This is a genomic window from Nocardia blacklockiae, assembly GCF_015477355.1.
Taxonomy (GTDB): Bacteria; Actinomycetota; Actinomycetes; order Mycobacteriales; family Mycobacteriaceae; genus Nocardia; species Nocardia blacklockiae.
On the sequence record NZ_JADLRJ010000012.1, the window covers coordinates 114,386 to 172,056 of the forward strand.

Below are 57,671 nucleotides of genomic sequence, written 5' to 3' on the forward strand. Positions count from 1 at the left end.
GGCTGAGCGAGGTGGTGGCCGAGCATCGGCCCGACGTGGCGGTGGTGGACGTGCGGATGCCGCCGTCGTTCACCGACGAGGGACTGCTCGCCGCCATCGAACTGCGCCGCAAATTCCCCGGCGTCGGGGTGTTGGTGTTCTCGCAGTGGGTCGAAACCCGTTATGCCACGGAACTTCTCGCCGGCGGCGCGAGCGGCGTGGGGTACCTGCTCAAGGATCGGGTGGCGGACGTGCGCGAGTTCGTCGACGCGTTGCAGCGGGTCGCGACGGGCGGCACCGCCCTGGATCCGGAGGTGGTGAGCCAGTTGATGGGCGCTGCGCGCCAACAGGATTCGCTGGCCCGCCTCACCCCGCGCGAACGCGAGGTCCTGGAACTGATGGCCCAGGGTCTCACCAACGCGGGCATCGCCCGAACCCTCACGGTCACCGAACGCGCCGTCGAGAAGCACATCGGCAACATCTTCCTCAAACTCGACCTCCCGCCCTCCGACACCCACCACCGCCGCGTCCTCGCCGTCCTGCGCCTGCGCGGCTGACCTGCCCGGTTTACGCGTGCGGCGGGCGCGGCGGACCTATCCTGGAGGTCTGTTCGTGCTGGTGGAGGTGGTCATGGACCACGCGCGCATGCTTCGTACCGTGCTCGGCGTGACGGCCGGGTACCTGGTGGTGCTGGGGGTCTGGCTGGGGTGGGTGGTGCACCACACGCCGCCGGGGACCGTGCCGTTCCAGATCGTGGCGCTGGTGGGGGTGTTCGGGTCGGGGATCGGGCTCGGGATGCTGTTCGCGCAGCAGCCCTCGCGCGCCGACCGGCGGCTGCTGCGCCACGGGCTGGAGGGCTGGGCCGTCATCGAGGGCGTGCACCCGGTGCGGCGCACCGACCACCACACCGAACTCACCGAGCTGAACCTCGAACTCAACGTCCCCGGCTCCGAAACCTACCGTGGCACAGTGCTTTACGACGTCGCGCCGATAGACGAGCCGAGAATCCGGGTGGGTGGGACCATCCCCATCCGCGTAGACCCGGCCGACCGCGACCACATCATCCTGTGCCTGTAGGCAAGCCCCCGTCATTCCGGCATGCTCTTGGCCGGAATCCAGCTCTGGCGGTGTGGATCCCGGCCAAGAGCATGCCGGGATGACGAGGGCAAGAGGCCCGAGTGCCGGACGACAAAGGCGAGGCAGGGTCAGTTCACATGGGCCCTGGGGTCGGCGAGGAAGTATTGGGCGGTGGCGTAGGTGGTGAGGATTACGGCCTCGGTGAGGCGGCGGGAGCGGGGAGTGCGTGCGAAGAGGCGGCGGAGGACGATGAGACCGTCGGAGGCGGTGAACAGGAGGGCGGCCACGCCCAGGCGACTGCGTGGGTCGCGGGATGGAAGGTTCAGGCCCGCAACGTTTTTCGCGCCGGGAGCCAAGGCCGGGTCGGAGGCCAGCACCGCGGCGGTTCCCAGGGTGGCACCGTACGCCGACAAGGGTACGGCCAGCTTCGGGGCCTTCGCCCGCAGCAGCAGACCCGCGCCCAGCCAAGCCGCCACGCGCGGCACCACCACCGCCGGGCGCGGCCGCGCGCCCGCACGCCACCACAGCGCCGCGTACCCGGTCTGCATCACCGCGAAAGCCGAAGCGCCCGCGACCAATCGGCGATCGTCGTCGGGATCGATGAGCAGCACGTCGCCCACCGTCGCCGCACCCAGCGCACCGAGCAGCACCCGGCGCTCCCCCGCGGCCGCCTCGCCGCCGTGGAGCACATCGGCGGCCAGCAGCGGCATCAGCAACGGCTTTGCGGCCCACTGCCATCGGTCGCGACCGGTGAGCGCGCCGAACACCGTGGCAGCGGCAGCGGCGACATAGGCCGCCCGGAAGGGACGGCCCATGTCACCGCACCGATCGGGACGGCAAGCGGCCGAACGGCATTCGCATACTCAGAAGCTCGGCTCGAGCGGCTTCGGCGGCAGCGTGACCACCTGACCCGCGTAGCTGAGCCCCGCACCGAAACCGAGGACCAGGGCCAGCTGGCCGCCCTTGGCCTTGCCGGTCACCAGCATCTCCTCGATGGCCAGCGGGATCGAGGCGGCCGAGGTGTTGCCGGTGTTCTCGATGTCGTTCGCCATCGGAATGTCTTCGGCCAGACCGAGATTCTTCTTCATCAACTCGTTGATGCGCGCGTTCGCCTGGTGCGGGACGAAGACCTCGATGTCCTCCTTGGCCACGCCGGAAACCTCCAGCGCGGTGGACAGCGCCCGCGGCAGCGTGACGGCGGCCCAGCGGAACACCCGCGGGCCCTCCATCCGCAGCGACATCCGGCCCACCGGCTCGACCGCCGGGTCGGTGCCCTGCAGCGCCTGCGCCTTGTTCATGAACTCGAGGAAGTCGACGTCCTGCGCGATCGCGCCGGCGTTCTCGCCGTCGCTGCCCCACACCGTCGGCGAGATGCCGTTCTCCTCGCTGGGCCCGATGACGACCGCGCCCGCGCCGTCGCCGAAGATCATCGCGGTGCCGCGGTCGGTGGGATCCAGGCCCACGGTCATCGTCTCCGCGCCGATCACCAGCACGTACTCCGCCGAGCCCGCCCGGATCAGGTCGGCGGCGACCCCGACGCCGTACCCGAAGCCGCCGCAGCCGGAGGTCAGGTCGAACGCCGGGATCCCGTTCATGCCCAGGTCGTGGGCGACCGCGGGCGCGCCGTGCGGGGTCAGCTTCAGCCAGCTCGAGGTGGCGAGGATCAGGGCGCCGATCCTCGACCGGTCCACGCCGCTGTTGACGACGGCGCGCTCGCCCGCGGCCGCGGCCATCGACTGCAGCGTCTCGTCGCCGGAGATCCAGCGCCGGTTGCGGATACCGGTGCGCTCGAAGATCCACTCGGGGGTGGAGTCGAGGACCTCGCACACCTCGGCGTTGCTGACGATGCGCCGCGGCCGGTAGGCGCCGATGCCGAGCATCGCGACGTTCTCGCGACCCTTGTTGACTGCAATGCTCACCACAGGCGACTCACTCGACCCTTCACCCCCGTCGGACACACAAACCAGAGTTCAGGTTAGCCCAGCGCGGGAGGTCACCCGAGCGCCAGATCCTTCAAACCGAGAATCGAGCGGTACTCCAGCCCCTCGGCGGCGATCACCTGGTCGGCGCCGGTCTCGCGATCGACGACGGTGGCCACGCCGACCACCGTCGCCCCGGCGTCGCGCAGCGCGCGCACCGCGGTGAGCGGCGAGTTGCCCGTGGTGGTGGTGTCCTCGACGACCAGCACCCGCTTGCCGGTCACCTCCGGCCCCTCGATCTGGCGCTGCATGCCGTGCGTCTTGGCGGCCTTGCGGACCACGAAGGCGTCCAGCGGGCGACCCGGCGCGTGCAGCATCGCCAGTGCCACCGGGTCGGCGCCCATGGTCAGGCCGCCGACGGCGTCGAAGTCCCAGTCCGAGACCAGTTCCCGCAGTAGCTTGCCGATCAGCGGCGCCGACTGGTGCTGCAGCGTCGCCCGGCGCAGGTCGACGTAGTAGTCGGCCTCCTTCCCGGACGACAGGATGACTTTGCCGTGCACGACGGCGAGCTCGCGTACGAGCTCCGCCAATCTGTCTCGGTCCGTGGTGGACTCGATCATCGTCGTTTACGTCCTTCCGCGTGCGTTGAACATGCCTCGGTTGAGGCGGACCTGCACGGACCGCGGGATCAGTCCGGCGACCGCCGTCAGCGCTTTGTACTGCACACCGGGCACGCTGATCACCCGGTCCTTCGCCAGGTCGCGCAGCGAAGCCGCCACGACCTGATCCACACTCAGCCACATCGGTTTCGGCAGCGACGACATTTCTATGCCGGCCCGCTGATGGAACTCGGTGCGCACGAAACCGGGACACAGGGCCTGCACCCGGACCCCGGTGCCGGTGAGGCCGCCGGCCAGTCCTTCGCTGAAGGATATGACGTAGGCCTTGGAGGCCGAATAGGTCGAGCCGCGGCCTCGCACCAGCCCCGCGACGCTGGCCACGTTCACCACCGAGCCCTTCGCCGCGGCGATCATCGACGGCAGGGCCGCGCGGGTCAACCGGACCACCGAGCCGACGTTGACGTCCAGCTGCGCCTGCAACCGCGCGGGATCGACCGTCCAGAATTCGCCGTTCAGCCCGAAACCCGCGTTGTTGACCAGGAATTCGACGCCCTCGGCGACGCGCTCGGCCACCCGGTCGCGGTCGGCGGCCACGGCCAGATCGGCGCGCAGGACCTCCGAGCGCGTGTCGAAGCGGCGGCGTAACTCGTCGGCCAGCGCGGCGAGACGCTGCTCGTCGCGGGCCACCAGCACCAGGTCGTAGCCCAGGGCGGCCAGGCGCTCGGCGAAGCCCTGCCCGATACCGGAGGTGGGACCGGTGACCACGGCGACGGGACGGGTGGCGCCGGGCAGGCGCGCGGCAGCAGAGGAGTCGGTCATGCAGCCATCATCCCGCACCCGTCATCGGGGTGCGGGCCCCTGATACGGACGGAATCCGGGATGGAACGGGCCGCCGGGTCGTTCGGCCGAGTCGTCGCGGGTGCGGCGCTCGCGCCACTCTTCCTCGACGAACTCCTCGTCGAAATCGGCTGCGGGAGAATCACTCTCGTCCTCGTCCGGCAGTTCCTCGGCGGGCGGCCAGTCGCGGCGGACGCGGTTGCGCGGATCGGGCACCACGGCCAGCTGCGGGCGGCGCGGCGGCTCCGGTTCGGTCTCGCCGGCGATGTCGCCGAGCAGCGGGGCGAAATCGGAGTCGCCCGCGGCGTACTCGTAGCGCCGGTTCTCGGCGAAGCGCGCGTCCTCGTCGGAGGTCCGGTCGGCCGGGCGGTCGTCGACGAAGTCGCGGTCGTCGCGGAAGTGCCGGTCCTCGTCGAGGTCCCGGGAGTCGTAGCGGTCCTTGCCGTAGGCCCGGTCGTCGGCGACTCCGCCCGCGTTCTCGTCCTCGGCCTCCGGGCCACGCGGGCGAGGACGGCCCGGGTCGTGCGGATCGGACTCGCGTAGCTCGGGTTCGCGGCGGTTGTCGCCGCCGGCCACCGGCGGCAGCACGTGCAGCAGGCCCGAGAGCCGCAGCACGGCGTCGATCGCGGCCTCCCACTCCCGCGACGACGTGCCGACCGAGAGCATGCCGAGGGTCCAGTTGCCCTCGCTCCACAGCTGCTGCACCGAATCCGAGAGGGATTCGATGAAGGCCACCATGCGCTGGTCGACGGCGTGGCGGGCGATGTCCGGGTTGGTCGCGAACACCACCCGGTCGCCGATCGCGCCGAGCAGCTCGAGGTCGTGGTCCTTGGGCGGGGCGGCCGTCTTCAATCGCAGGTCGATGTCGATATCGGAGCCGATCTGGCGGCGCACCGCGACCAGCGTGGCCGCGTCCTCCAGATCGAACAGCACGAATTTCTCGCCCTTGCGGTTGCCGGAGACCACGTCCACCGCGGACAGGTAGCCGAGTTTGGCCATCGCACCGCGGCGCCAGTTGGACGCCAGCGACGGTTCGACCGAGACATAGGTGTAACCCTGGGATTTTGCCCAGACCTGCCGCACATGACCGGTCCGCTGTCGCTGGATGCGGTCGAAATACAGCAGCACGATCGCACCCACCAGTGCGATCGCCGCGAGTCCGAACCAGATTGCTGCCGTCATCGCTACCGAGTCTAGATCCCACGCGCCCGGCACGGTGGGTGCGGATTGCGTGTTGGCCGATACCGGTGACCACCGGCGGGTTTCCGGCAGGGGTGTCGGCTCTGTTCAGCGGGGCGGCGTGAGCGAGGTACTGATGATGATCTTGGCCTGGATCGTGCCGTCGGGGGCCTTGTCACCCTGCACCACCACCATGTCGCCGGGGTGCAGGTCGGCGACCTTGCCCGCGCCCGCCGCGATGACCTGGGTCTTGTCGTCGGTGTGCACGGTGACCAGCGAACCGAGCAGCGATTCGATGGTCAGGGTGGCGCCGTCGTTGGTGCTGATCGCGCCCATGGTGGCGCCGATGTTGTCGATGTCGCCGAGGCCGGGCAGCGACGGAATGCTCTGCTGCGGACCGGCGGAACCGCTCGGCGGCACCACCGGCTGGCGGGTCGGCAGCGGGCGCGTGGTGGTGCCCGCGGCACTGGTCGAGGACGACGAGTCGTTGCCCGCCAGCAGCGCGCCCGCGGCGATGCCGCCGAGCACGACCAGCACGAAGATCGCGGCCGTCAGCCCGATCCACAGGCCGGTGCGTTTGCGGCGCGGCGGTTCCACCGGCAGCCCGGTCGGGCCGAGCTGTTCGGTGGGCGCGTTGGGCGGCGGCGGGCCCCCGGCCCACTGCTGGCCGTAGCCCGGCCCGGGTTCGTAAGCGCCCCAGGCACTGTCGTAGGGCGGGATCTCCCGCGTCGGGTTGGGGCCGGGCTGCTGATCGAAGTACGAATACGGCTCGGCGTGCTGATAGGGCGCGGTCTGCTGATCCGGCGTCGGATAGGGCACCGTCGGGTCCGGGCCCTGGCCGTACGCCTCCGAGTACTCCGACGTGTGCAACGTCGGCTCCTCCGCCCGGCCCGACGAGCCCAGTTTCTCGGTCGGCGCGTCGGGCGAATCCGGCCGCTGCGCCCACGGGTCACTCGGATTCGTCATGGCACCCAGCGTAGGTGCAGATCGGGGATACAGCAGGGATCCCCGACCCGTCCACCGTTCAGCGGCCCACGATCAGCCCGTCACCGTCGGGCGAGACGTTGACCTTCACCAGGTCCCCGTCGGTGACCTCGCCGGCCAGCAGCTCCTTGGCGAGCGAATCGCCGATGGACTGCTGGATCAGCCGGCGCAGCGGTCGCGCGCCGTAGGCGGGGTCGTACCCGCGCACGGCCAGCCAGAACCGCGCCGAATCGCTGACGTCCAGCTTCAGCCGCCGCTGCGCCAGGCGCTTCTGCAGCTGCTCGAGCTGGATGTCGACGATGTGCTCGAGCTGCTCCTCGTCGAGCGGGTGGAACATCACCACGTCGTCGAGGCGGTTGAGGAACTCCGGCTTGAACGCCGAGCGCACGGCGTTCATCACGAAGTCCTTCTCGCCGCCCGCACCCAGGTTGGAGGTGAGGATGAGGATGGTGTTGCGGAAGTCGACCGTGCGGCCCTGGCCGTCGGTCAACCGGCCCTCGTCGAGCACCTGCAACAGGATGTCGAACACGTCCGGGTGCGCCTTCTCGATCTCGTCGAACAGCACCACCGTGTACGGCCGCCGTCGCACCGCCTCGGTCAGCTGACCACCCTGGTCGTAGCCGACGTATCCGGGCGGAGCGCCGACCAGCCGGGCCACCGAGTGCTTCTCGGAGTACTCGCTCATGTCGATGCGGATCATGGCGCGCTCGTCGTCGAACAGGAAGTCCGCCAATGCCTTCGCCAGCTCCGTCTTGCCGACGCCGGTCGGGCCGACGAACATGAACGAGCCGGTCGGCCGGTTCGGGTCGGCGACACCGGCGCGCGCCCGGCGCACCGCGTCGGACACGGCCACGACCGCGTCGCGCTGCCCGACCACGCGCTTGCCCAGCTCCTCCTCCATGCGCAGCAGCTTCTGGGTCTCGCCCTCGAGCATGCGGCCCACGGGGATACCGGTCCACGACGACACCACCTCGGCGATGTCGTTGGGCCCGACCTCCTCCTGCAGCATGACCTCGCCGTCGGCGGCGGTGCCGGCCTTCTTCTCGGCCTCGGCCAGCTGCTTCTCCAGCTGCGGGATGCGGCCGTAGCGCAGCTCGGCGGCCTTGCCCAGATCGCCGTCGCGTTCGGCGCGCTCCGACTCGCCCTTCAGCGACTCGAGCTCCTCCTTGATCACGCGCACCGAGTCGATGGCCTGCTTCTCGTTCTGCCAGCGGGCCATCAGCTGGTTGAGCTTCTCGCGGTCGTCGGCCAGTTCCTGGCGCAGCTTCTCGAGCCGCTGCTTGGAGGCCTCGTCGGTCTCCTTGGCCAGCGCCATCTCCTCGATCTCGAGCCGGCGCACGGCCCGCTCGACCTCGTCGATCTCGACGGGGCGCGAGTCGATCTCCATGCGCAGCCGCGAGGCCGACTCGTCGACCAGGTCGATCGCCTTGTCGGGCAGGAACCGCGAGGTGATGTAGCGGTCGGACAGCGTCGATGCCGCGACCAGCGCGGAGTCGGTGATGCGCACGCCGTGGTGCACCTCGTAGCGCTCCTTGAGACCGCGCAGGATGCCGATGGTGTCGGCCACCGAGGGCTCACCGACGAGAACCTGCTGGAAACGCCGTTCCAGGGCCGGGTCCTTCTCGATGTGCTGGCGGTACTCGTCGAGCGTGGTCGCGCCGACCAGCCGCAGCTCGCCGCGGGCCAGCATCGGCTTGATCATGTTGCCGGCGTCCATCGCGGATTCGCCGGTCGCGCCCGCGCCGACGATGGTGTGCAGCTCGTCGATGAAGGTGATGACCTGCCCGGCGCTCTGCTTGATCTCCTCGAGCACGGCCTTGAGCCGCTCCTCGAACTCGCCGCGGTACTTCGCGCCGGCGACCATCGCGCCCAGGTCGAGGGCGACCAAACGCTTGCCGCGCAACGACTCCGGCACGTCGCCCGCGACGATGCGCTGGGCCAGGCCCTCCACGATCGCGGTCTTGCCGACGCCCGGCTCGCCGATCAGCACGGGGTTGTTCTTGGTGCGGCGGCTCAGCACCTGCACGACGCGGCGGATCTCGGTGTCGCGGCCGATGACCGGATCGAGCTTGCCCTCGCGGGCGGCGGCGGTCAGGTCGGTGGAGTACTTCTCCAGCGCCTGGTAGCTGCCCTCGGGGTCGGGCGAGGTGACCCTGGCGTTGCCGCGCACGGTGGTGAACGCCTCGCGCAGCGCGTCGGCGGTGGCGCCGTACTTCAGCAGCAGCTGCGACACATCGGAGTCGCCACTGGCCAGGCCGACCATCAGGTGCTCGGTGGAGACGTACTCGTCACCGAGTTCGGTGGCCAGCTTCTGCGCGGCCGTGATGGCCGCCAGCGCCTCGCGCCCGAGCTGCGGAGAGGTGGTGGCGCCCGTCGCCCGGGGCAGCCGGTCGACGATGTCCTGGGCCTCGCGCCGCACCGTCGCCGAATCGACCGCGACAGCCTTGAGCAGGGGGGCGGCGATGCCGTCGGTCTGATCCAGCAACGCCACCAGCAAGTGCGCCGGACGGATCTCCGGGTTGCCCGCGGCCGACGCCGCCTGGAGGGCGGCGGTCAGTGCCGCCTGGGTCTTGGTGGTGGGATTGAACGAGTCCACAGTCACCTTCCTACTGGTTGATTCCGCACAGCGCCCGGGTCTTCCGGCGCGCTGTTCCGTTGTGTCCAACGCGCCAGGAGTTGAGTCTGTTCCGCTCAAGTCTGCTGAATTTCCCGGCGCGCCGCAAGGTCCGCCCCGGCCGAGCCCATGACACTCGTCCAGAAAAGACCGAATGGCCTGAATTACGTCGATACGGGACCGAAGCTGCCTACGATGGCCCTGTTCGACGCATACCCCGCTGACCGACAACCGTTTCGGACGAAGGAGCAGCGATGCGCGCGATAGTGGTCCCCGACTTCGGCGGCCGGCCCGAACCGGCCGAGATGCCGAAACCAGCGCCCGGACCGGGCGGCATCCAGGTCCGTGTGGAGGCGGCGGGGGTCAATCCCTACGATCGCAAGCTCATCGACGGCATCCTGCGCGACCGGATGCCCTACGACTTCCCGATGATCCCGGGCATCGACGGCGCCGGCACGGTCTCGGCGGTGGGTCCCGGCGCGAGCGCCTTCGCCGTCGGCGACCGCGTGGTCGGAAAATTTCTGAGTCCGCCCGTCGGGCACGGCACCTTCGCCGAATACACCACGGCCCCCGAGAGCGAGGTCGCGCGGATCCCGGGCCAGCTCACCGCGATCCAGGCCGCCGCGCTGCCCACCGCGGGACTCACCGCACAGGATCTGGTCGACGCCGCGGGCATCGGGCCCGGGCAGCTGGTGCTCGTCAACGGGGCCGCGGGCGGCGTCGGTTCGTTCCTGGTGCAGCTGGTCAACGCCGCGGGCGCGCAGGCCATCGCCACCGCCCGCCCCGACGACACCGACCGGATGGTCCGGCTCGGTGCGGCGGAGGTGGTCGACTACACCCGCACCCCGATCGCGGATTCGGTGCACTTCACCCACCCGGACGGCGTCGACGTGCTGTTCGACCTGGTCTCGACCGGTCCGGAACTGGCCGAGCTGAGCCGGATCGTGCGACCCGGCGGCATCGTGTACAGCACCGTCATGTCCGCCGACGAGGCCGCGCTGCGTGCGCGCGGACTGCACGGCGGCAATTTCGTCTCCACCGGGGGCGCACCGGAATTGCAGCGCCTGCTGCGGCAGGTGGCCGCCAGCGACGTGGTGGTCCCGATCGAGGCGGTCCGCCCCCTCACCGACGCCCCGGCCGTGCTCGGCGCGGGCGGTGCCCGCGGCAAGACCGTGCTGGTCATTTGACGAGGTAACGACTACCGTGCGGCTCGACCGGCCGCGCGCGAACACCTGGCGGCGCGGTCCGGAACGCCGGAAAACATGATCGTTACGGGTTTGGCCGATTGTGATTGTGGGTAATGCAATCCACTCATAACCGTGCGAACACGGTTTTCTCGGGGATACTTGACCGCGAGGGCCGCATACCAGGCGGTTCCCCCGGTATTTACCCCCAGAAAGGAAGCTCGACGTCGTGGATGCGCGTACGGCTGCGCTGGTCCGCGCCAACTTCCGGTCGATCGCCGACGAGCCGACCGGCCCCGACAGGTTGATCGGCGCGTTTTACGGGCACCTGTTCGCGGAGAACCCTCGGTTACGCGAACTCTTCCCGCCGACGATGGACATGCAGGCCAAGCGGCTCATGACGGCCATCGGGTTCGTCCTCGACCATCTCGAGGACTGGGACCGCGCCCAGCGCTTTCTCGAGCAACTCGCGCGCGACCACCGCAAGTTCGGGGTGGAGGCCGCCCACTACGACCTCGCGGGCCGTGCCCTGCTCGCCGCCTTCCGCACCTACAACGGGCGGATGTGGACGCGGCAGCTGGAAGAGGGCTGGCGCGACATCAGCATCCTCATCTCCGCGTCCATGGCGATCGGCGCGAATTCCGACAAGTCCCAACCGTATTGGGAGGCGACCGTCGTCGGCCACCGCCGCGTGCTCGACGATCTGGCCATCGTGCGGTTGCAGTCGGAGAGCCCGATCCCGTACCAGGCCGGGCAGTACGTGCCGGTGTCGATTCCGCAGCGGCCCAAGATGTGGCGCTACCTGTCGCCGGCCATCCCGACGAATCCGTACGGCGAGATCGAGTTCCACGTCCGCAAGGTGCGCACCGGGTGGGTGAGCCCCGGCATCGTCAACGAGACCAGGGTCGGCGACAAGTGGCTGATCGCCGGTCCGCTGGGCGGGCTGCACGTGGAACGCAACAGCGGGCGCGACGTGTTGATGATCGGCTCCGGCACCGGCATCGCGCCGCTGCGCGCCCAGCTGATCGAGATGGGGCGGCGCGGCCAGAACCCGCGCGTGCACTTCTTCATCGGCGGCCGCTACCCCTGCGACCTGTACGACGTGGAGAACATGTGGCAGCTGTCGCTGAGCAATCCGTGGCTGACCGTGGTTCCGGTGTGCGAGAACGAATCCAACCCGTGGTGGCATCCGTATCCCCCGGCCGATCCGCCGTTCGGCATGCACCGGCGGCTGATCGGTAATCTGGGCGCGGTGGTCGCCAGCATGGGCGCGTGGGCGGACCGGCAGATCCAGATCGCGGGCTCGGCCCGGATGATCGCCGACACCCGGCGCGCCCTGATGGCGGTCGGCACACCGGAGTGGGCGATCATGTCCGACCCGGTGTGAGCGCGCGCCACCACGACATTGCCGCTTGAACAAGGGGAAACTCAGTGACCTTCGGGCCCGACCAGACCGGTGAGATCCACCTCGACGCACAGGAGTGGAACTCCACGGTGGTGGGCCACCACCGGTTGCGCCACGACATCGCGGTGATCCGCCTGATCGGTGATTACGTGCCGTTCACCGCCGGCCAATCGGTGGAAGTCCGAGTGCCGCAACATCCGGGGTTGCGGCGGCGGTTGTCGCCGGCGCTGCCGCCCTCGCTTGACGGCAAGCTGGAATTCCACGTGCGGACCGTGCCGGGCGGCTGGTGCAGCGGGTCGCTGGTGGCCGACACCCGGCCCGGCGACCAGTGGCGCATCGGCGCGCCGATGGGCTGGCTCGGGGTCGACGACTGGGCCACCGACGTCGTGATGATCGCGGGCGGAACGGGTTTGGCGCCGCTGCGCTCGGTGCTGCTGGAGCTGTCCCGCCGCCCCGAGCCGCCGCGCACCCACCTGTTCGTCGGCGGCCGCTTCCCCCGCGACCTCTACGCCTCGGACATGCTGTTCCTGCTCGCCGGCGAATTGCCCTGGCTCACCGTGGTTCCGGTGGTGGAGAGCGCCTACGACCCCGACTGGGTGGACGACTGGTACGAGAGCTGCCGCGTCGACGTGGGTTTCGACGTGGACGAACTGCTTGAGGGCACCCTCGCCGAGGTCGTCGGCGACATGGGCCCCCTGCTGCACCACCAGGTCCTCGTGTGCGGCTCCCCGGGCATGGTCCGCGCCACCGTCGACCGCCTGATCCAGACCGGCACCCCCGCGGAAGCCATTCGCTACGAAGGGGTTTAGCCTCACCGTCGTTCGCGGCATGTGAAAACAGCGCCCCCGGTGACCCGGAGACGCTGTTCCACAACTGTTTCGGCTGCTGCCTACCGGCGCTTGTTGCGCGGCTGCCATACCACCAGCGCCGTACTGCGCTGCGGCGGTGTGAGTTCCGGGCGGTAGCCGGCGCGCAGCCGCTCCACCTCAGCGGACAGCTCACGGACCCGCTCCTGCAGCGCCTCGACCTCGTTGGTGAGTTCGATGATCCGCTTGATGCCGGCCAGGTTGACGCCCTCGTCCTGGGACAGCCGCTGCACCTCGCGCAGCAGCTCCACGTCCCGGGCCGAATAGCGCCGTCCGCCACCGGAAGTGCGCTGCGGGGTGACCAGGCCCAGCCGGTCGTACGTGCGCAGCGTCTGCGCGTGCATACCGGCCAACTGAGCGGCCACCGAGATCATGAAGAACTCGGTGGTGTGCGTCCGCGCCTTCTTCGGATCTCCGTCCATCACGCACCTGCCCATCCAGCACGCGGGTCGAACCCGCTGGTCTTCTCCGCTTCCGCATAGCGCCGCAGCGCCTCGACAGCATTGTCGTCCAGCTTCTGCGGCACCGCGACCTTCACCGTCACCAGCAGGTCGCCGGCGCCGCCGCCCCGCTTCGGGACACCGCGCCCACGCACCCGCAGGGTGCGGCCGTCGGCGGTGCCGGGCGGCACCTTCACCCCGACCCGGCCCGCCAGGGTCGGCACGGAAACCGTTGTGCCCAGGACCAGTTCGGTGTAGCTGACCGGCAGCACCAGGGTCAGGTCGTCGCCGTTGCGGCCGAAGACCTTGTCCTGGCTGACGTGCACGGTGACGAACAGGTCGCCCGCCGGCGCGCCCCGCAACCCCGCCTCGCCCTGACCGGCCAGCCGGATGCGCTGTCCGTCGCGCACGCCCGGGGGGATCCGCACCGTGATGGTGCGGGTCCGGTTCTGGATGCCGGTGCCGCGGCAGTCCGAGCACGGGTCGTCGATGATCGACCCGGTCCCGCGGCAGTCGTCGCAGGGCTCGCTGAAACCGAACGCGCCCTGGTTGCGGCTGACCACGCCGGTGCCGTTGCAGTGCGGGCAGACCCGCGGGCTGGTGCCCGGCTTGGCGCCGCTGCCGTGACACGTGGTGCACGGCGACGGGCTGGTCATCCGCAGCGGGACGGTGACGCCCTGGGCGGCCTCGCGGAAGCCCAGGGTCGTCTCGGTCTCCACGTCGCTGCCGCGGCGCGGACGCGACGAGGTGCGCGCGCCGCCGCCGCGGTTGAACAGGCCGCCCAGCAGATCGCCCAGGCCGCCGTCGCCACCCGCGGCGGCCGCGCCGCCGAAGATGTCGCCGAGGTTGAACTCGCCGGTGGCGAACCCGCCGGGCCCGTAGGCCCCGCTGCCGCCCGGGGAGAATCCGCCGCGGCCGAAGCCGCCACTGGCGAACAGCCGCCGGGCCTCGTCGTACTCCTTGCGCTTCGCCGGATCCGACAGCACGGCATGCGCCTCGCTGACGGCCTTGAACCGCTCCTCGGCCTTGGCATCACCCGGGTTCTTGTCCGGGTGGTTGTCACGGGCCAGCTTGCGGTAGGCCTTCTTGATGTCGTCCTGGCTTGCGCTGGAGGAAATACCCAGCTCTTTGTAGAAGTCCTTCTCGAGCCACTCCCGATTCACCGGGCATCTCCTCCTTTCCGATTCTTACGCGATGCCGTCGGCATCGTCGCCAACGTTCGGTGCATCCGGTGTCTCCACCGGATCCCCGGTCCCGTCGGTGACTCCCACCAGCGCGTGCCGCAGGACTCGATCACCGAAGCGGTAACCCTTGCGCATCACTACGCCGATCACCGGGTTGTGCCCCTCACCCTCGTGCTGCACGGCCTCGTGCAGCGTCGGGTCGAAAGGCTCGCCCTCCGTGCCGAATTCCTGCAGGCCCTGCTTGGTCAGCGCGTCGGCGAGCTTGTCGGCCACCGACTTCAGCGGGCCGGACTCCAGGTCGCCGTGCGCCCGGGCCCGGTCCAGATCGTCGAGCACACCCAGCAATTCGCTGACCACGCCCGACTTCGCGCTGTCGATGGCGGCCTTGCGGTCGCGCTCGACGCGGCGCCGGTAGTTGGCGTACTCCGCGGTCAGTCGCTGCAGATCGGCGGTGCGCTCGGCCAGTTCGGCCGCGATCGCGTCGGCGAGGGCCTCGCCGTTGCCCGACTCGGTGCCCGCGGGGGCGGGAGCCGCGGCGCCGTCGGCCCCGGACTCCGCACCCTCGCCCTGCGGCGCAGAGCCCGCGGAACGACCCTCGAACTCCGACGGATCGATCTTTCGCTTGTCCACGATGGTGATCGGCTCCTGTTCGGGGTTCTCGGTGGTCACTTCTTCTCCGGCTCTTCCACGACCTCGGCGTCGACGACGGTGTCATCGGTGTTGCCGCCGGACGGGGCGTCGCCGTTGCCGGAGGCTGCCTGCTCGGCGGCCGAGGCCTCGTAGATCGCCTGGCCCAGGGCCTGCGACTCGGTGGCCAGCTTCTCCACCGCCGCCTTGACGGCCGCGGTGTCGGTGCCCTTCAGCGCCTCCTTGGCCTCGCCGATGGCGGCCTCGACCTTGCTCTTCACCTCAGCGGGGACCTTGTCCTCGTTCTCGGCGATGAACTTCTCGGTCTGGTGCACCAGCGACTCCGCCTGGTTGCGGGTCTCCGCCTCCTCGCGACGCGCCTTGTCCTCGGCCGCGTGCGCCTCGGCGTCCTTCACCATGCGCTCGATCTCCTCCTTGGACAGGCCGGAGCCGTCCTGGATCTTGATCGTGTTCTCCTTGCCGGTGCCCTTGTCCTTGGCGGTGACGTGGACGATGCCGTTGGCGTCGATGTCGAAGGTGACCTCGATCTGCGGCACGCCGCGCGGGGCCGGCGGGATGCCGGTCAGCTCGAAGGAGCCGAGCAGCTTGTTGTGCGAGGCGATTTCGCGCTCACCCTGGAAGACCTGGATCTGCACCGACGGCTGGTTGTCGTCGGCGGTGGTGAAGGTCTCCGACCGCTTGGTGGGGATGGTGGTGTTGCGCTCGATGAGCTTGGTCATCACGCCGCCCTTGGTCTCGATGCCCAGCGACAGCGGGGTCACATCGAGCAGCAGGACGTCCTTGACCTCGCCCTTGAGCACACCGGCCTGCAGGGCGGCGCCGACGGCGACGACCTCGTCCGGGTTCACGCCCTTGTTGGGCTCCTTGCCGCCGGTCAGCTCGCGGACCAGGTCGGTCACGGCGGGCATGCGGGTCGAACCACCCACCAGCACAACGTGATCGATGTCCTTGACCGAGATGCCGGCGTCCTTGATCACCGACTGGAACGGCTGCCGGGTGCGGTCGAGCAGATCCGAGGTGATCTTCTGGAACTCGGCGCGGGACAGCTGCTCGTCGAGGAACAGCGGGTTCTTGTCCGCGTCGACGGTGATGTAGGGCAGGTTGATCGAGGTGCTCTGCGAGGAGCTCAGCTCGATCTTGGCCTTCTCGGCGGCCTCACGCAGCCGCTGCATGGCCATCTTGTCCTTGGTCAGGTCGATGCCCGAGCTGGACTTGAACTTGTCGACCAGCCAGGTGACGACCCGGTTGTCCCAGTCGTCGCCGCCGAGGTGGTTGTCACCGGAGGTGGCGCGGACCTCGACGACGCCCTCGCCGATCTCCAGCAGCGACACGTCGAAGGTGCCGCCACCGAGGTCGAAGACCAGGATGGTCTGTTCCTTCTCGCCCTTGTCCAGGCCGTACGCCAGCGCGGCCGCGGTGGGCTCGTTGACGATGCGCAGCACGTTCAGGCCCGCGATCTGGCCGGCCTCCTTGGTGGCCTGGCGCTGCGCGTCCTCGAAGTAGGCGGGGACGGTGATGACCGCGTCGGTGATCTCCTCACCGAGGTAGGCCTCGGCGTCGCGCTTCAGCTTCATCAGCGTGCGCGCGGAGATCTCCTGGGCGGTGTACTTCTTGTCGTCGATCTCCACGGTCCAGTCCTCGCCCATGTGGCGCTTGACGGACCGGATGGTGCGGTCGACGTTGGTGACGGCCTGGTTCTTCGCCGGCTGGCCGACCAGCACTTCGCCGTTCTTGGCGAAGGCGACGATCGACGGGGTGGTGCGCGATCCCTCCGAGTTGGCGACGACGACCGGCTCACCGCCTTCGAGAACGGCGATGACCGAGTTCGTGGTCCCGAGGTCGATACCGACCGCACGAGCCATGGTTGTTCCTCCTAGTTGACGTCTTGTGTGTCGATGCAGGCGAGCCTGCCGCGGTGGCGATCGCTCGCCGGGCCGCGGGACCTCGCCCCCTACAACGCACGGAGCACGGTCCCAGCAACGCTGAGCGTGGTCGACTCAATCCTGCCTGCCGACCCGATTCGAGTCAACCAAGGACTTGAGTCTGCTTCGCTCAACCTTGCGTCGTTCTGCTCAACGAGCGGCACGCGCCGTCGATTCCCGATCGGGCGAAGATTTTTTCGGCGGGTCGCTCAGCGGTTCGCCGGGAAGACCTCGAGCACCTCGCCGGCCGGGCTGATCTCCAGGTATCCGCTGTCGCCCGCGCCCTTCGCGTAGATCGCGATGGTCGGGCCGTCGTCGGGCAGTTCCGTGGAGCGCCGAAGAATGAGGTGAGTGACCTCACCGTCCGGGGTGCCCAGGGTCTGCGGCGCGCCGGCGAGATAGCGCGCGAGCATGGGGAGATCGATCGCGGCGAGATCGAACGGGCGCGTCTTCGGGTCGCGGCTGCTGGCCGACGAGTCGTCGAATGTCCCGCGATAGGTGAAGTGCTCGGTGCCGTCGGGTCCGCCGCGTTCGAACGAGGCGTGCTCCGGCAGCAGGGTCAGCTCGTCGACGAGCAGGTCGCCGAAGTGCGCGCGGTAGTCGGCGAGGAAGTGCTCGATGCCTGGCGCGGTGGTGAGTTCGGGCGCGTCCGCACCCGGCTTGCCCGGCCCGTCGGTGGCCGCCACCCCCACCAGCACGCCGATCGAGGCGGCCGCGGCCACCGTCGCGACCGCCGGGATCCACCGGCGCGACCGTTGCCGCCGCGGCGGATTCACCACCGCGCTGCGCACCAGGTTGCGGGGGATCTGGAGGTCGCCGACGAGCGCGTCGATGTCGCCGAAGGTCCTCGCGCGCAAGGCCTTCGCGGTGCGCTCGGCGTGTTCGTCGGTCGTGAGCTGGCCGTCGTCGCGGGCGCTGTCCAGCAGCGCGCAGGCGTCGACCCGGTCCGCGTCGCGCACCCGCAGACCGCTGTGCCGGGTGTCGCTCACGGGGTCACCCGCGGGCCGATTCGACGATTCACCACTGTGCTCACCTATCTGCCGAACGGGTAGACCCGCACCTTGTCGCCGGCGGGCGTGGCCTGCAGGTAGCCGGACTCGTTGAAGCGATTGCCGACGTAGACGGAGATGCGCGGCTCGCGGGAGCTGGAGTCCGGCTCGAAACCGATGTGCGACACCGTGCCGCCGTCGACCTTCAGCAGTCCCGGGGCCTCCGCCAGCAGCCGGGCGAGGACGGCCGGATCGACGCTCGCCAGGTCGAAGGCGGGCGTATCGGTCCGGCGAGTGGTCGGGTCGCCGCTCGGCAGGAAACCGCCGCGGTAGGTGTAACGAACCAGCCGGTTCTGCTGCCCCGTCGGCGCGGCCTCGACCGAGGCGTGCTCGGGGAACAGCGTCAGCTCGTCCACGACGGTGCCGCCGAACTTGGCGCGGTACTGCTCCCGGATCAGCGCGAACCCGTCGGCGGTGGTCAGCTGCGGCATCGGCACGACCAGCGGCTGCACGGCCCGCGGCACCGGATTGGCCAGCGGCGCAGGAGCACTCGGCGTCCGATGCGTCGCCAGGAACCCGGCCACCGCCGCACACACCGCCGCCACCGCGACACCCGCCGCGAACCACCCGCGCCGCGACCGCGGCCGCCGCGGTTCGGCGGGCGCCCCGGCCGACCGTTGCAGATCCGCGGTCAGCTCCGCCAGATCACCCAAAGTCTTTGCCGCCCCGGCCAATTCGGTCAGGGCACGGTGGTCCTCCTCGGACAGCTGCCCGTCACCGAGAGCAGCGTCCAGCAACGCGCACGCGGCCGCCCGATCCTGTTCCCGCGCCCGCACCCTGGGCGGATACTCGTTGCCGCGATGCTTGGGCCCCACCGCCTCCGGTTTCGGCAACCGCAGATCGGCGGCCTGCGGGGACGGTTGCAGATCTTCGACCAGCGGATGCAACTCCGCCAGCGTCTCCGCGGCAGCGGCACGCTCCGACCGCTCGTGATACTCGTCCGCCCCGAGCTGCCCCTCTTCATAGGCGATGTCCAGCAGCGCACGCGTGTTCACCCGGTCGACGTCACGCGCCCGGATCCGCCCGGCCGAGTACCCCGACGATCCGGACGTTTTCGACACCACATCCGGATAGTAATGCCACGAAGTGCGGTGTGCGGCCGACTCAGTGGACGGCGGCCAGCACCTCGTCGGCGAGCTTGTCGTCGAGGCTGACGCGGACGAGGGCCGCCGCAAGCTCGGCGTCGTGGCCGCGCTCGGCCAAGCGCTCGAGTTGGCTCGGGTCGGTGGGCAGGTGCAGGTGCTGGGCTCCCTTGCGGGCGCGTTCGTCGAAGTGGGGGCGCACCCAGGTCCAGACGTCCTGGACCTCGCGCAGGAAGATGTCCGCGCCGACCGGGCCGATGCCCTTGAACTGTTGCAACAGGTCGGCCGTGCGGCCGGGGTCGTGGTCGGCCTCGTCTGCGAGGCGGCGCAGGTCACCTTGATACTTGTCGAGCAGCAGCCGGGCGTTCTCACCCAGCCGGGTCGCGGTGGATTCGTCGTAGCGCTTGTAGTGCCCGCGGCCCAGCGCGTCGACGAGGTCCTGCCATTCGGCGTCGGCCACTCGCTGCGGAGTGTGGTAGCCGGAGTCGTTCAGTTCGCGGGCCGCGCCGATCGCTATCTCCGCGGAAATCCGGGCACTCAGCAGCTTCGCCAGCACCAGCAGCTCGAAGAGCGGCGCGGGCTTGTCCGCCACCTTGATTCCCGCTTCCGCGGCATAACTGGTCCCCGCGCGCTCCAGCAACGCCCGCACCACGGTCTCGTCGTTTCGGCTCATCTCCACACCTCCTTCTCCCGTCGGCCTACCCAGGGTGCTGGGGAATACACGGTCACGGTCCGGGCGTGCGCCCGATCAGCACTGGTTCGGCGGGTAGTGGGCTTCGTCGAGGAGTGGGAAGCGGCCGGAGTGCAGGAGGTCGGCGATGGCCTCGGCGCGGGCGTGGGGCAGCGCGTAGTCGGGGTGGGCGCGCAGGACGGCGGCCGCGTCGTGGAGGCGGACCATCTGGGCCTCGGCGTCGGCGGCGGTGCGGCCGCCCGGCGTGACGGGGTGGGTGGCGAACGCCGGGCGGGACGGGTTGATGCGGCCGAGGGCCACGGCGCGGTCGACGCGACGGGCGCAGCGGCAGAAGGCCTGCGGGTTCGCCAGGCCGCACGACGAGTTCAGGAAGTTGCCGAGGCGTTTCTTGGCGCGCTCCAAGCGCTTTCGATAGGCGGCCGGGGTGGTGTCGAGGATCCAGGCCGCCTCGGCGGACGGAAGTTCGAACACGTCGCCGAGCACGAACGCGACCCGCTCCTCCCGAGACAGGCATTGCAGCATGCCCTGGCTGCAACTGAGCCGGACCTCGCGGGTGAGCAGGGTGGCCTCCGGACCGCGATGGTCCGCTTCGGCCAGCCCGTCGCGCAACCCCGCCCCGAAATCGTCCAGCGACAGCTGCGCCGCCTCCTGCGGACTGCGGCGGCGCAGATTCAGCAGATAGTTGACGCCGATGCGGTAGGCCCAGGTGGTCAGTCGCGCCTCGCCACGAAAGCTCCCGAGCGCGCCGAGCACCCGCAACAGCATCTCCTGCACCGCGTCCTCGGCATCCGCCGGCCGCCCGACCATCCGCAGCGCCAGCCGATACAGCGGATCCCGCAGCACCCGAACCACTTCCGTTACCGCGTCCCGATCCCCCGCCCCGGCCCGCCGCACCAACTCGACGTCCGCGCCGATATCGCCGGGCTGCTCCGATTCCGCTCCCACCACCACATCGTTCGCCGCCGGCGGTGCCCGCGCAACCGCCTGCTCGGACCTTCCCGCCATCCGACTCCGACGGTGCCCGATCGCCCGCCATGCGCCGTTCGCGCGTTACGTGTCCGGACGTCGCCGCCACCGACCGCGGGACTCGCCGAACACCCCGGTCCGGCCGGTGGAGGCCCGGCCGGTTCGGTGGTGTGTTCAGGCGGGGAGGAGGGCGTGCCGGTCCAGCCAGTGGGCGACCGCCTTGCCGATGGCGTGCGGTTGGTCTTCCGGGGCGTGGTGGCCGGCGGGGCCGATGGAAACGGCTTCCGCGGCAGCGAAAGTCGATGCGGCCCAAGCGATCGACTCCGCAGATCCGAGACCGACGCCGTTGTCCACACCCATCAACAGCTTGGGGATCGACGGCGAATCCGCCATCCAGCGGCCGTAGTTCTCGATGATCGCGACCACATCCGCGGGCTCGCCGTCGAGCGGAAGTTCGCGCGGCCACACCAGCATCGGCAGTCGCGACTGCGGTGTCGGGTAGTAGCCGCGGTAGACCTCGTGCGCGGCGGGATCGAGGTTCATGGTGGAGCGCGGCAGGTTGAACTCGATGAACATATTGTCCTCCAACACCATTCGCTCACCCTCCGGCGACCGGAACCGGCGGAACAGCTCGGCGCCGAGAGGCGGCATCTCGGCCCACCGCATGGGCCGCAAGAAGGTCTCCACCACCGCGACTCCCCGCACCCGATCCGGATGCCTTGCCGCCCAGTGCATTCCGAGCGCGCCGCCCCAGTCGTGGCCGACGATCACCACGCGGTCCAGGCCGAGGGCGTCGAACCAGGCATCCAGGTAGCGGGCGTGGTCGACGAAACGGTAAGCGATGTCGGGCTTTCCGGAATCTCCCATGCCGATGAGATCCGGGGCCAGCGCCCGGGTGCGGTCGCTGACGTGCGGGATCACCGAGCGCCAGATATGCGAGGAGGTCGGGTTGCCGTGCAGGAACACCACCGGCACGTCGCCGGTGCCGGTGTCGCGGTAGTCGATGAACGAGTCCAGAACTTCGATAGTGGCCATGGCCGGTGTCCTTCCGTGCGGTTGCTTACATCCGGTTGGACACCGCCTCGGCCGCACTGTGACAGCGCGATCGAGTGACCTACCTCACTAGCAACTCGGCCCCAGCCCGCGCGTGAGCCCCGGATGCACGCCGGGCGTCAGGCCCGCCGCGGCGGACAACTTCTCCAGCAGTTTGCGCAGCGTCGCCTGTTCGGCGGCGTCCAGCGGCGCCAGCACCGCGGTGTCCAGTTCACGCACGATCGGCTCGGCGCGGGCCAATAGCTCCCGCGCCGCGGGCAGCAGGTGCACCGCGTAGGCCCGGCGGTCGGACGGATGCCGCCGCCGTTCCACCAGCCCGCGCTTCTCCAGGTCGTCGACCAGTCCGACCATCACATTGCGGTGGATGCGCAGGGTGTCGCAGAGCTGCTGCTGCGTTTGCCCGTCGTTCGCCTCCAGCAGCCGCAGGGTGCCGAAGTGCCGCGGGCCGATCCCCAGCGGCGCCAGCGCGTCGGTGAAGCGGTAGGCGGTGCTGAAACCCAGCTGCGCGATCAGGAAGGCGGTGCGCTCGGACAGCGGCACGAACGGCGAATCGAGCTCGGTCATCTCCGTAGGATACCGCCGATCAATGCACCTTTTGTGATTGCACCGTTGATTGATAATCACCTTCGGTGCATAGTTTGAGGGGTTCCGCTCTCCCGACCGAATCGAGATCGTCATGACCGTCTCCCCATCGGACTCCGACGCACCCCCGCTCGACCCGCGCCGCTGGATCGCCTTCGCCGTCGTCCTCGCCGCCGGATTCATGGATCTGCTCGACGTCACGATCGTCAACGTGGCGGTGCCGAGCATTCAGAACGACCTGAAAGCCGAGTACTCCCAACTGGAATGGATCGTCGCGGCCTACGTGCTGTCGTTCGCGGCGGTGCTCATCACCGGCGGCCGCCTCGGCGACATCTACGGCCGCAAGCGGGTGTTCCTCGTCGGCATGGCCGGTTTCACGCTCGCCTCGCTGGCCTGCGGCCTCAGCGACACCCCGGCCGTGCTGATCGGCTCGCGCTTCGTGCAGGGCGCGTTCGCCGGGCTGATGGTGCCGCAGATCCTCGCCACCATCCGGGTCACCTTCCCGAAACACGAACGGGCCAAGGCGATCGCGCTCTACAGCGGGGTCGGCGGCTCCGCGTCGGCGGTCGGCCTGTCGCTGGGCGGCGTGCTGGTGCAGGCGAATCTGTTCGACCTGGGCTGGCGGCCGATCTTCCTGGTGAACGTGCCGGTCGGCGTGGTCGCGCTGGTCGCGGCGTTCGCGGTGATGCGGGACTCGCGCTCGACAGCCGCGCCGCGATTGGACATCCCGGGCATGGTGCTGGCGGTGGCCGCGGTGCTGCTGCTGGTCTACCCGCTCACCGAGGGTCGCCGACTGGGTTGGCCCACTTGGACTTTCGCGATGATGGCCGCAGCCGCGTCGGTGTTCGCGACCTTCGTCGCGTACGAGCGCCGACGCGCGCGGACGGTCGGGTCGCCGCTGATCGATCTCGACCTGTTCCGGTCGCGGCCGTTCACCGTGGGCCTGGCGGCGTGGCTGCTGTTCTGGATCGGGCTCGGCGGGTTCTTCCTGGTGTGGACGCTGTTCATGCAGGCCGGGCTGGGCTGGACGCCGCTGCGCGCCGGGCTGACCGCGGTCTGTTTCGCCGTCGGCGCGGGCATCGGGGCGGGGACGTCGGTCAACGTGCTGGCGCCGCGCTGGGGGCGTGCGGTGTTGATCGCGGGCGGGCTGATCACCGCGGCGGGATTCGTCTTCTACGGGTGGTCGGCGGCGCGCTACGAGGGCGAGTTCGCTTCCTGGCAGATGATCGCGCCGCTGGTGGTGACGGGCGCCGGTTTCGGCATGGTGGTGGCGCCGACCATCGACATGCTGCTCGGCCAGGTGCCCGCGCGCGAGGCGGGTGCGGCGGCCGGATTGCTCACCACGGGACAGCAATTGGGCACCGCGCTCGGCGTCGCGCTGGTCGGCGTCGTCTTCTTCGGCCAGCTCGACCAGGATTCGGCGCGGGGCGTGACCGCGGTGACGCCGGAGACTCGCGCGGAACTCAGCGCGCAGGGCATGCCCGCTCCCGCCACGGACGAGATTCTCACGAATTTCGCTGCCTGCGTGCGGGATCGGTCGGCGCAGGCCGACCCCACCGCGATCCCGCCGAGCTGCCGGCCGAGCCCCGTCGCGACTCCCGCTGTCGCACAGACCCTTTCCCGCTCCGGCGCGCAGGCCAACGCCGTGAACTTCGCACACACCTTCTACTACACGCTCGGCATCGGCGCGGGGCTGCTGGTGCTGGTGAGCCTGGGATTCCTGGCCCTGCCGGGCAATGCCCGCCTCGAACAGCACGAGGCGGACCCCGAGACCGACGACGAATTGATCGGAGTGTGATCCCGATGCACCTACTGATACTCGGCCGCGAGCCCCACGTTGTCCGCAGAGGAGTGGAAACCATTCTCTCGCAAGGTATCCCGGCAACGGGCGTCTCCGACGACGCCACCGCGATCAGCGCCCTCACCTCGGGAACCATCACCGATCTCCTGATCGGCGGCGGAGTCGAGGCGGACGCACGCGCCACGCTGAAGCGAGTAGCCGCCGAACACAACGTCACCGTCCTCGAGTCGACCAGGCGCGGCCGAGACGTCGCCGACTACCTCGTCGACGACGTGATCCCGCAACTCCGGGCGCGGCAGTAGGAACAGCCGGGGCGGGCACTCCCGCCCCGGCTCAACCCTGCCCCCAGCCTCAGGCAGCGCGCACGGAAGACATCGCGGCGTATGAATTCACCCACCGCGGTCCCGCACCCTCGCACAGGGCTTGTCGAAGTGCCGCACACGTGCGGGGTGGCGGAGGTACCGTGCGGTTATGAAGGCGGTCGTGTGTTCCGAAGGCAAGTTGGAGGTCGCCGATATTCCGGCGCCGCGGCCGGGGCGGGGGCAGGTGCTGGTCAATGTGTTGCGGTGCGGGATCTGCGGGTCCGATCTGCACGCGCGGGTGCACTGCGACACGCTCGCCGATCTGGCCGCCGCCACCGGCTACGACCACTTCATGCGGTCCGATCAGCGGGTGGTGCTCGGGCACGAGTTCTGCGGCGAGGTGGTCGAATATGGGCCCGGCTGCCGCAAACGGTGGCGACCCGGCACCCGTGTGGTGGCGTTGCCGATCCTGCGCGACGGGCGTGAGCCGCAGCTCACCGGCCTGTCGGCGAACGCGCCCGGCGGGTACGCCGAACAGGTCGTGGTGCAGGAGGCGATGACCTTCGCGGTGCCCAACGGGCTGGCGGTGGACCACGCCGCTCTCACCGAGCCCATGGCGGTGGCCTGGCACGCGGTGCGCAAGGGCCGAGTCGGCAAGGGGCAGACCGCCTTCGTGATCGGCTGCGGACCGATCGGGCTCGCCGTGATCAGCATGTTGAAGGCCGCCGGGGTGAAAACCGTTGTCGCCAGCGACTTCTCACCCCGCCGCCGGGAATTGGCCACTCGCTGCGGCGCGGACGTGGTGGTCGATCCCGGCACCGAGTCGCCGTGGACCGCGGCACCGCGGAAGGGCCGGGTCAAGGGCGTCACCGATGTGCTGAACCTCGGCTTCGACGCGATGGAGCGGTTGCGCCGGGTCCCGAACCTGCCGTGGTGGTACGTCTTCCGCCTGGCGCACACGCTGAACGCGGGCCCGGCCGGTCCGGTCGTCTTCGAATGCGTCGGCGTGCCGGGCATCATCGACCAGATCCTCACCGCCGCACCGCCGATGGCGCGCGTCGTCGTGGTCGGCGTCTGCATGGAGACCGACAGCTTCCGCCCCGCCATGGCCATCAACAAGGAGATCGACCTGCGCTTCGCCTTCGGCTACGACCCCGGCGAATTCCGCGACACCCTCCACATGCTCGCCGAAGGCAAGGTGGACCCGTCTCCCCTGATCACCGGCACCGTCGGCCTCGACGGCGTGGACAACGCCTTCACCGCACTCGCCAACCCCGAACAACACGCCAAGATCCTCATCGACCCCGCCTCCCCCGCCACCGTCCCCTGAGCCCCGCGTCGTGCAGCCGATCGGCGGCGTACCCGCTCAGCGACCGGCGTTGCGGGGCGGGCGGATTCGCGGGATCGGGGTGGTCTCGGGAGCGCCCAGCAGTTCGAGTAGGCCTTCCGCGCTGCGGGCTCCGGTTTCGCAGGCGTTGGCGGTGTCGCGGTCGGCGAGGGGGTGGGCGGCGCGGGTGCGCCACTTGCGTACGGAGGCAAGGGCTTCCGCACGAAGTTCGGCGGTGGCGGCCGAGGCGGGAAGGCCGAGGCGGGTGTGCGCGGCGATGCCGGAGCCGCCGACCAAGCGGCGCAGTTCCGCGAGATCCGTGGCGGACAGCAGGAATTCGTCGGTGCGGAGCCGGCCGAGGAGGCGTAGTTCGGCGAAACCGTGGACGTCGGCGAGCAGGGTCCGGACGCGCGGCAGCAGTGCGTCGGCGGCCGTTCCCGGGTAGCCGGTGAGGACGCGGGCCAGCGCGGTCAAGGCGGAGTGCGCCTTCAATTGGTCGGCGCGCTCGGCGAACTGGACCGACAGCACCTCGCGCAGTTCGTCCAACCCGCTGTGCCGGGTCAGCTCCGCGGCGAGCGTCCCCGCATCGCGCACACCGAGCCGGATCAGCGTCACCGCGGTGCGGACCCCGAACAGCCCGAACCGGGCCGCGAGATGCGCCCGCAGTTCCGGCGGCACGGGCAGCGGCAGGTCGGGGCGGGCGAAGCGGTCCGCCGACAGCAGCGCGGCGCTCAGTTCGTCGACCGGCACCGCGGCCAGCGCCTCGAACGCGTCGTACTCCCGCTGCCGCAGCGTGGCACCGGCGAAGGCGAGCAGGCCCGCCACCGGAATCACGGCCTGGCACAAGCCCGTTCGCTCCAGCTCACCGGCGAAACGGTCGGCCACTTCGCGCGCCGAGTGCAGCGCGTCGATGCGGCCCGCGCCGATCTCGTCGGCCCGCGACACCACGCCGATCACGCCCAACGGACCGGTGAACTCCGAATCACCCGGCCGCCCCGTGGCTTTCGGGCCGAGGCGTTCCAGCAGCTCGAGGTCCGCGGAATCCAGGCGGCGCAGCAGATAGACGACGGCGTCGGCCGCGGGCAGCGGGTCGCCAGCCGGGTCGTCGGGCGTGAGCAGCCGGGTCGTCCGGCGCGAGATGTCCTGCGACAGTGACGAAGTGCCGGGGGTATCAATGATCGTGGTACCCGCCAGCGCGGCCGAGGGCCAGTCCACCTCGAGATGGTCGACCTCGTGCGGACCGCCGCCGTTCCACCGCAACGCGGACAGATCGAAGGTCAACCCATGCGCCCCGGGCAGCCCGGCCACGCCCGGCACCCGTCGCACCACGACGTCGGCGCGGGCGCCGCCCGCGGCCACCGCGGTGACGCGCGGCGTCGGCCCGTGCCGGTACCAGGTCACCGTGCGGGTGCACTCGGTCGCGTCGGTGGGCGCGATGTCCTGGCCCGCCAGCGCGTTCAGCAGCGTCGACTTACCGGCCTTCAGCTGCCCCGCCAACGCCACCCGCAACGGCTGATCCAGCCGCCGCGCACACTCCTCCAACAACACGGCCGGCCGCGACCGCCGGGCGAACGCCGCCGCGGCCGTCCCGATCAACCGCCTCGCCTCCGGCACGATCCCGCCGGTGACCTCCGAACTCACGCGGCCACCGTACCGGAGCTACCGCCCCGCCACCGCCGCCCCATCACCACCACCACCAACTCCGCCCACCGGCAACACCGTTGCCGACAACCATTCGCCTGCCACCCGCTCCGCTCATTCGCCTGCCATCCGCGCCGCTATCGGAACCACCGCCCACACCCCTGCGCCCCCCAGCGGCATCATCACTGCCTTCACGGATGCCATTCGGACACGCCGCACCACATCGGCGACGAACTCCCGCGATCCTTCGGACACGCCGCACCACATCGGCGGCGAACTCCCGCAATCCGTCCGGATCGGCCGACCGGCGATCGTCGCCACGATGAGTGCCCCGACCCCCTCCACCTGCAACGCCGTGGTCGCCACCGACAACGCCTGCCCGCCACGGTCGTCACCCCACCCGGCCCTCCGGCAGCGTCACTGCTGACGCCACCGACCTGCCACCGGCGCGCCATCTTCGAACCGCCTACGCCGCTCGGCCCGCCGCTGTCTGAGGCGTGGATCCGTCCGCTTACTGGCCGGTGGGCGGCCGGTGCTCTCAACGCGGCCGTGGCGCAGGTATTCGAGTATCTATCCGCCCGCTTACCGGCCCGTGGGCGGCAGGTGCTAATCGACGCGGCGGTGGCACAGGTATTCGAGTGTCGATCCGCCCGCTTACCGGCTTGTGGGCGGCAGGTGCTAATCGACGCGGCGGTGGCACAAGTGTTCGAGTGTCGATCCGTCCGCTTACGGGCCCGTGGGCGGCAGCATGGCGTCGGCGTATCGGCGCAACGTGGCGACGACGCGCAGCTGGCGTTCCAGTTCGCCGCAGCGTTCGGTGCGGCGGGCCGTTTCCACGCCGACCGCGTCCTGGGCGGCCTGGAGGGAGTCGGAGATCGAGCGGAGGCTGCGGTCGGCGATGCCGGTGAAGTGGTCGCGCAGCAGCCGGTGGATGCGGTGCAGGCGGTCGCGGGATTGCTTGGCGGCCTCGAATGCGACGTCGTCGAGGAAGCGGCGCACCGCCGTCTTGGCCTCCCCGCGCCGGCGGGCCAGGCGATCCCGTTTGTCGTCGCGGAAAGCCTTGCCGCCCAGTAACATTCCCGCACCCAGCGACAGCGGGTTGACCAGCGCCAGCCCGGCGACGGTCCCCGCCAGGCCGACCATGACCAGGCCGCCGTAGGAGCCGCGCAGCCCGACCAGCAGCTTGTGCCCGAGGCCCAGGTCCGGTTCCAGGTCCGACAGCGCCACCGCGGCGAAACCGGAATCCGCGTCCGGCCGGACGTGCGGCAGATCGACGCTGCCGAACTCGCGGAAGTGCTCGGCGACCCGTTCCGCGAGCCGCACACCGCACTGGTGCGTCCACAGCAGGTTGTCGCCGACCGCGGTGTCGACGGTCGCGGCGAGCCAGGACTCCATCCGGTCCCAGTGCCGGCCCGGGTCGTTGTCGTCGATCCACTCCTCGGCCGCGCGGGCGATGGCGCGCAACCGCACGCGCAGGTCGTGGTCGATGTCGCCGGCCAGATCGGTGACGCCGTCGGCGAGGGTCTGCTGCCAGGCGGCGGTCCGGCGGTGCAGTTCCTCGGCCTGCGTCTTGGCCGCCCGCAGTTCCCGCACGGCCGCCGCGCCGCGCTCCGGATCGCGCAGCGCCACCAGCTCGCTGCCCAGCGTCAGCGCGAGATGTTCTGCGGCCGAGGAGATGTCGAGCGCGACGGCGCGACCGGTGGCGGCCTGGCCCCGCACCACCACCTGCTCGCGCAGGAAGTCGTACAGCGGGCCGAAACCGGACTCGCGGCCCAGCTGCTCGTCATTCAGCCGCAGCGCGTGCGCGCGCAGCAGCGACGACACCGGGAGGACGGGCAGCTCCAAGCCGTGCCGGCGCAGGTGTCCCTGGTCGGCGTGGAACACCTGACGCCAGTGCGGATACAGATCCAGTTTGGTCAGTACCAAAGCCACCGCGGGGCACAGCCGCTGCGCCTGCCGCAGGAAATCGACCTCCGGTTCGGTCAGTTCGGTCGACGCGTCGGATATCAGCAGCACGGCGTCGGCCGTCGACACCAGGCCGAGCGCGCCCGCGCCGCCCGCCGCGCGGCCGCCGATCGCCGGGGTGTCGATGACCACGATGCCGTCCGCCAGCAGCGGATTCGGCGTCTGCACCTCCAGCCGGGCGACCGGACCGTGCGGCGAATGCCATGTGACAGTAGGTATCTCGGCGATCGGCCAGGGCACCCGACGGTCCCCGTTCTGGTCCGCCACGACCAGCTCGGCCTGCGGCTGCGGGCCGTGGGACAGCAGGATCGGGACGGTGGTCGTGGCATCGTCGCCGACCGGACAGAGTTCGGCGTTCATCAGGGCGTTGACGAATCGGCTCTTGCCCTGATTGCCCAGGCCCGCCACCACGATGCGCCGACGAGGATCGCGGACCCGGTCGGCCAGCACGCGCAGCCGGTCGACCAGGTCGCCGCGATTCGCCGCGCGCGCGGCCGCGAGGGTTTCGGCCAGCACCGTGGACAGCGGGAGTCCGGGCAGGTCGGAGGTGGGCTCGGTCGCCACCACGGTTGTCATCTCCTTCGTCGCTCCGTTACGTCAGTGGGTCGGTTCGCCGCCGAGGTCGCCACCGAGATGGGTGTCGGTGGTCGCGGTGGTCTGCGTGGCGCCGAACAGACCCGCGGACCCGTGCCCGCCGCCGTCGAGATCGCCGCCGAGCCAGCCCTGCCCGCTGTCGACCCCACTCGCGCCGCCGAACCCCGCGCCCACACCGGTACCGAACGCCTGCGAAACATCCACGGCCGACCAAGTATTCGCCACCGAGGTCCCACCATCGATCCCCAGCGCACTCTCCCCCGCACCACCTGCCGAGACATCGATCCCGGACCCGACATCCCCCACCCCACCGAATCCGGTCCCGCCGCTACCGACCCCTTCGAGCCCGCCGGACAACGCGCTTCCCGCGTCCCCGACCCCCGCAAGGCCACCGCCCAACCCGGCCCCCGCCTCACCGACGCCCGCGAGCCCACCGCTCAACCCGGCCCCCGCCTCACCGACCCCCGCGAGCCCGCTGCTCAGCCCGGCTCCGGCCTCACCGATGCCCGCGAGGTCACCGCCCAAACCGGCGCCGCCACCGAGAGAACTCTCGAGCCCGGTGGACAGCCCGCCGCCCAGATCACCCGCCCCCGACACCGCGCCATCCAGCCCGCCGGTGAACCCACCACCGGCCGCAGCCACCCCATCGAGCGCGCCACCGATCCCGGCACCCACCCCGCTCCCACCACCGAGCGCAACATCGAGCCCACTGCTCAACCCACCCTCACCCGACACTCCACCGTCGAGCCCACCGGCCACGCCGGTCTCGGCAGCCAGCGCACCGTCGAGGGCACCGGTCACGCCCGCCCCGGCCGCGAGGGAACTGTCGATCCCGGCCCCCAATCCGGTTTCGAGTGCGCCGCCGACCGTATTGCCCAGTCCCGCAGCGGCTTCGAGGCCGGTGGTCGTCGAACCGACAGCGCCGACAGCGCCCTGCACACCGGTGCCGAGGCCGCCGACGAGCTCGTCTCCGACCGTTGCCGCGCCACCCAGGCCCGCGGACAGCTGTGTATCCAGTCCGCTGCTCACCGTGCCGAGGCCGCCGAGCGAGGTGTCGATGTCCGCCGCCAGATCCCCCGCTCCCTGCAACCCCGCGCCCACCGTGCCGCCGACGGCGGTACCCAGGCTCCCACCCAGGTCCGCACCGGTTTGCAACCCGCCGCTCACTGCCCCGGAAAGGTCCGTCGCACCGTCGAACGCACCGCTGATACCGTCCGACACCGAAGTGCCGAGGTCACCGCCCGCCGACAGAGCCCCGCCCACGGCACCACCGAGCCCGGTCTCCAAACCTGTGGCGACGTCGCCCAATCCGGCCCCGGCACCCGAAAGCCCGCCCTGCACAGCGGCATCCACATCACCCACGACACCACTGACCACGCCGACGCCGGACAGCCCGGCACCGGCGGCACCACCGAGCCCGGCCGCCAAATCACCCGCGCCCGCCAAGCCTGCGTCCAACCCCGCCGTCAAACCGCCCACGGCACCGCCCAATCCGGCCACGACATCTCCGGCACCGGACAAGCCCGCACCGACCGAAGCGCCCAAACCGTCGGCGGCACCGCCCAACTCGCCCGCCAGATCACCCACACCGGACAGCCCGGCACCCGCAGCACCACTCAGCTCGCCCGCGCCGGACAACCCGGCCCCGACCGCGGCACCCGCCGCACCGCCCAGTCCGGCCGCCAAATCGCCTGCGCCGGACAGCCCACCGCTGACCGCGGCACCGCCCAGCTCGGCCGCCACATCATCCGCACCCGACAAACCACCGCCGACCGCAGCACCCACGGCACCACCCAGATCGGCCGCCACATCAGCCGCGCCGGACAAGCCGCCGCCGATCAATGTCCCAGCGGCCCCCGACAATCCGGCTGCCAGGTCGCCCGCGCCCGACAAGCCCGTGCCGACCGTGGCACCGAGGTTGGCGGCGGCCTCGGTGAGACCCGTTGCGGCGGTGGACAAGCCGGTGGAGACGGCTGCGCCGAGGTCGGTGGAGAGGGTGGTGGCGGCTCCGAGGGCGGTGCTGAGGCCTGCTTCCAAGCCCGCGCCGACCTGGGTGACGGCGTCTACCGCGCCGTGGAGGTCCAGGCCCGCGGCCGCGCCGCCTGTCAGCGCGGCGCCGAGGTCGGCGGCCGCACCCGCCGCCGCGCCGATGCCCGCGGCGATACCGGTCTCGAGGCCCGCGCCCGCAGACAGGCCCGCGCCGAGGCCCGCGCCGAGATCCGCGCCGATCTGACCGGCGGTCTCGCCGGACAGGCCGAGGTCCAGGCCCGAGCCGACGGTCACGCCGGCGTCCGCGCCGAGTGCCGCGCCCGCACCCAGACTCGCCTCGGCGGCGGTCGCGACCCCGGCACCCGCGTTGCCGGTGGCGCCCGCCCCGGCGGCGACGATCGCCGCGAGCTGCGACCCGCCGGTGACCAACGCCGACTCCGCCACCATGGGCGCGACGGCGGCGATGTCCTCCGGCGTCACCGCCGTCAGCCCCGCGGCGGCCAGCGCCTGCGCCGGATTGGCGCAATAGCCCACCGCGGCCTCGTGGTCGCGCAGCAGGCTCAGAATGAACTCGAGAATGGCGTTGGGGCTCATGGGACACCTCTTGAATCAGCGAACCGATAGCGGTCCGCGGCAGTCGAATTGCTTTCACGCTAGGAACCCCCGGGCTTTCCTCGAAACGGGGCGAACCCCCCTCCTCCGCGCCGCCGCCGCGATGGGGGCCGCCGCCGCATTAGGGGAATTTCCCCGTACTCGAGTCCCGGTGAGTAACGACGAACCCCCAGCAACCGAAAGGTCCGGTAGGTCGCGACGATCACGCAACCTCTCGAACACACGTTTCACCTTGCGTTTCGAACGACAGGGGTTCTCGAATGACTCAGGGCCTGGCGCTCGGCATCACCGTCGGGTCGTCGCACACGGTCGCCGTCACGACTTCGTGCGAGTACGGCAGCACCGACGATGTCACCGTCCGCACTCGGCCCAGCGCACCGCCGGGCGTGTCGGACGGCTTCCTGGCACGCGTCGGCGACCCCGTGGACATGCTGACCGCCGACGGCTCGTCCGTCGCGGCCGCGGATCTGGTGGCGGGCGTGATCGGCGCGGTGATCGACGACCACGCCCCGGCGCACACCGTGCTCGGCCACCCGACGTGGTGGCAGCCGCACGTCGTGGCAGCCCAGCGGGCGGCCCTGGACGCCGCCGGCCGACACGCCGTGACCCTGGTCCCCGAGGCCGTGGCCGCGGTCCGTCGCCTGGCCGAGGAGCACCGTGCTTCCGAGCACGACGCCGTCCTCGTCTACGACCTGGGCAGCACGGGCCTGACCGTCTCGGTCGTCGGCCCGGCGGGTCTGCTCGCCGAGTCCGTCCGCGCCGACGAGGTGGCGGGCAGCGAATTCGATCTACTGGTGTTGCGTTACGTTCTGGCAAACGCGCTGGGCGATTACGATCTCGACCCGTTCGACCCGGTGGTGGAATCGGAATTGTCGGCGCTGCGGCAGCGCTGCCGAAAAGCGAAAGAAGACCTTTCCGGAATTACCGCCACGGTCGTGGAGGTGCGCTTCCCCGGCCTGCCCGGCCGCGACATCCGCCTCGTCCGCGACGACATCGAGGAGTTGCTGCGCGAGCCGCTGCTGGACTCGATGCGGTCGGTGCGCGAGGCGCTGACCCGCGCGGGCGTCGCGGTGGGCGCGATCCTGCCGACCGGGGGCGGCAGCGCCATCCCGTTGCTCACCGAACTGCTGTCCACGGAGTTCGGCGTCCCGGTCATCGCCACCGCCGCGCCCGCGCACACCGGCGCACACGGCGCGGCCCTGCTCGCCGCCGACCTGCTCGCCGAATCCACCGAAACCATTGCCGCACCGGCTGTCCCGACGGCGCCCACCGACTCCCTCCCGGCACAGCGCCACCACGCTTCGTCCGCACAACACGCACCACCGGCACCTCGGGCAGCGACTCGACGCGACCACACCGAGCAGGGGAAGCAGCACGACCGCACTCCGCCGACCGCGCAAGACCACGAGCCGCCTGCGGTCTCGCCGTTGCCCGCCCTGCCCGAGGACGCCGACAGTCGTTCTCGCGCGGGTACCTGGCGGCGGATGGCGCTCATCGGCGGCGCGGCGGCGGCGGTAGCCGCGCTGGCGACGGGGACGCTCGCGCTCGGTACGGCGATCGACTCTCCTTCTTCCTCAACGACTTCCACGACCGGGTCGGCCTCGTCCGGCGGATTGCAGTCGGCGGCACAGGGTTCCGGTGCGACGTCCGGTGCGGCGGTGGGAGCCGCCGCCAGCGGCGTGCCCGGGTCGGGTTCCGGCACCGGAGCGGCTGTTCCGGTCGCGGCGACCTCCGCCGCGGGAAGTCCCGGCCAGCCGGGCAATCCGGGCCAGCCGGGCAGCCCCGCGCAAGCGGGCGCACCCGCTCCTGCCACCGGCGATCCCGCCGCACCCGGTAACCCGAGCGCGCCCGCGGCACCCAATTCGCCCGCGCCGCAACCACCTCCGGTCCAGGCACAGCCACCGAACGTGCCCACGGCACCGTCCGCGCCCACGCTGCCCGCCCAGCCCGGCGGCACCCTGGGCGACGTCATCGACCACACGGGCGACACTCTCGGCACGGTCCTGGACGCCCCGGGCCAGATCCTCGGACACACAGGTGGTTGAGACCCGGTGACAAGCACTACAGCCGTCGCCCACGAGTCGCTGCCGGGCGTACGAGAGATGTTCCGCGAGTTGGATTCCCCGAGTCCGGAACCCCAGGTCTACCTGATGCGCGGGCGCTCCGGCACCGGCAAGTCGACGCTGCTGGCGGCCCTCCGCACCCGCCTGCGCGGTCGCGGCATCGTCTCCTGCGACACGGTCGCCGAGGCCACCGGCACGTCCGGCGGGCGGGCGGCGCTGATCGTCGACGACGCTCACACGCTGGACCCCAGTGAGCTGGTGAAGCTCTGCGCCGCGGTGGAATCCGGCTGTTGCACGATGGTGATCGCCACCCGCCCGCGGCCGCACGATCCGGCGCTGCGGGCGTTCACCGACGCGGTCGCGCGCCGCGGCCGGGTGGTCGATCTGCGCCCGCTCGGCGTGGCCGACATCGCCCCGTTCGCGAGGGAATTGGGGATGATGGTGCCGCGGCCGGTGGCCCAGCACATCCACGGCCGTACCGCGGGCATCCACGGCGGCGTGGTGGCGGCGCTGTCGGCGGCCTGCGCCACCCGGCTGGACGGGAGCATCGGCGCGGTCGACGAGGCGGTGGCGGGCTGGGCGCGGTCGCTGCTCGACGACACCGATCCCGCCCTGCTGGACGCGTTCGTGGTGGCGGCCACCGGCACCGGGCTGGACCCGGCCGAACTCACCGAGGTATTGAACAGCTCCGACGGCGACGCGCTGGATCTCATCGACCGGGCCCGCGCCAGCGCCCTGGTGACCGACGCCGACCTGCTGCTCGCGCTCGCGGTCGCCCCGCTGCGCACGCTCGTCGGCGACCGTCGTTTCCTCCTGGTGCAGCGCCGCCTGCTACAGGCCCGCCTCGATGCCGGACTGCTGCGCGACCACACCGCGCTGCTGCTCGCGGAGTCGGGTGTCCGCGATGCGCGGCTCGCCGAATTCCTCTGTGCCGCAGCGGAGTCGGCCGGTTCCGAGACGGTTCGCTACTACGCGGCCGCGGCCGCCAGCGGCACCGGGACCGGTTGGCGTCCCGCCCCGGCGGTGACGCTGCGCTGGGCCGAGGCCGCCGCTCGCGCGGGCAATACGGAGGTCGCCCTGCGGCTCGCCGAGCCGATGCTGGGCCGCTCCGACGGCCCGGTCGCCGAACTCGCCGCGGCCGTGCGGGTGTGCGCCGGTGTGTGGACGCGCCGCGGCCTGGCCGCCCGCGCCGCCGAACTCTATTCCTGGCTCGGCCCGCAGCGGATCGGCACCGACTGGGCCGTCGGCGCCACCGTCCTGTACCTGGCGGGCGACGTCGACACGGCCGACGCCATGTCCGCCTCCGCCGCCCTGTGGCCCCCGACCCAGACCACGGCCCGCGCGGGCCTGATCGCCACCGCACTGGCCGACTCCCTCGGAGTAGCCCACTCCACCAACGGAATCCAGCCCTCCACGCCCGACGCCGCCGAAGCCGCAACCTTCGCCGACACCCGGGGCCTCGCCACGTCGCGAACCTCCACCGACACCCGAAGCCCGCACCACACACCGACCACCGACCGCGTGCCCCTCGGCGCGCAAAGCCCCTCCTCCACAAACGGTTTCGACTCCGCGCACCACTCGGCCACCACGCAAATTCCCGACACAGCACGGAGTTCCGACGGCACGAGCAACTCCGCCAACACACCAGGATTCGACGGCACACGAGCGGCCAACGGTTCACCGAACTCCGCCCACACGCCGAACCCGGACAGCGCACCCGCATTCGACGACACACCCCGGCCCCGCACGCAACGTCCCGCCCGACCGTGGGCAGCCGACGGCTCTGGAGTCCCCGGCGATACGCGAAACTCGGACGCCGCACTCGAACCCGGCACCCCGGATGCCAACGGCACCAGCGGTTTCGGCGGCACCTGCTCGGCCGACCGCACCCCCGGCCGTGCCGCGTCGCTGACGGCGGCCTCGGCGCTGATTCAGGCGGCGCGGGCCGAACTCTCCTCGGCGACCACGGATTTCCTGCCCTGCACGGCGGTGTCGGTCGCGACGCTGTTGTGCCTGAGCATGGGGGAACCGCGGCGGGCGGCCGACGCGCTGCACGGTGCGGCGGCACCGGCGCCGGCCGAGCCGAGTGGTGAGGTCGCGCTGCGCGATCAGCAGCTGCTGGTGCTGTCGGCGTGGACCTCGATGCTGGGTGGGGACGAACAGGCCGCCACGCAGCTCGCGGCGGCCGTGGATCTCGGGCGGCTGTCCGCGCGGGATCGGCTGCTCGCGCACGGGGTGCTGGTCGGGCTGGCCCGGCGCGGCGGCGACCACACCGCGCTCACGCTGGCCTGGCAGGCGGCGCACCCGCTGTTCGACGACATCGGCGTGGACCTGCTGGCGCTGCTGCCGATCGGCGAGCTGTGGCTGGCCGGGATCCGGTTGCAGGACGAGAGCCGGGTGGCCGCGCTGGTCGACGCCGCGGGAAAACTGTTGCGGCGCTTGGGCAACCCGCCCGCCTGGGCCAACGCCTACCACTGGTACGCGATCCAGGCCGCGATCGCCCGCGAGCGTCCCGACGAATTGCTCCCGCACGCACAGCATTTGAAGGCCGCGGCGCAGGCCGGCGATCCGCACGCCGCGGCGCTGGCCGACGCGGGCCGCACCTGGGTGCTGGCCCTGCGCGGCTCCGTGGCCCCGGACGAGGTGGCGGCCGCGGTGCGCCGGCTGGCCGGCATCGGCATGGTGTGGGACGCCGCCCGGCTGGCCAGCGAGGCCGCCCTGGCGGCCGACGACTCGACCGTCGCGACGGCCCTGCTGAAACTGGCCCGCACGGTGCGCACCGAATCCCGGCCGCCGCAATTGCCGATCCGCCCACCCGAGCCCGCGGCCGAACCGCGGCCCGAACCCGCGCCCCGCAGCGACGCCATTCTCAGCGAGCGCGAACGCGAGGTCGCCGAGCTCGTGCTACTGGGGTTGACCTACCGGGAAATCGGCGCTCGGCTGTACATCTCGGCGAAGACGGTGGAACATCATGTCGCGCGCATCCGGCGTCGGATCGGGGCCGGGTCCCGATCCGAGTTATTGTCGATGCTCCGCGCCATGGGCCACGGCTCGCTGCTCGTGTGACATCGGTGCGGAGCCGACCGGGACGCACCGAAGCGAGGTAACGAGGATGGCCACAGGGGTGGGCCTGCGCATCGCCGCGGACGAATGCCTCGCGGCCATCGTCGCCGGCGCCGGCGAGACGGACGACGACTCGCCCGAACCCCACTACATCGTTCGCGAGTCGGTGCTGCACATGTCCGACGACGGCGACGCCGCGCTCGGCGGCGACCCGCCGTCCGGCCATTCCCATTCGATCACCGGCTTTTTCGACGCGGTCGGCGACCCGGCCGGCATCTCGGTCGACGACGGCGAGGCCTACCGCGCCGAGGATCTGGTCGCGACGGCCCTGTTCTGCCTGATCAATCTGGCCGCCGAGCATTTGAACGGCCCCGCCGAGTTCTACGCCACCCACCCCGCCGACTGGCCCGCGCAGCAGGTGACGGCCCTGCGCGACGCCCTCGACTACCTCGGCCTGCGGTCGGTGGTGCTGGTGAGCGAGGGCGAACTCCCCGATCCCGGCACGACCGCGGACGGTGCCGTCGACGGCCGCGCCTACGCCCGGGACGCGGCCCGCGCGGCGCTGGCGGCCGTGCTGGCCACCCCGGCCGGCGCCACCCCGCCGGACCCGACCCACACCGAGAATTCGCTGATCGTCACCGACGTGCTCCCCGCGCTGCCGTCCGACGACCAGACGATGCAGGCCTATTCGGCCGCCATGCCCGCCGCCTACGCCGCGGCCACGCCCGCGGTCTACCCGGAAACCGAGGCGGCCGAACCGGTTCCGGCCGCCGACGCCGAGCAGCCCGCGGCCGCCGCGCCGCCGCAACCGCGCCGCCACCGCCGCACCGTACTGCTGATCGCCGCCGGCGCGGCGGCGCTGGGCTTGGTGCTGGGCGGCGTCGCCGTGGGCCTGGTGGTGCACGACGACACCTCCGAACCCGTGTCGCCACTACCGAACGCGCGGTCCGAGCCCGCGCCGACGTCCCTCGTCCCGCCCCCGCCACCGGTTTTCGTCGCCCCGCCGCCGACGACGATCATCGAGGAACCCGCCCCGGAGCCCGAGCCGCCGGAGACCACGCCGCCGCCACCGCCGACCTCCGAACCGCCGCCGCCACCGTCGGCGACGACCACTCCGCAGCGGCCCACCCGGACCACGCCGAGCACCCCGCGCCGGACGCCGACCACGGTCATTCCGTTCCTGCCGTACCCGAGCTGGCTGCCGCCACCGGCAACGCAGACGCCGTACGCGCGGATTCCGTGATCGTTTCGTAGCGAACCGAACGCGTTTGTGCCCTAAAGTGAAGCGCTGACCCGAGTGCCCGGTTCCGAACCGAGCACTCGGTGTGCTTGCAGGACGGGGGCTGTTGCCGCACAACGGTTTCACGGCCCGCTGATTCACCTGGCACAACGCGTGCCTGACGAAGGGACTTCATGCGCAAGTTGCCGGCGCGTCGCGCCGCGGTCAAAGCTGCCGCCGCCGCGTTCGCCTCGACTGTCCTCGCCGGCCCCTGGTTCGGTGCCGCACCCGCGCTGGCGGACCCCGCGCCCGAGACGGTGCAGCTCGACGCCGAACAGCTCCCCGCCGAGATGGCCGAGGCGATCAGCCGCGACCTGAAGATGACGCCCGCGGAATACCTCGACCGCGCGGCCCGCGCCCAGCAACTGCGCCAGTACGCGCACGACTTCCGCGCCGAACGCCCCGACGAGTTCGCCGGCGCGTGGCTGAATCCGGACGGCAAGCCCGTCATGGCGGTCACCTCGCTCGACGCCGCCCAGACCGCGGGCGCGGCGGGCTACCAGACCCGGCTCGCCCCGATTTCCGCGGACAACCTGGAGACTTCGCTCGACCAGCTGGTCGGTTGGATCGGCGGCCTGCCCCGCGACATCGCCGTGGCGATCAACTCGGTGGCCATCGACTTTCTCAACAGCCAATTGGTGCTGACCGTCGCCAATACCCCGGCCGGTCACCTGCTCAATCTGCCGACGCTCATCGCCAATATCAAGGTGGTGCTCTCGCCCGACGGCGGCGGCCCGGTGGAACGCCGGCCGATGGGCGGCGACACCTATATCAGCGCCCCGACCTCGCTCGACGACGCGGGCTTGAAGTCCGTCGACGTCTGCTCGTTCGGTTTCAACAGCGTCGACGCCGCGGGCAACGCGTTGAATATCAGTGCCGGCCATTGCGATCCGAACCTCGACAAGGGCGATGGCAAGGCCGACGTCTATCTGCCCGACGTTCGCAATCTCAAGGCCAGCCCGAAACTGGGCACCTTCGTGCGCGCGCACGTCGGTGGCAGCAGCGGCCTGGACTACTCGGTGATCCAGCTCAGCGACCGCGCGGTGCGGGCGGGCATGGACCAGCCGTCGGTGCGCGGCGCCAACGGCACCACCATCAACCTCACCGGCACCGCCGATCCGGTGGTCGGCGCGCCGATCTGCAAATCGGGCCAATCCTCCACGTTCACCTGCGGTTTCGTCGTCGCGGACCGGGTCGAGACGCAGCTGTTCACCGCGGAGGGCCAGTCCAAGACGGTGCGCGGCTTCGCCAGCTCGGCCTGCACCCTGGGCGGCGACAGCGGCGGCGCGATCGTGACGGGCACCCTCGCCCTGGGCATCACCAGCGGCTCGAACGCGGCCGACGCACCGGATTGCAACGAGGCCAACATCGGTCTCGCGCAGTACGGCGGCACCGCGTCGCTCGGTATTCCGATTCGCGCGATCCTCGCCGATATCGATGCCGAATCCGCGGGCGGGATCGGCTCGGGCATCGCGGTGCGCACCCGCGCGAACGCCGGGTGAAAGCCGAATACCGGATGAATTTTTCGCGAAACGCCTGGGCGCTGTATCGGAATGCCCGCGTGTCCGTTGAAACAATCGCACGGACAAGTAGGCATAACGGTCCCGAACCCATATAGTCGGCACATGCTCCTGCCACGCATCCGTCTTTCGTCGTCCGCCGTGGGGCGTAACCCGCGCAGCCGTCTCCGCAAGACCGCCGTCATCGCCTCGGCGGCGGCCCTGGCCCTCGGGCCGGTTGCGGCGGCGACGGTGTCCGCGGAACCCGCCGCCCCGGCGTCGAATCTGCCGGCCGCCCTCGCCGCGGCCGTGTCCCGCGACCTGAAGATCTCCCCCGAGGAGTATCTGCACCGCGCCGATGTCGCCCAGCAGGTGGGCGCGTTCGCCACCACCGCGCAGCGGCAGTTCCCGCAGGCGTTCGCGGGCGCCTGGCTCGACGACGGCGGCCTGCCGACGGTCGCGCTGGCGCAGGGGCAGGGCGTGGACGACGCCCGCAAGGCCGCGCAGGACGCCGGCTTCAAGGTCAAGGACGTCGCCAAGAGCGAGTCGGTGCTGCGCGGCGAGAAGAACGCCTTCCAGCAGTGGCTCTCGACCCAGCCGGAGGCCGTGGCGCAGGCGGTGCGCGGCGTGGTGGTCGACACGGTGAACAACAGCATCGCGGTGCGGGTGGACAAGCCCGGCCTGCCGATGCCCGGCTTCGTCGATCCGGCGCGGGTGATCGTGATGGCCGCGCCGCCGGTCGGCCCGGAGCAGTCCGACGTCGCCCAGGCCACCCCGATCGCGGGCGACCAGGGCCCCGGTGCCTACGCGGCCGGTGACGGCTACGCGTCGGTGGCCGGTCGGATGAAGCTGGTCTGCTCGGCCGGTTTCAACGGCCTGGACCGCAACGACAACATCGTGAACATCACCGCGGGCCACTGCGACCCGAACATCCCGGCCGCCGGCACCGCCAACGCCCCGGCCATGTTCGAGCTGCTGCCGGGCAACAAGACCGGCGCGCAGCTGGGCACCTTCCAGAAGTCGGTGCTGGGCGAGCAGGACTACTCGATCGTGTCGATCAACGACGACGCGCGGGACCGCTTCTCCAACAACCAGGTTCGCGTCCCGGGCCAGGCCCCGATCGCGATCACCGGCGTGGCCACCCCGGTGGTGGGCGCCCCGGTCTGCAAGTCCGGTTCGCGCACCGGCTTCTCCTGCGGTGTGGTCAACGCCGTGGACCAGACGGTGGATGTCGGCGAGCGCCAGCTCACCCAGGCGTTCTCGGCCAACATCTGCGCCCTGCCGGGTGACAGCGGCGGCCCGATCGTGACCGGCACCCAGGCCCTGGGCATCTCCAGCGCCTCGTCGGTGGCCGACTACCCGATCTGCGAGATCCCCAACCTGATCGGCGCCCTGACCGGCAACGCCCCGCAGCTGTTCGCGCAGCCGGTGAGCGTGGTGCTCTCGGACAACCCGGGCCTGCGGGTGCGCACCAGCTAGCAGTACCCCTCGAAAGGGCCGGTGGCGGGCAGCCACCGGCCCTTTCGCCGTCCCGGGCGTCGGGCAGTTCACCGGCAGCGCAGGGCCGTGTACCGGGCCGCGCGCGGTCGGGCATCCTGGACGCATGTGTCTGGTTCTGTTGGGCTGGCGGGCGCACCCCGAGTACCGGCTGATCGTGGCGGCCAATCGGGACGAGTTCTACACCCGCCCAACCGAATCGATGCGGTGGTGGCGCGAGGTGCCGGGACTGCTGGCGGGCCGCGATCTGGGCGCGGGCAATCCGGTGCCCGGCACCTGGCTGGGGCTGGTGCCCGACCGGCACCGCTTCGCCACGGTGACGAACGTGCGCGGCCCGGCGGAGGCCCGCGTCGGCGTGCGGTCGCGCGGCGCGCTGCTGATGGATTTTCTGAACGGCGATTCCGGTCCGAAGCAGTTCGCCCGGCGCGTCGCGGCGGCCCCCGACGACTACAACGGCTTCAACCTGATCGCCTCGGACCTGGACACGCTGTGGTGGCACAGCAATCGCAGCGCGCACGCGCCCCTGGAACTGGCCGCGGGCCTGCACGGCCTGTCCAACGGCGCGCTGCTCGGTTCGGCGGAGCACGGCCCGGCCGGCGACGGGGCCGTCGCGATCCGCACCGACAACGGCGCGGCCGCCTGGCCGAAAGTCCGCGACGGGCTGCTCGCCCTGCGCGCCGTGCTCGAGACGGATACGGCGGAGGTGGCGAGCTATTTAGACGTGCTGGCCGACCGTGCCGTCGCGCCCGACGACGAACTGCCCGACACGGGACTCTCGCGCCGCCGCGAGCGCGCGGTGTCGGCGCGCTTCGTGTCCGACACCATGCACGGAACCCGGTGCAGCACAGTGCTGCTCGTTCGGGAGGACGGCCGCTTCACGGTCGCCGAGCGCTCCTTCGGCCGCCTCGGGCGCGAGCAAGGCGAGGTGTCGTTCAGCGGGCGGCTGGAGCTACCCGACTGATCGACCGCGGTAACGAACAGGCCCGCTCTCGCGAGGAGAGCGGGCCTGGGGGTCGTGAAATCAGTTGGGCGCCACCAGTGGTGCGCTCGGCTGCGGCGCGGCGGGCGCGGGCTGCGGGGCGGGCGCGGGCTGCACCGGGTTGTTCGGCGACTGCGAGAGGTCGGCCCACGGCGTGGTGCCGGGCGGGGCCTGGAGGGTGTTGAGCATCTCGACACCGGCGGTGCTCACGGTCGGGCCGCCGCCGATGGCCGCGCCGATGATGCCGACTCCGAGCGCGCCGACGATACCGCCCGCGACGGCACCGATGATCAGTCCGGGAAGGCATCCCGTGGCGACATCCACGGCGCAACCGATGGCACCGCCGATCGGGATGCCGAGCACCACGCCGACCGCGACACCGAGCACCGTGCCGATCGCCGTCCCGATACCCCCGCTCAACGCCAGCTTGGTAGCGAAATCATTGATGGCGCGGTCGTTCTCGACCGGCGAGGCGATCGGCCGCACCGCGGTCAACGGGTGCACCTGATCCACCTCGGCGGGCTGGTCCGGAGTCAGCTCCAGTACCCGGCCCTCGTCCCGCACCGCCGACCGGACCGGCACCGGCACCCCGGCGACCCGGAAGTTCAGCGGCATCCGCAGCGCGACATCGCCTGCGCGGTCTCGCAATTCGAGCACCTGCTGCCCGTCGGACGCGAGATCCGGCGTGTCGACGAGCGCGAAGGTCCCGCCTTTCAGCGTCGTGACGATCGTGCGGTCGACCACCCGGGTGGCGTAGTCGATGTACTCGGGGCCCGGCGCGGCGGGTTCGCCGTAGGCGGTACCGGCGGCGACGGTCATCGCACCGATGACCATGGCTCCGGCAGCGGTCATTGCGCGGAAACTCATTCGGTCTTCCAATCCCTCATCAGGTCGCATCGCACACGCGCGGCCCACCGGCAGTCTGGGGCCACGGGTGTGCGTAATGCACACGACGAGGTGGAGCCTAGCGGAAACGACGCGGGAGGAAGTTCCCAACGCCGGATCGGAGTGACCGGTACACACAGCGATCGGCCCGCCCTCCCGAGGGAGAGCGGGCCGATCGGACCACGCGGGTCAGTTCACCGGTGCCGGCTGCTGTACCTGCTGCTGCTTCTGAATGGCGTCGTCGGTCCACTTGGTGGTGCCGGGGGGCGCGTTCAGCGTGCTCACCAGGTCCGTGCCGGCCGCCACCAGGGTGGGGCCGCCGACGACGATGGTGCCGAGGATGCCACCGATGGCCGCACCCGTGGGCAGGCCGACGAGGCAGCCGACGACCACACCGATCAGACCGAGCGCGCAACCGACCACCGCACCGATCGCGGTGCCCACGAAGCCGCCGATCGCCGTCGACAGACCGAAGTAGGTGGAGAAGTCGGTCAGCGCCCGCTGGTTCTCGACCGGCGAGGCGATCGGCTTCGCGACCGGCTTCACGTTCAGCGGCTGGTCGGTCGGCAAGCCGGCCGGCCGTTCCGGCGTGACCGCCAGCACCTTGCCGTCTTCCTTCAGCTCCGAGGCGACCGGAATGCGCTGCCCGGTGATCGTGTACTCAAGCGGGAAGCTCAGGACGGTGTTGCCCTTGTCGTCCTTGACGTTGACCTGAGTGGGCGCGGGTTCGGTGGCCTCCGCGGCGATTTCGGTCGCCGTCGCGGCCGGCGGCGCGACCAGCTCGAAGGTCCCCCCGTTACCCAGCCGGGCCACGACAGTCTTGTCTTCCTGTGCGACCGAGTATCCGATGGTCTTGTCGGTATGTTCGGCCGGGGCCGCGGGTTCGGCATGCGCGGTGCCCAACCCGACTGTCAGGGCGCCGATAGCCAAGGCGCCCACCGCAGTACTGCTGCGGAACTTCATTCGGTTATCCAATCCATCATCAGGTGTTGCCGGCGCGTCTTTTCCCGCGAGAGCCCACGCATCCCTCAAGTCGCCACTCCGTCCGAGCGACCTGCAGAACCCTCCCCGAGCGGTGTGAAGATTCGCACAGCAAGCAGGACGAAGCGAGCCTAATTCAATCACTGGCTAGAAGCGAGATCCGTTTCCCGCCAGTGGAACTAAGCGTGTCCTTCGTGATGGATCGGTTTTGCCGGGTTTTACCGTGTTATCCGAACCGCACACGCGCGAAACCCCAGCTTGCCGGGTCCGCAGGTGAGTCCGCTCACACTGCCCGCAGGGCGAAGTACCAGCACGCTGGGACGCGCCCCGCGGGAGATCATAGAGTGGACAGGTAAGTTACCGGCGGGTAACTTACTGGGCGTTAGGATGCGTGCAACCGCCGACGGCAACAGCCCTGCCGTCGGATGCTCGTTGAACCGAAGGAAGGTCGCGACATGAATGCCCTGACAGTGACGCTGGGCACGATTGGAGTGGTGTTCAGCCTGGTGGCTTGGGCGTCATTCATCGGCGGCGTCGGCAAGATGGTTCGCGCCATCATGATCGGACAGTCCGCCCCGGACCGCTGGCGGCCGTTCCTCCCGCGCTTGAAAACCATGCTCGTCGAGTTCCTGGCGCACACGCGGATGAACAAGTTCCGCACCGTCGGGTGGGCGCACTGGCTGGTGATGATCGGCTTCCTGGCCGGATTCATCCTGTATTTCGAGGCGTATCCGCAGACGTTCGATCCCGAATTCCACTGGCCCCTGGTCGGCGGCTGGGGCATCTACCACCTGATGGACGAGGTGCTCGGCATCGCCACCGTGATCGGCATTCTGGTGCTGATCACCATTCGCCAGCTCAATCACCCGCGGGTGCCGCAGCGGCTGTCGCGGTTCAGCGGCTCGAAATTCGGTCCCGCGTACACGATCGAGCTGATCGTGCTCATCGAGGGCCTGGGCATGGTGCTGGTGAAGGCCGGCAAGATCGCGACCTACGGCCACGCCAACGCCTGGAGCGACTTCTTCACCATGCAGGTCGCCAAGCTGCTGCCGTCGAGCGTCGCCATGGTCTCGGTGTTCGCGTTCGTGAAGATGGTGTCGGGCAGCACCTTCCTGCTGCTGGTCGGCCGCAACATCAACTGGGGTGTCGCGTGGCACCGGTTCGCGGCGTTCTTCAACATCTACTTCAAGCGCGAGAAGGACGGCGGCGTCGCCCTGGGCGCGGTCAAGCCGATGACCTCCGGCGGCAAGGCGCTGCTCGACATGGAGGAGATCGACCCCGACAACGACACCCTCGGTGTCGGCCGGGTCGAGGACTTCTCGTGGAAGGGCTGGCTGGACTTCACCACCTGCACCGAGTGCGGCCGCTGCCAGAGCCAGTGCCCGGCGTGGAATACCGGTAAGCCGTTGTCGCCCAAGCTGTTGATCATGTCGCTGCGCGACCACGGTGTCGCCAAGGCGCCCTACCTGCTGGCCGGCGGCCGCAAGGACATGGGCGGCGACGAGGTCGGCCTGGTCGACGCCGAGGGCAAGCCGAACGAGGCCGCGCTGGCGAAGATCTCCGACGCGGCGAAGGCCGAGGCGGAGCGTCCGCTGGTCGGCGGCGCGGATGTCAGCGGCATCATCGATCCCGAGGTGCTGTGGAGCTGCACCACCTGCGGCGCGTGCGTGGAGCAGTGCCCGGTGGACATCGAGCACGTCGACCACATCATCGACATGCGCCGCTACCAGGTGCTGATCGAGTCGGAGTTCCCGTCCGAGCTGGCGGGTCTGTTCAAGAACCTGGAGAACAAGGGCAACCCCTGGGGCCAGAACGCCAAGGACCGGCTGAACTGGATGTCGGAGCTGGACTTCGACATTCCGGTGTTCGGCCAGGACGCCGAGAGCTTCGACGGCTACGAGTACCTGTTCTGGGTCGGCTGTGCCGGCGCCTACGAGGACCGCGCCAAGCGGACCACCAAGGCCGTCGCCGAGCTGCTGGCCACCGCGGGCGTGAAGTTCATGGTGCTGGGCGCGGAGGAGACCTGCACCGGCGATTCGGCGCGCCGCGCGGGCAACGAGTTCCTGTTCCAGCAGCTGGCCATGCAGAACATCGAGACGCTGAACTCGGTGTTCGAGGGTGTCGAGGATTCGAAGAAGAAGATCGTCGTCACCTGCGCGCACTGCTTCAACGCGCTGAACAACGAGTACCCGCAGGTGGGCGGCACCTATGAGGTCGTGCACCACACCCAGCTGCTGAACCGCCTGGTGCGGCAGCAGAAGCTGGTGCGGGTGAAGCCGGTGTCGGAGAAGGTCACCTACCACGACCCCTGCTACCTGGGCCGGCACAACAAGATCTACAACGCGCCGCGTGAGCTGATGGGCGCCTCGGGGGCGAAGGTCACCGAGATGCCGCGGCACGGCGAGCGGTCCATGTGCTGTGGCGCCGGCGGTGCCCGCATGTGGATGGAGGAGCAACTCGGCAAGCGCGTCAACCTGGACCGCACCGACGAGGCGCTGGCCGCGCTCGACGGCGGCAACGAGCCGTCCCTGATCGCCACCGGCTGCCCGTTCTGCCGCGTGATGCTCACCGACGGTGTCACCGCGCGCAAGGATTCGGGCGAGGTGGGCCAGGGCGTCGAGGTCGTCGACGTGGCGCAGCTGATGCTCCAGTCGATCGAGCGGGTCGAGCCGGGCACGCTGTCGGAGAACCTGAAGGTGATCCAGCAGCCCAAGCAGCCCGAGCCCGAACCGGTTTCGGAGCCCGAGCCGGTGGCCGAGGCCGCCGCACCCGCCGAGCCCAAGCCCGCCCCCGCGGGCGGCGGCCTCGCCATGAAGGGCGGCGGCAAGGCACCCGGCGGCGGCCTGGGCATGAAGGGCGGCGGCAAGGCGCCCGGCGGCGGTGGTCTGTCGATGAAGGGGGCCGCGAAGGCACCGGGCGCGAAGGCACCCGCTTCCGAGCCCACCGAGGACGCCGCCGAGGCCCCGACCGCCAAGCCCGGTGGGCTGGGCATGAAGGGCGGCGCGAAAGCGCCCGGCGGCAAGGGTCTTGCGATGAAGGGTGCCGCCAAGGCGCCCGGGGCCAAGGCCGAGCCTGCCGCGGAGTCGGCGGAGGCCGAGGCGCCCGCTACCCCGACCGCCAAGCCCGGTGGGCTGGGTATGAAGGGCGGTGCGAAGGCGCCGGGTGGCAAGGGTCTTGCCATGAAGGGTGCGGCGAAGGCGCCCGGGGCCAAGGCGGCACCCGCGGAGAGTTCCGCGGCGGCCGCGGAAACCGAAGCGGGCGAGGCGGAGTCGGGGTCGACCGAGACCAAGCCGACCGTGGCGGCCAAGGGGCTCGCGATGAAGTCCGGCTTCAAGAAGCCGGGGGCGAAGGCTCCGGGTGCGAAGTCGGCCGCGGCGGCGACTCCGGCTGCCGAATCCGCACCTGCCGAATCCGCGCCTGCGGAGTCCGCACCTGCGGAAACGGCCGCCGAAACGGGTACGGGATCGGCCTCGACGGCATCGACGGCGGAAAGCGCTCCGGCGGAATCGGGTCCGACCGAGACCAAGCCGACCGTCGCGCCCAAGGGACTGGCCATGAAGTCCGGCTTCAAGAAGCCCGGCCCGAAGGCGCCCGGCGCGCCGAAGCCCGCGCCCGCCGCCGAGTCCGCACCGGCCGAGCCGGCGCAGCCCGAGGCACCCGCGTCCTCCGATGATTCGGCGGCGGCCGGTAAGGCGTCCTCCGGTGACTCGGAGGCTGCCGGTGCGGCGGCCGTCGAGGCGTCGAGCGGCGCGGCGACATCCGAATCCGCCGAGACGACATCGTCGTCCGGTGGGACGGCAGCGGCGAACGGCGGCAACGGCTCCGCGGTGCAGCCGCCGACCGCCAAGCCCGGCGGGCTCGGCTTCAAGTCCGGCGCGAAGGCTCCGGGCCGGAAGAACTGACCGCTTCGTAAAGCCCACCCGAGGGTGGCGTTGCCGCTATGGCAACGCCACCCTCGTTGTTTGCGGCCCTGATGCGTCCCACCGCGTGGACTCGGCCGCGCAGGATTGTGCATTCGCACGAAATAGCCGTAGATCACGGGTGCATATTTCATACATTTCCGCACACGGCAACGGAGCTTCTTTATCACGCAAGCCGATTGCCAGTGAGCAAATAAGCCGACCGGACAGAATGTTCCCGCGATTCGCGAAAAGTTATCCACATGCTGCATACCCGCTGCTCACAGCGCGCAGGCACGATCCGGACATCGGCTCACCTGTGACGAGTGCCGCTCGAACCGTTTGACTGTGCGATTGCTGCGACCTAGGTTCGAGACGCCTAGGTTTTAGAGGATTACTTTCCAATCAAATGGTTCGGAACATCACGGAACCATCTCGGAGCAATCACGGGCGACGTGCCGGCGCGTTCGCCCACAATCTCTCACAAGGAGCATCGATGAGCAAAAGAATGCTGAGCCTCGTCGGCGCGGCCGCCGCCATCGCGCCGATCGTCGTCGCCGTGCTACCCCTGGCCGCCGCGAGCGCGCACGGCTACGTGTCCTCGCCGCTGAGCCGCCAGGCCCAGTGCGCCCAGGGCGTGGTGTCCTGCGGCGACATCAGTTACGAGCCGCAGAGCGTGGAGGGGCCGAAGGGCCTGAAGAGCTGCGGGGCGAACAAATACCCCGAACTCGACGACGACAGCAAGGGCTGGAAGGTCCAGAACGTCAGCGGCAAGGTCGATTTCACCTGGACGAACACCGCGCAGCACCGGACCGCCGACTGGGAGTACTTCATCGGCGACACCCAGGTGGGCAAGGTGGACGGCAAGAACGAGCTGCCGGGCGAGTCGGTCACCCACTCGATCGACCTGAGCAAGTTCAGCGGCAAGCAGAAGCTGCTCGCGGTCTGGAACATCGGTGACACGTCCAACGCGTTCTATTCGTGCGTGGATCTGAACATCGGCGGCGACGGTTCCACCGGCGGCACGACCACCCCGGCCCCGACCACCACGACTCCCGCCCCGACCACCTCGACCCAGCCGACCACGCCGTTGCAACCGCCCACCTCACCACCGACGACCTCGCAACCCACCACCTCGTCGCAACCCACCACCAGCGCACCGCCGACCTCCACCCCGGGCGGCTCCGCGCGGGCCTGGCAGCAGGGCGCCGACTACCGGGTCGGCGACGTGGTGACCTACGAAGGCGCGCAATACAAGTGCTTGCAGGCCCACACGGCCTACGACCCGGGCTGGACACCCTCGGCCACGCCCGCCCTCTGGCAGCGGGTGTGACCCGTGCTGCTGCCGGAGTAACCCGGATTCGGCCGCGGCGCAGGTCAGGTGGCGTCGCGGCCGGATCCGGCCGGTCAGGTGCCGACGTGTGGCGAATCCGCCGGAACCATCCGATTCGATTGCACCAGAACGGCTTTGGCGTGGCGCTTCGCCGCGCACACCGCGATCGAGTGCTCGATGTGCACCTGCATCACCAGATGCGCCTGTTCGGGAGTCCACGATTCGCCGGACGACGGTGCCGAACACACCATCAGCACCGGGTGAGCCTGCGGCAGCATCAGCTCGACCTTTCTGCCAGAACGTACTCTGCGGGCGCCCACTCCCAGTACACCGCCGCCCCGAACGGTGACTGGATGTTCACCAGCAAACGATTACTACCACGCCGCGGAAGTCGCCTCTATCACACGTCTCGCCCGCACCGAAACCGGTGAATGCTGCGAAATAACGGATCTTCACCATCGGGAAGGGCCATAAGTCCAGTGGGTGTGTATCGAGCACATCCCGTCCGCCGCGCCCTCTTGATAGCGGGCGGCAATCATCAAGCATACGCCGATTAAGAAGCAAGTTGTTCAACAATAAACCACGACCTCGCCATACAGCACCTTCTTGTAGAACATGATTTTCATGTCGCCGAGTGCTGTACCAGACAGCCCACCAGGCAAACTATTGGCTAAGTAGTGATATGGATCACATCTGCATACGCGATCGCTATTTCCCCACCACACACCCCGACCACCCCGAGTGACCCCCTACGGAATATGCGAGTTCGTAGGAAATACCGCCGGATCATCCCGCGAACGGATGTTGCCGGTAGCGGACCGGCGAATTGCGTTGCGGGTCGAGCGCGCAGACCCGTGTCCGGGTCCGCCCCGTCGACTGCCGAAAGGTGGGGCGGACCCGGATGCGGGACGGCGAGGACCGGTCTGCGGTCAGTCCTCGCCCCCGCCTCCCACCGTCAGTGCCGTCGTGATGACCACCGAGAGGGGTGGAAGTTCGTCGTCGCGGCTCGGCGGCCGGATCCAGTGGCACCCTTCCCTGGTCCAGCGGCCGAGACCGGTCGGCAACATCACGGCGCTTCCGATGGCGGGAATGCCTGTGTGCGAGCGGTTGAGCACGTCCAGCACCTGCGCGCCGGGACGACTGTCGGGCACCACCAGAAAGCTCCAGCGGATCTGGCGGGCCAGCATCGGACCGGCGGTGCCCTGGGCGACGAGGGAGTCACGAACGCGCTCGGCCCGGGCGGTGGGCAGGTGCACGATTCCGACACTGCCGGTGATCGGGAGCATCACGAACCCCCCGCGCTCGTTCACCGGCAGCCCGTACTCGTGCCGATAGAACGCCACCCAATCCTCGACGGTCCTGAGTTTCTCCACGTTCACGGCGAGCTCCCTCGATCCTGTTCCAGCTTCCCGCCTCGGTCACCGATGTGGAACGCCCGCACGCCCTCCTTGCGCTGCCCTTCCGCTGCCTCTGTTCCGTAACCTCGGAAAGCGCTGATACCAGCTCGGTTTCGGCTGTGGCTGCGATCACCCCGCGCTCGTACTCTGGAGTACGGAGTTCGTGCGGAAGGGATGACATCGTGGTCCGGCAGTGGTCAGGTAAGGAGGCCCGTGCCCTCCGCGATGCCAAGCGAATGAGTATCCGGGAGTTCGCGGCACACCTCGGTGTGCACGAACGGCTGGTGTCGAAGTGGGAGGCGGGGGGCGCCCGGGTCCATCCCCGCCCGGTCAACCAGGCCGCTCTGGACACCTCTCTTGCCAGGTCCGACGAGGTCGTGCGGGCACGGTTCGCGGCACTGATCGATCAGCCCCTGATCGATCGCGCCGCGCCTGACAGTGATGCGCGCCCGACCGATTCGGCGCGCGCCAAGTATTCGAGCGACGCGGAACTCTTGGCTCTGGTGGACACCGGTGCGATGAGAGGTGATGCGTTAGCCGAGATTTCGGAGAGGGATCTGATCATGGCGGCTGCCCATGAAGCCAGCGAACACGCCGGTCGGGCCGAGATCACCAATGTGGGTGCCACCGCTCTGGAGCAACTCGACGCAGATGTCACCCGCATCGCCAACGACTACGTCCACGTCCCGCCGGTTCCGATGATGGTGGAGATGCTGCGGGTGCGCAGGCGCGTCTACACGCTGTTGGAAGGACATCAGAGACCCTCGGACACAACGCATCTGTATCTGCTGGCGGGCACGCTGTCCGGCTTGCTCGCCAATGCCAGCACCGACCTCGGGTACCACGACGCCGCCGGTGAGCAGGCGCGCGCCGCGTGGGCCTACGCGGAACTGTGCGGGCACAACGGTTTACGCGCCTGGACCCGCGGCATGCAGGCGCTGATCGAGTACGGCTCGCACCGCCCGCGTCACGCGGTGACCCTGGCGCAGAACGGCCAGCAGTACGCCGAGTCGGCGACGGCGCGGGTGCGGTTGCACAACATCGAGGCCCGCATCTGGGCCAAGCTGGGCAGCCCCGCCGACACCGAGCGCTGCATCGACGCCGCCGACGGCGCCCGCGACGGCACCGCCACCGACAACCTGCACGACGAGGTCGGCGGCGTCTTCGGTTTCAACGAGCCGAAGAGCCAGTACTACGCCGGCGCCACCTACATCCATCTCGGCCAGGCCGGACCGGCGCTGCAGGCGACCCAGCGCGCGATCGAGCTGTACGCGAACGGTCCCGAGGAGCGGCGCTCCTACGGCGCGGAATCGCTGGCCCGCGTGGACAACGCGACCGCGCACCTGATCAACGGCAGCCTCGACGGCGCGGCCGACGCGTTGACACCCGTGCTGGAGCTGGCGGAGGACAAGCGCATCGCCCAGCTCGAAGAGCGGCTCAGCGGCGTCCGCCGCCGCATCGCCGGGCCGGAGTTCCGGGGCGCGAGCGAGGCCCGCCGCCTGGACGAACGCATCGAGGAGTTCTGTGTGGCGAGCACGGCGCGGGGGGTGATCCCGGCCGGGGGCGGCTCCTGACCCACCGCGGTCCGGCGTGCGGGAAACGCCCTCGCCCGCAACTGGCACCATGGGACGGGTGAGCCCTACCAGCCAGTCACATCCTCTGCCCCCGCGGACGCTGGAGCAGTCCACCAAGCTGCAGAACGTCGTCTACGAGATCCGGGGTCCGGTACACGCGCACGCGTCGCGGCTGGAGGCCGAGGGCCACCGCATCCTGAAGTTGAACATCGGCAACCCGGCGCCCTTCGGCTTCGACGCCCCGGACGTGATCATGCGCGACATGATCGCGGCACTGCCGGTCGCGCAGGGTTATTCGGAGTCCAAGGGCATCCTGCCGGCGCGGCGGGCCATCGTAACCCGCTACGAGCTGGTGCCCGGCTTCCCGGAATTCGACGTCGACGACGTCTACCTGGGCAACGGCGTCTCCGAGCTGATCACCATCACCATGCAGGCGCTGCTGGACAACGGCGACGAGGTGCTGATCCCCGCGCCGGACTATCCGCTGTGGACCGCGATGACCAGCCTGGCCGGCGGCACACCTGTGCACTACCTGTGCGACGAGGCCAACGGCTGGCAGCCCGACATCGCCGACATCGAGTCGAAGATCACCGACAAGACCAAGGCGCTGCTGGTCATCAACCCGAACAACCCGACGGGCGCGGTGTACTCCTCGGAGGTGCTGCAACAGCTGGTCGACCTGGCTCGCAAGTATCGGCTGCTGCTGCTGGCCGACGAGATCTACGACAAGATCCTCTACGACGACGCCAAGCACATCTCGCTGGCCACGCTCGCGCCCGACCTGCTGTGCCTGACCTTCAACGGCCTGTCCAAGGCCTACCGGGTGGCCGGCTACCGCTCGGGCTGGCTGGTGATCACCGGGCCGAAGGAGCACGCGGCCGGTTTCCTGGAGGGCATCGACCTGCTGGCGTCGTCCCGGTTGTGCCCGAATGTGCCCGCGCAGCACGCGATTCAGGTCGCGCTCGGCGGGCATCAGAGCATCGAGGACCTGATCCTGCCCGGCGGGCGGCTGCTCGAGCAGCGCGACGTGGCGTGGGAGAAGCTCAACATGATCCCCGGGGTGTCGTGCGTGAAGCCGAAGGGCGCGCTCTACGCGTTCCCGCGGCTGGATCCCGAGGTGCACGAGATCCACGACGACTCCAAGCTGATCCTGGACCTGCTACTACAGGAGAAGATCCTGATGGTGCAGGGCACCGGATTCAACTGGCCGCAGCACGACCATCTGCGGATCGTGACGCTGCCGTGGGCGCGCGACCTGGCGGTGGCGATCGAGCGGTTCGGCAACTTCCTCGCCGGCTACCGACAGTGATTCCGCGCGCTCCTCAAAGCGCGCGAAAACAGACCGTGAGTACGAATAAGTGAGCTTTTTGAAGACTTAGCTAGCGCAAAGAAAGGCCGTTTGTGTACAGTGGGCCTCGGCACTGAGAGTGCCCGGCTGAGCCGCCTACCCCCTGGGCCGCTCAGCCCTGGTTCCGACGGCCTACCCCCCCTGGGCTGTCGAACCCCCGGGCGGCGGAGACATCCCCCTGCTCTCCGCCGCCCCTCCCACCTCTTCCACCAGCAGGTTTTCCGCGCTGTGCCGATTCCGCTCGCGTTCCGTGGCACCCGCTCCGGCCCTCGCGGTGTCGAGAATGAAAACCAATTAGGCTCGCAGCGGTGAGCGACCACCATCATCACCACGACCACTCCGGACCGATCGCCATCGGCGCCACGGCGGCGCGGGTCGTGGTCGGGCTTCTCACCGGAATCGGCGTGCTCGTGCTGATCGGCGTGGTCTGGTTGTGGCCGAGTCACCAGCACGTCGACATTCCCCTGCCGATGCAGAACGGCGGCGGCGGCGCGGTGCACACCGAGGCCGGCAAGGTCACCCTGCAGGAGCTCGGGCCGTGCGGCAGCCTGTCCAACGGCCGCGTCTTCGACGACACCCCGAATCCGCCGCGCAGCAACGGCTACACCTGCCAGCGCAGTCTGGTCGCCATCGGCTCCGGGCCGGACGCGGGCAAGCACACGCTGTTCGAGATCGCGCCCGGGCCCGGGCAGCCGGATCTGCGGGTCGGCGACGACATCCGGATCGTGCGGCAGGCCGACCAGGGCGGCACCACCATCTACTCCTTCGACGACTACGCGCGCGGGTTCCCGCTGACGGTCATCGCGCTGGCGTTCGTCGTGGTGATCGTCGTGGTGGCGCGCTGGCGCGGGCTGCGCGCGGTGCTCGGTCTCGGCTTCGCGTTCGGGGTGCTGGTGATGTTCCTGCTGCCGGCGCTGCTCGACGGCAAGCCGGCCGTGCCGGTGGCGCTGGTCGCGGGGTCGCTGATCCTGTACGCCGTGCTGTATCTCGCGCACGGGGTGAATCTGCGGACCAGTTCGGCGCTGCTGGGGACGCTGAGCGCGATGGTGCTGGCCGCGGTGCTGTCCTGGGTGGCGCTGGAGATCACCCACCTCACCGGGTTGTCGGAGGAGCAGAACGCCAATGTCGCCACGTATCTACAGCATGTGAGCATCACGGGGCTGCTGCTGGCCGGGTTCATCATCGGCTCGCTCGGTGTGCTGAACGACGTGACCATCACGCAGGCGTCGGCCGCGTTCGAACTCGCGGCCCTCGACGAGAAGGCTTCCCGCCGTGAGATTTTCACGGCCGCCATGCGGGTCGGGCGCGACCACATCGCCAGCACCGTCTACACCCTGGTGCTCGCCTACGCCGGTGGCGCGCTGCCGCTGCTGCTGCTGTTCTCGGTGGCGGGCCGCTCGTTCCGCGACGTGCTCACCGGCGACGCGGTGGGCATCGAGATCACCCGCTCCGCCGTCGGCGGCATCTGCCTGGCGCTCTCGGTGCCCCTGACCACGGCCATCGCGGTACTGCTGGCCCGCCCGCTCGGCTACGCACCGGCACCGGAACCCAAGCGCCACCGGCACACTCGACGCGCGGAATCGAACACCGCTGCCCGCCAACGCCCCCCGGCCGCCGGGCGTCGCTCCCGCACCACCACCGGAGCCTCCGGCACCGCCCCCGGAGCCACCCGCACTCCTGCCGGAGCCGCTCGCACCGACGCCGAAACCATAAGTGCCGCCGCCGAAACCACCCGCGCCGCAGAACCGCGCGCACCGCGCCGCCCCACCGAGGACAGCGCCCCAGCCCAGCCCTTCGCCCCGTTCACCGACGACCCCACACCACCCCAAGGCTTCTCGGCCTACCGCCCCGAAGACGACTACCACCCCCGCCATCCACACCCGTCCCCACGCCGCCCCGCCTACCCGGCCCCCGGCCACACCCCCCGCCACGCCGAACCCACCGACAACGACTGGTTCACTCCCCAACGCCCCACCGAAGCCCCCTCATCCCGCCACCGCGCGAACGACCCGGACGACTACGGCCACCGCTGGCCCGAGAACAACACCCGAGACCCCTACTGACGCTTGGCAACCCGCCCCATCCCAGCACCTGTACACCACGTCATCCCGGCACCGGCACCACGCCATCCCCGCACCGGCACCACGTCATTCCGGCACCGGCACCACGTCATCCCGGCAGCGGCACCACGCCATCCCGGCATGCTTTTGGCCGGGATCCACTGCAAGGCCGGTGCCGGTGTGGATTCCGGCCAAAAGCATGCCGGAATGACGGAAGGCATGCGAGACAATGGGAGGCGCACCGGAACGACCGCGAGCAGCCCGGAAGAAACGGGCGTGGCTCAGCGGCGTTGCTGGGGTGGGGCGGGGGGTGGGAACAGAGGCGGGATGGTGGGGACGACGATGGGGGGTAGGCCCGGGACGATGATGGTGTTCGGGCCCGGTGGGGGTGCCTCGGATTCCGTGGTGGGGGGCTGCCATCGGGGTGGGGGCGGGGCGGCGATCGAGGCGTTGGTGGATTCGGCGGGGGCGGGCGTGGTCGAGGGCTGGGGCGCGGTGTGGGGGGCGCTGGTGACGGCCGAACTCGGGGCGGAGTTGCTGTGCGAATCGCCTTGCAGGACTTGCGGACCCCAGCCGAGGCCCAGCCCCAGCGCGGCGACCACCACCAGGGCGCCCACCGCCACACCGGCCACGCTCAGCTCGCGCCGCCGGCCGAACGCCAGCTCCCGCATCGGGCCGCCCGCGGCGGCGTCCCGGTCGGCCGAGTTGCGGCGCCGTCGCCGCGCGGGCGGGTGCTCCGCCAGCCAGACCGGTTGCAGCTGTTCGGTTTCGGGGTCGATGATCGCGGGCTGCGCGATCGGGTGCGCGGGGCGGGCCAGCAGCGCCGCGCCCCGCGCGATCACTGATTCCGGCCCTGCGGGCACCCACACCGGAATGCCGCTCAGCCACCGCTCCAACACCTGCCGGACCAGCGGGATCCGCGCACAGCCACCGATCACGACGACCGCCTGCACCGCCTGCTCGGACCGGATGATCACGTCGCGGGTCATCCGGGCCGACGACTCGACGGCCAGCGTGATCAGCGCCTCGAAGTTCTCCTGCGACAACAACACCAGGCCGTGCTCGGACGGCAGCGCGACGGCGGTGGTCACCGACAGCTGTTCCTTCGCCGTGCGGCACAGCGCGTCCAGTTCGGCCAGACCGTCTGGGTCCGGCGGATGGGCGATCCTGCCGGAGGCGATCTGCTGCTCGCGGATCAGCGAATCCAGGTACTCGCCGCTGATGTCGCTGGTGCGCTCGCTGTAGTGGACGTGCCGACCGGCGACGTCGACCACGCTCACCGACAGCCCCGAGCTGCCCAGA

General features: G+C 70.4%; 43 protein-coding genes and 1 pseudogene (2 of these 44 running past the window's edge). 19 read left to right on the plus strand and 25 right to left on the minus strand.

What is annotated here, in order from left to right; all coding sequences use genetic code 11:
- Both IU476_RS28785 and IU476_RS28790 read left to right on the plus strand, forming a co-directional pair.
- On the plus strand, window positions 1-536 hold the 3' portion of the coding sequence (locus tag IU476_RS28785) for a LuxR C-terminal-related transcriptional regulator (protein ID WP_195105401.1). 124 nt of this gene lie to the left of the window's left edge; only the last 536 of its 660 coding nucleotides appear in the window; its start codon lies off the left edge, out of view; the stop codon is at window positions 534-536.
- A 73-nt stretch (window positions 537-609) separates the two neighbouring features.
- Window positions 610-1,056 (plus strand): DUF3592 domain-containing protein, encoded by a 447-nt coding sequence (locus IU476_RS28790; protein WP_195105491.1) that lies wholly within the window; start codon window positions 610-612, stop codon window positions 1,054-1,056.
- 128 nt (window positions 1,057-1,184) lie between these two features.
- Here IU476_RS28790 and IU476_RS28795 read toward each other — a convergent pair whose 3' ends face one another.
- The 7 genes from IU476_RS28795 to clpB all read right to left on the minus strand — a co-directional run bounded on the left by IU476_RS28795 (window position 1,185) and on the right by clpB (window position 9,191).
- Window positions 1,185-1,871 (minus strand): lysoplasmalogenase, encoded by a 687-nt coding sequence (locus IU476_RS28795; RefSeq protein WP_195105403.1) that lies wholly within the window; start codon window positions 1,869-1,871, stop codon window positions 1,185-1,187.
- A 48-nt stretch (window positions 1,872-1,919) separates the two neighbouring features.
- Window positions 1,920-2,978: a beta-ketoacyl-ACP synthase 3 gene (locus tag IU476_RS28800; protein WP_195105405.1), complete on the minus strand. Its 1,059-nt coding sequence runs from the start codon at window positions 2,976-2,978 to the stop codon at window positions 1,920-1,922.
- Between the two features lie 71 nt (window positions 2,979-3,049).
- Window positions 3,050-3,595 (minus strand): orotate phosphoribosyltransferase, encoded by a 546-nt coding sequence (gene pyrE / locus IU476_RS28805; RefSeq protein WP_195105407.1) that lies wholly within the window; start codon window positions 3,593-3,595, stop codon window positions 3,050-3,052.
- Window positions 3,596-3,601: 6 nt separating this feature from the next.
- Entirely contained in the window at window positions 3,602-4,414 is an 813-nt protein-coding gene (locus tag IU476_RS28810) for an SDR family NAD(P)-dependent oxidoreductase (protein ID WP_195105409.1), read from the minus strand.
- A gap of 21 nt (window positions 4,415-4,435) precedes the next feature.
- Window positions 4,436-5,614 (minus strand): TtfA family protein, encoded by a 1,179-nt coding sequence (locus tag IU476_RS28815; protein ID WP_228824482.1) that lies wholly within the window; start codon window positions 5,612-5,614, stop codon window positions 4,436-4,438.
- Window positions 5,615-5,719: 105 nt separating this feature from the next.
- On the minus strand, window positions 5,720-6,577 hold the full coding sequence (locus tag IU476_RS28820) for a DUF5666 domain-containing protein (RefSeq protein WP_195105411.1): 858 nt from the start codon (window positions 6,575-6,577) through the stop codon (window positions 5,720-5,722).
- 58 nt (window positions 6,578-6,635) lie between these two features.
- Window positions 6,636-9,191 carry an ATP-dependent chaperone ClpB gene (gene clpB, locus IU476_RS28825; protein ID WP_195105414.1) on the minus strand — a complete coding sequence of 852 codons (2,556 nt, stop codon included), beginning with the start codon at window positions 9,189-9,191 and terminating at the stop codon, window positions 6,636-6,638.
- A 272-nt stretch (window positions 9,192-9,463) separates the two neighbouring features.
- Here clpB and IU476_RS28830 point away from each other — a divergent pair, with 272 nt between their 5' ends.
- The 3 genes from IU476_RS28830 (at window position 9,464) to IU476_RS28840 (ending at window position 12,607) form a co-directional block, all read left to right on the plus strand.
- Complete coding sequence (locus tag IU476_RS28830) at window positions 9,464-10,396, plus strand: NADP-dependent oxidoreductase (RefSeq protein WP_195105416.1); 933 nt, start codon at window positions 9,464-9,466, stop codon at window positions 10,394-10,396.
- A 226-nt stretch (window positions 10,397-10,622) separates the two neighbouring features.
- Window positions 10,623-11,780, plus strand: coding sequence for a globin domain-containing protein (locus IU476_RS28835; RefSeq protein WP_195105419.1), 1,158 nt, complete (start codon window positions 10,623-10,625; stop codon window positions 11,778-11,780).
- A 44-nt stretch (window positions 11,781-11,824) separates the two neighbouring features.
- Window positions 11,825-12,607, plus strand: a complete 783-nt coding sequence (locus IU476_RS28840; protein WP_195105421.1) for an FAD-binding oxidoreductase — start codon at window positions 11,825-11,827, stop codon at window positions 12,605-12,607.
- Window positions 12,608-12,687: 80 nt separating this feature from the next.
- On the opposite strand, the gene IU476_RS28845 is transcribed toward IU476_RS28840, so the two are convergent.
- From IU476_RS28845 to IU476_RS28890, 10 genes are all read right to left on the minus strand, one after another.
- Complete coding sequence (locus IU476_RS28845) at window positions 12,688-13,086, minus strand: heat shock protein transcriptional repressor HspR (protein WP_195105423.1); 399 nt, start codon at window positions 13,084-13,086, stop codon at window positions 12,688-12,690.
- Window positions 13,086-14,267, minus strand: coding sequence for a molecular chaperone DnaJ (gene dnaJ, locus IU476_RS28850; RefSeq protein ID WP_195105425.1), 1,182 nt, complete (start codon window positions 14,265-14,267; stop codon window positions 13,086-13,088). The genes IU476_RS28845 and dnaJ overlap by 1 nt, the downstream gene beginning before the upstream one ends.
- Window positions 14,268-14,291: 24 nt before the next feature.
- Window positions 14,292-14,957, minus strand: a complete 666-nt coding sequence (gene grpE / locus IU476_RS28855) for a nucleotide exchange factor GrpE (protein ID WP_195105427.1) — start codon at window positions 14,955-14,957, stop codon at window positions 14,292-14,294.
- Window positions 14,954-16,798, minus strand: coding sequence for a molecular chaperone DnaK (gene dnaK / locus IU476_RS28860; protein ID WP_195105430.1), 1,845 nt, complete (start codon window positions 16,796-16,798; stop codon window positions 14,954-14,956). The genes grpE and dnaK overlap by 4 nt, the downstream gene beginning before the upstream one ends.
- A 269-nt stretch (window positions 16,799-17,067) precedes the next feature.
- Entirely contained in the window at window positions 17,068-17,847 is a 780-nt protein-coding gene (locus IU476_RS28865; RefSeq protein WP_195105432.1) for a DUF1707 SHOCT-like domain-containing protein, read from the minus strand.
- A 44-nt stretch (window positions 17,848-17,891) separates the two neighbouring features.
- Window positions 17,892-18,971 carry a DUF1707 SHOCT-like domain-containing protein gene (locus IU476_RS28870; protein WP_195105434.1) on the minus strand — a complete coding sequence of 360 codons (1,080 nt, stop codon included), beginning with the start codon at window positions 18,969-18,971 and terminating at the stop codon, window positions 17,892-17,894.
- Between the two features lie 40 nt (window positions 18,972-19,011).
- The gene (locus IU476_RS28875; protein ID WP_195105435.1) at window positions 19,012-19,662 is read right to left on the minus strand and encodes an HhH-GDP family DNA glycosylase; all 651 of its coding nucleotides are present in this window, start codon (window positions 19,660-19,662) and stop codon (window positions 19,012-19,014) included.
- 75 nt (window positions 19,663-19,737) lie between these two features.
- Window positions 19,738-20,625, minus strand: coding sequence for an RNA polymerase sigma factor (locus IU476_RS28880; protein WP_324194390.1), 888 nt, complete (start codon window positions 20,623-20,625; stop codon window positions 19,738-19,740).
- A 195-nt stretch (window positions 20,626-20,820) separates the two neighbouring features.
- Window positions 20,821-21,681, minus strand: coding sequence for a haloalkane dehalogenase (locus IU476_RS28885; RefSeq protein ID WP_195105437.1), 861 nt, complete (start codon window positions 21,679-21,681; stop codon window positions 20,821-20,823).
- Between the two features lie 87 nt (window positions 21,682-21,768).
- A complete protein-coding gene (locus tag IU476_RS28890) occupies window positions 21,769-22,263 on the minus strand; it encodes a MarR family winged helix-turn-helix transcriptional regulator (RefSeq protein ID WP_195105438.1) in 495 nt (164 codons plus the stop codon).
- Window positions 22,264-22,375: 112 nt separating this feature from the next.
- Between IU476_RS28890 and IU476_RS28895 the strand changes: the two genes are divergently transcribed.
- The 3 genes from IU476_RS28895 (at window position 22,376) to IU476_RS28905 (ending at window position 25,714) form a co-directional block, all read left to right on the plus strand.
- A complete protein-coding gene (locus IU476_RS28895; protein WP_195105439.1) occupies window positions 22,376-24,079 on the plus strand; it encodes an MFS transporter in 1,704 nt (567 codons plus the stop codon).
- 5 nt (window positions 24,080-24,084) lie between these two features.
- Window positions 24,085-24,384: a hypothetical protein gene (locus IU476_RS28900; RefSeq protein WP_195105440.1), complete on the plus strand. Its 300-nt coding sequence runs from the start codon at window positions 24,085-24,087 to the stop codon at window positions 24,382-24,384.
- A gap of 169 nt (window positions 24,385-24,553) precedes the next feature.
- Window positions 24,554-25,714, plus strand: a complete 1,161-nt coding sequence (locus IU476_RS28905; protein ID WP_195105441.1) for a zinc-binding dehydrogenase — start codon at window positions 24,554-24,556, stop codon at window positions 25,712-25,714.
- A 36-nt stretch (window positions 25,715-25,750) separates the two neighbouring features.
- Here IU476_RS28905 and IU476_RS28910 read toward each other — a convergent pair whose 3' ends face one another.
- The 3 genes from IU476_RS28910 to IU476_RS28920 all read right to left on the minus strand — a co-directional run bounded on the left by IU476_RS28910 (window position 25,751) and on the right by IU476_RS28920 (window position 32,494).
- Window positions 25,751-27,352, minus strand: a complete 1,602-nt coding sequence (locus tag IU476_RS28910; RefSeq protein WP_195105442.1) for a dynamin family protein — start codon at window positions 27,350-27,352, stop codon at window positions 25,751-25,753.
- A 726-nt stretch (window positions 27,353-28,078) separates the two neighbouring features.
- Complete coding sequence (locus IU476_RS28915; protein WP_195105443.1) at window positions 28,079-29,893, minus strand: dynamin family protein; 1,815 nt, start codon at window positions 29,891-29,893, stop codon at window positions 28,079-28,081.
- 21 nt (window positions 29,894-29,914) lie between these two features.
- A complete protein-coding gene (locus IU476_RS28920) occupies window positions 29,915-32,494 on the minus strand; it encodes an IniB N-terminal domain-containing protein (RefSeq protein ID WP_195105444.1) in 2,580 nt (859 codons plus the stop codon).
- Window positions 32,495-32,772: 278 nt separating this feature from the next.
- Between IU476_RS28920 and IU476_RS28925 the strand changes: the two genes are divergently transcribed.
- From IU476_RS28925 to IU476_RS28950, 6 genes are all read left to right on the plus strand, one after another.
- Entirely contained in the window at window positions 32,773-34,557 is a 1,785-nt protein-coding gene (locus IU476_RS28925; protein WP_195105445.1) for an Hsp70 family protein, read from the plus strand.
- A gap of 57 nt (window positions 34,558-34,614) precedes the next feature.
- Window positions 34,615-37,641, plus strand: a complete 3,027-nt coding sequence (locus IU476_RS28930; RefSeq protein ID WP_195105493.1) for a LuxR C-terminal-related transcriptional regulator — start codon at window positions 34,615-34,617, stop codon at window positions 37,639-37,641.
- 46 nt (window positions 37,642-37,687) lie between these two features.
- Entirely contained in the window at window positions 37,688-38,881 is a 1,194-nt protein-coding gene (locus tag IU476_RS28935) for a hypothetical protein (RefSeq protein WP_195105446.1), read from the plus strand.
- A 170-nt stretch (window positions 38,882-39,051) separates the two neighbouring features.
- Window positions 39,052-40,419, plus strand: a complete 1,368-nt coding sequence (locus IU476_RS28940) for a S1 family peptidase (RefSeq protein ID WP_195105447.1) — start codon at window positions 39,052-39,054, stop codon at window positions 40,417-40,419.
- Between the two features lie 123 nt (window positions 40,420-40,542).
- Complete coding sequence (locus IU476_RS28945) at window positions 40,543-41,895, plus strand: S1 family peptidase (RefSeq protein WP_195105448.1); 1,353 nt, start codon at window positions 40,543-40,545, stop codon at window positions 41,893-41,895.
- Window positions 41,896-42,019: 124 nt separating this feature from the next.
- Window positions 42,020-42,874: an NRDE family protein gene (locus IU476_RS28950; protein WP_195105449.1), complete on the plus strand. Its 855-nt coding sequence runs from the start codon at window positions 42,020-42,022 to the stop codon at window positions 42,872-42,874.
- 60 nt (window positions 42,875-42,934) lie between these two features.
- On the opposite strand, the gene IU476_RS28955 is transcribed toward IU476_RS28950, so the two are convergent.
- Both IU476_RS28955 and IU476_RS28960 read right to left on the minus strand, forming a co-directional pair.
- A complete protein-coding gene (locus IU476_RS28955; protein WP_195105450.1) occupies window positions 42,935-43,744 on the minus strand; it encodes a DUF8020 domain-containing protein in 810 nt (269 codons plus the stop codon).
- A gap of 222 nt (window positions 43,745-43,966) precedes the next feature.
- The gene (locus tag IU476_RS28960) at window positions 43,967-44,740 is read right to left on the minus strand and encodes a DUF8020 domain-containing protein (protein ID WP_195105451.1); all 774 of its coding nucleotides are present in this window, start codon (window positions 44,738-44,740) and stop codon (window positions 43,967-43,969) included.
- Between the two features lie 473 nt (window positions 44,741-45,213).
- On the opposite strand from IU476_RS28960, the gene IU476_RS28965 reads away from it, so the two are divergent.
- Both IU476_RS28965 and IU476_RS28970 read left to right on the plus strand, forming a co-directional pair.
- Entirely contained in the window at window positions 45,214-48,660 is a 3,447-nt protein-coding gene (locus tag IU476_RS28965; RefSeq protein ID WP_195105452.1) for a heterodisulfide reductase-related iron-sulfur binding cluster, read from the plus strand.
- Between the two features lie 493 nt (window positions 48,661-49,153).
- On the plus strand, window positions 49,154-49,990 hold the full coding sequence (locus IU476_RS28970) for a lytic polysaccharide monooxygenase (protein ID WP_195105453.1): 837 nt from the start codon (window positions 49,154-49,156) through the stop codon (window positions 49,988-49,990).
- Window positions 49,991-50,064: 74 nt separating this feature from the next.
- Here the strand turns inward: IU476_RS28970 and IU476_RS28975 are convergent, their stop codons facing one another.
- Complete coding sequence (locus IU476_RS28975; protein ID WP_195105496.1) at window positions 50,065-50,268, minus strand: hypothetical protein; 204 nt, start codon at window positions 50,266-50,268, stop codon at window positions 50,065-50,067.
- 651 nt (window positions 50,269-50,919) lie between these two features.
- Window positions 50,920-51,369 carry a hypothetical protein gene (locus IU476_RS28980; RefSeq protein ID WP_195105454.1) on the minus strand — a complete coding sequence of 150 codons (450 nt, stop codon included), beginning with the start codon at window positions 51,367-51,369 and terminating at the stop codon, window positions 50,920-50,922.
- 200 nt (window positions 51,370-51,569) lie between these two features.
- Between IU476_RS28980 and IU476_RS28985 the strand changes: the two genes are divergently transcribed.
- The 3 genes and pseudogenes from IU476_RS28985 to IU476_RS28995 form a co-directional block, all read left to right on the plus strand.
- The gene (locus IU476_RS28985; RefSeq protein WP_500048437.1) at window positions 51,570-52,961 is read left to right on the plus strand and encodes a helix-turn-helix domain-containing protein; all 1,392 of its coding nucleotides are present in this window, start codon (window positions 51,570-51,572) and stop codon (window positions 52,959-52,961) included.
- 49 nt (window positions 52,962-53,010) lie between these two features.
- Window positions 53,011-54,270 carry a pyridoxal phosphate-dependent aminotransferase gene (locus IU476_RS28990; protein WP_195105456.1) on the plus strand — a complete coding sequence of 420 codons (1,260 nt, stop codon included), beginning with the start codon at window positions 53,011-53,013 and terminating at the stop codon, window positions 54,268-54,270.
- Window positions 54,271-54,617: 347 nt separating this feature from the next.
- Window positions 54,618-55,880, plus strand: a pseudogene (locus tag IU476_RS28995) (YibE/F family protein); the annotation flags it as partial.
- Between the two features lie 770 nt (window positions 55,881-56,650).
- Here the strand turns inward: IU476_RS28995 and IU476_RS29000 are convergent.
- Window positions 56,651-57,671 carry the 3' portion of a DUF7159 family protein gene (locus tag IU476_RS29000; protein ID WP_195105457.1) on the minus strand. 347 nt of this gene lie beyond the right edge of the window, so 1,021 of the gene's 1,368 nt are visible here — the last part of the coding sequence; its start codon lies beyond the right edge, outside the window; it ends in the stop codon at window positions 56,651-56,653.

What these genes read in the sequence shown, in the direction of transcription:
- dnaK (WP_195105430.1), bottom strand. Translation starts at nt 16,798, where the DNA reads ATGGCTCGTGCGGTCGGTATCGACCTCGGGACCACGAACTCGGTCATC.
- IU476_RS28810 (WP_195105409.1), bottom strand. Translation starts at nt 4,414, where the DNA reads ATGACCGACTCCTCTGCTGCCGCGCGCCTGCCCGGCGCCACCCGTCCC.
- IU476_RS28905 (WP_195105441.1), top strand. Translation starts at nt 24,554, where the DNA reads ATGAAGGCGGTCGTGTGTTCCGAAGGCAAGTTGGAGGTCGCCGATATT.
- IU476_RS28915 (WP_195105443.1), bottom strand. Translation starts at nt 29,893, where the DNA reads ATGACAACCGTGGTGGCGACCGAGCCCACCTCCGACCTGCCCGGACTC.
- IU476_RS28950 (WP_195105449.1), top strand. Translation starts at nt 42,020, where the DNA reads ATGTGTCTGGTTCTGTTGGGCTGGCGGGCGCACCCCGAGTACCGGCTG.
- IU476_RS28965 (WP_195105452.1), top strand. Translation starts at nt 45,214, where the DNA reads ATGAATGCCCTGACAGTGACGCTGGGCACGATTGGAGTGGTGTTCAGC.
- pyrE (WP_195105407.1), bottom strand. Translation starts at nt 3,595, where the DNA reads ATGATCGAGTCCACCACGGACCGAGACAGATTGGCGGAGCTCGTACGC.
- IU476_RS28920 (WP_195105444.1), bottom strand. Translation starts at nt 32,494, where the DNA reads ATGAGCCCCAACGCCATTCTCGAGTTCATTCTGAGCCTGCTGCGCGAC.
- IU476_RS28930 (WP_195105493.1), top strand. Translation starts at nt 34,615, where the DNA reads ATGTTCCGCGAGTTGGATTCCCCGAGTCCGGAACCCCAGGTCTACCTG.
- IU476_RS28815 (WP_228824482.1), bottom strand. Translation starts at nt 5,614, where the DNA reads ATGACGGCAGCAATCTGGTTCGGACTCGCGGCGATCGCACTGGTGGGT.
- IU476_RS28895 (WP_195105439.1), top strand. Translation starts at nt 22,376, where the DNA reads ATGACCGTCTCCCCATCGGACTCCGACGCACCCCCGCTCGACCCGCGC.
- IU476_RS28830 (WP_195105416.1), top strand. Translation starts at nt 9,464, where the DNA reads ATGCGCGCGATAGTGGTCCCCGACTTCGGCGGCCGGCCCGAACCGGCC.
- IU476_RS28955 (WP_195105450.1), bottom strand. Translation starts at nt 43,744, where the DNA reads ATGACCGCTGCCGGAGCCATGGTCATCGGTGCGATGACCGTCGCCGCC.
- IU476_RS28795 (WP_195105403.1), bottom strand. Translation starts at nt 1,871, where the DNA reads ATGGGCCGTCCCTTCCGGGCGGCCTATGTCGCCGCTGCCGCTGCCACG.
- IU476_RS28975 (WP_195105496.1), bottom strand. Translation starts at nt 50,268, where the DNA reads ATGCTGCCGCAGGCTCACCCGGTGCTGATGGTGTGTTCGGCACCGTCG.
- IU476_RS28890 (WP_195105438.1), bottom strand. Translation starts at nt 22,263, where the DNA reads ATGACCGAGCTCGATTCGCCGTTCGTGCCGCTGTCCGAGCGCACCGCC.
- IU476_RS28960 (WP_195105451.1), bottom strand. Translation starts at nt 44,740, where the DNA reads ATGAAGTTCCGCAGCAGTACTGCGGTGGGCGCCTTGGCTATCGGCGCC.
- IU476_RS28925 (WP_195105445.1), top strand. Translation starts at nt 32,773, where the DNA reads ATGACTCAGGGCCTGGCGCTCGGCATCACCGTCGGGTCGTCGCACACG.
- IU476_RS28790 (WP_195105491.1), top strand. Translation starts at nt 610, where the DNA reads ATGGACCACGCGCGCATGCTTCGTACCGTGCTCGGCGTGACGGCCGGG.
- IU476_RS28885 (WP_195105437.1), bottom strand. Translation starts at nt 21,681, where the DNA reads ATGGCCACTATCGAAGTTCTGGACTCGTTCATCGACTACCGCGACACC.
- IU476_RS28845 (WP_195105423.1), bottom strand. Translation starts at nt 13,086, where the DNA reads ATGGACGGAGATCCGAAGAAGGCGCGGACGCACACCACCGAGTTCTTC.
- IU476_RS28940 (WP_195105447.1), top strand. Translation starts at nt 39,052, where the DNA reads ATGCGCAAGTTGCCGGCGCGTCGCGCCGCGGTCAAAGCTGCCGCCGCC.
- IU476_RS28820 (WP_195105411.1), bottom strand. Translation starts at nt 6,577, where the DNA reads ATGACGAATCCGAGTGACCCGTGGGCGCAGCGGCCGGATTCGCCCGAC.
- IU476_RS28935 (WP_195105446.1), top strand. Translation starts at nt 37,688, where the DNA reads ATGGCCACAGGGGTGGGCCTGCGCATCGCCGCGGACGAATGCCTCGCG.
- IU476_RS28970 (WP_195105453.1), top strand. Translation starts at nt 49,154, where the DNA reads ATGAGCAAAAGAATGCTGAGCCTCGTCGGCGCGGCCGCCGCCATCGCG.
- IU476_RS28875 (WP_195105435.1), bottom strand. Translation starts at nt 19,662, where the DNA reads ATGAGCCGAAACGACGAGACCGTGGTGCGGGCGTTGCTGGAGCGCGCG.
- IU476_RS28990 (WP_195105456.1), top strand. Translation starts at nt 53,011, where the DNA reads ATGGGACGGGTGAGCCCTACCAGCCAGTCACATCCTCTGCCCCCGCGG.
- IU476_RS28900 (WP_195105440.1), top strand. Translation starts at nt 24,085, where the DNA reads ATGCACCTACTGATACTCGGCCGCGAGCCCCACGTTGTCCGCAGAGGA.
- IU476_RS28945 (WP_195105448.1), top strand. Translation starts at nt 40,543, where the DNA reads ATGCTCCTGCCACGCATCCGTCTTTCGTCGTCCGCCGTGGGGCGTAAC.